The organism is Alkaliphilus metalliredigens QYMF (assembly GCF_000016985.1).
In the GTDB taxonomy this organism is placed as follows: domain Bacteria; phylum Bacillota; class Clostridia; order Peptostreptococcales; family Natronincolaceae; genus Alkaliphilus_A; species Alkaliphilus_A metalliredigens.
Genome location: NC_009633.1, coordinates 4,032,168 through 4,089,838 on the forward strand (window position 1 = coordinate 4,032,168; position 57,671 = coordinate 4,089,838).

Consider the following 57,671-nt stretch of genomic DNA (forward strand, 5'->3'; position numbering starts at 1 on the left):
AACCCTTTGTAGCAACGCAACCGACTCGACATGGTTTTTGATAGAATGGTGATAATATTTGGCCAAATAAATAAGGAACTCCCCCCCTTATGAAGTTTCATAGGATTAGCTTATATTTCCTCTAGAAGAATTTCCAACTATTTAATAGTATTCGTTTGTTCCTTTTACCCCCGCAACCTCCATAATTCTGTTCTTTATTTTATAACTATATTTAATACCTCTTAGCAGCTCTAATAGTGGTTCCTGAACCATTTCACAAGGACACCTGCTTAATCGTTTTAGTATTTCTGTATATAATTGTCTTGTTGTATTATTGGATGGTGTTCTGGCTAGCTCATTTACATATGCGTCTATTGTACTCTTTTCTGATTCCTTTGAAGAAAGTATTTCTATTATTTCTTTCCTGATATAAACGTCTTCAAGGGTTTCTGCAGGACCCAAACTCATATAGTATTTGACCAGACCTTTATAGGCACTTTCATTTCCAATGTATACATATCTCGAAATAGCTGATATTGCATTTCTCATGATCTTTTTATTGGAATCATACAAATACCTGATTATCTCATCAACATTTTGATATTTCATCTGTTCCATCTGAAGGTATACGCTTATATCCTCGCCTTCAGGGATCTCAATGATTTCAGGTTCATTATATTGCTCACAGGCCTCCTTTTCCCCGTTATATCGTTTTTGTAAATATAACTCATAGCAGTTAGCAAAATCTTCAGATCCAAATATTTCATCCAAGAAGGGTTCAAAGACTTCGTCATTCAAACATACACCTAGATTCATATCGTCAGGGTCTTGAAAAAAGGAGCCGCAATTTTGGCAAATTCGTTCAAAGTTCATAGAATTAACCTCGCTTTCTATGAAATATCTCTTGTCTACTTGCACCTCTAATTATTATATGGTATATGCCGCTTTTACTTTTCTTTCCATCAGTTCGTGACAGTTCAATTATCAATGCCGATGGTATTCTTCTAAAATATCCATCATATCTGCTAATGCATCTAATCTTGGATCTTCACTTTCTAAAAATTCTCTGTCTGTCCTTGTATACTGATCCAATTGAAGCTCATATGATACTTCTTGTAATTCAAAGCTCATATTTTCACCTGCTCCAGATACAGAAAATCTTAAAATACACTCAAATTCTGCATGATGAAATTCTCTAACATCACAACGTTCTAAGAAAATGTACTCCTTTTCTTCAGAATCCCATACTGAATTCTCAAAATCATCATATGAACTTATAGAACTAAAGTCTGCACTGCATATCACCGATACAATAACAGTTTCATCAACCGAACTTAAAGCAACTTTCTCTTTCCGCTGTTTTTAGGATCTTATATGAATTCTCAGTAGCATCTTTAATATGCTTCTCTGCTTCTCGTAACACTATATTGCTTATGTAAAGATTCACTTTATCTTTCTCTACCAGTTTTCCCAGCATTATAAGTATGCTATTATCATCTAAATGATATTTACAACCATCAAAAACATTTGTATCCAAGAACACCGATATAGGATAATTCATTATATATACCTCCAATTTATTTCATCAGAAATCTAATAATTCCTAGATTTGGCGGAGCAGGGAGGAATCGAACCTCCCGTATACTTCTAACATATTATTATCGGACAAACCCTAGATCAATCTCTTCTATCCTCATGAATTTAGGCGCATTGACCGTCTGCTCCAGAAGTACAGCACCCGCCATCATACCTACATACAACATAAGAACTTTCATAAAATCAGCTCCTTTTTCTAACTTTGCTTCGATATTCAGAGCCATCGTTTTACTAATCATCATTAGATAGACAGAAATCATCATAGAATTTAATCCAAAACATGTTCAATCTCATTACCCATATTATACCACAACGAACTTAGTCAACGAATTTAAATAAACTTAATCTCCATCTCTTCTTCAACAGCTTGTTCAACTTGATACGCATCAGCTGGCTCCCTTGCCTGTACTGCTTGATGGTTATTCTTTATTGCTAATAAATCTTCATTAAAATCTTTACCTATCGGACTATTTCTGGATGTTGTTGTAAGTAATAATTTAGAGCTTTATCAGCGACACCACCCAGTGAAATCATGTGATGAGAGAAATCATTGACTTAATGATATTTAAGCAATCTCATAAAGCTTATAATAACGCTTCTCTATCTTCATCATCCTCAAATATGCTCTGTCTGTTTATTCCCCTCAATATTATATGATATGTTCTAGTTTGACTCTTCTTTCTAGCTGTTCTTGGCATAATTACCACCTCAAGCTCGTCTTACTAGAATTCGCTTCACAGAGCAACAACCCCGTCCCTACGCTTCTTACCTACGCTTCTTATTTAAATTTCATAATATTCAGTTCACACAGATATTTTATCATTTTCATATTGGCTATACAACTGGTACCAATATTGCTAAGGGCTATGTAAAAAACACATAACGATGGTTGCAAATTTTTAACTATTTCATATTCTATAATATGGTGTATTTAGCCTAAGGAAACTATCTGTTCAAGAATAAAATATGTATTTAATAATTAAGGAGGTTAAGAGATGGATACTTCAGGTTTGTTATTTGCTTTTACAATTACTACACTGGCAGGGCTTTGCACTGGTATTGGGAGCCTTATTGCATTATTTACCACGAAAACCAACAAAAAATTTCTTTCTATATCATTAGGATTTTCTGCTGGGGTCATGATATATGTCTCTATGATAGAAATTTTTTTTAAGGCTAACGAATCCCTCGTTGAAGAGCTAGGTGTAAGACTTGGTTCTGCAGTGAATGTTATGGCATTCTTTGGTGGTATGTTTTTTATTGGCTTGATCGATAAACTAATACCATCCTTTGAAGAGAATGTTCATAAAGAAAAAGATGTTAGTGATGATGAAAAAAGCACGGATGAGAAGCGTTTGCTCAGAATGGGTATGTTTACAGCCTTAGCTGTTGCTATTCATAATTTTCCCGAGGGATTTGCAACCCTAATTTCAACCCTTAAGGATCCCGCTCTAGGAATTAGTATTGCTATTGCCATTGCTATTCATAATATTCCCGAAGGAATTGCAATATCTATTCCTATATATTATGCAACAGGAAGTAGGTTAAAAGCCTTCATGTATTCTTTTCTCTCTGGATTAGCCGAACCAATAGGAGCATTGATAGGTTACTTAATTTTAGCTCCCTTCATGACGGAAGTAGTTTTTGGTATTGTGTTTGCCTCAGTAGGAGGGATTATGGTGTATATTTCATTGGATCAACTTTTACCTGCTGCAAGGGACTATGGTGATCATCACCTTTCCGTATATGGTACCATCGCAGGAATGATTGTAATGGCCATAAGCCTTGTTCTTTTGGCCTAATCCATATTGATGATGGTATAGCACAATTAGTCATATTGACGTTCTATTTGACTTCTTAGTTTTACCCGAGCCAATCAAAAACGTCCCTTTGACTTATCAATTTTTAGAAGCAGAGGTAGAAGCAGGGGGACGGGGTTGTTGCTTTGGTTCTGTGTAACATATTATAATTTCCAAATAATATTCGCCGAGACTCCAGTAACTCTTGCCAGCTGCCTTGTTGATATTCCTTCTATCTCTAAGGCTTTCTTTAAACATCATTTCCTTCTTTTCTTTTGATACATTTTGTAACGCCTATGCTTTTACCTTTAATTGTTTTTTTATTATCTGTCTTAATTCATCATCGGATATATTCTTCTTTTTTTCTCCATTTCTATTCCCCTCAATATTATATGATATGTTCTAGATTGACTCTTCTTTCTAGCTGTTCTTGGCATGATTTTCACCTCAAGCTCATCTTACTAGAATTTGCTTCGCAAAGCACCAACCCCGTCCCCGCGCTTCATAATGATCCAACATACGAAAAAATTTCTCGTCGTTTCCATGAGAATCCAGAGGCCTTTGCCGATGTCTTTGCTCGTGCATGGTTCAAGCTTTTACATCGTGACATGGGGCCCCAAACAAGATATCTAGGCCCTGAAGTTCCAGAAGAAGAACTAATCTGGCAAGATCCGATACCAGCTGTCGATTATGAATTAACTGATGCAGAAATAGCCGAGCTTAAAGCAAAGATTCTAGATTCAGGACTTACAGTTAGCGATCTAGTCACAACTGCTTGGGCTTCCGCTAGTACCTTCCGTGGCTCAGATATGCGCGGCGGAGCTAATGGGGCCCGCATCCGTCTTGCTCCTCAGAAGGATTGGGAAGTTAATCAGCCAGAACAGCTTACCAAAGTCCTTACTGTACTAGAAGACATTCAAAATCAACTAGATAAGAAAGTAAGCATTGCCGACTTGATTGTATTAGGAGGTAGTGCCGCAATAGAAAAATCTGCACAAGATGCAGGCTTTGATGTAACGGTTCCTTTTGCTCTGGGACGTGGCGATGCAACCCAAGAGCAAACTGATATAGAAAGCTTTGAGGTGCTAGAGCCTATCTCCGATGGTTTCCGTAACTATCAGAAGAAGCAATACAGTGTAAGTGCAGAAGAGCTCCTTTTAGACAAGGCACAACTGCTAAATCTTACGGCACCAGAAATGACTGTACTTGTTGATGGCATGCGTGTTCTCGGTACAAACTACAATGGTACACAGCACGGCGTATTCACTGATCGTGTAGGCACACTTACGAACGATTTCTTTGTTAACTTGCTTGACATGGGAGTAGAGTGGAAGCCTATGGACGGGGGCCTATATGAAGCCCGAAATCGCAAGACAGGTGAAGTGGTTCGTACAGCAACTAGAGTCGACCTCGTATTTGGTTCTAACTCAGTTCTCCGTGCCCTTGTAGAAGTTTATGCTCAAGACGACAACAAAGAAAAGTTTGTGGGTGACTTTATAGCTGCCTGGATCAAGGTAATGAATGCAGATCGTTTCGACCTTGATTAACGGCTACTATGACTATTACAGTATGAGGCTTGGAGTCATTTCCAAGCCTTCTTTTTTATTTAATTTGCTGGTTGGTCTGGTTCCAACCTACTTTTTCTTTATCAACACCACATACTGATAATCTCTCGATGATAATCTTCACATCAGTTTCAATTACCATCAGCGTTTATTTATTATTTTTTAGTGCATACATTTCTGCTGCTGTATAAAAGTAATAACTAAGCCCTGTTTGTTGACTTTCTAACATATCTCTGTGAAAGTCATCCTCAATAAAAAAAGAAGCAGTCTCAACAAGTTCCTTCGGGTTCGTAGGCATGTTATGGGTATTTAAAAAGTCCATATGCCTTTCTAGTTCATTTTTTAATCTCTCATCATTTGGTTTCCATCCGTCTTTTAGTGCATTAGCTAAAAAGCCCATAAACCTTTCTGATTCTACTGATATTTCATTTAAAGCATTTGCATCAATTGACTCTGTATCCATCTCAAATTCATACTCATTACTTAAATATTTTTTTTGCTCAGCAAGTACCTCTTTCCATTCTTCTTTATTTAGTCCTTTAAACATTTTTGATTGTTCCATATTTTCTCCTTTCTCGGCGAAGATGATTGATTCTTCAAGTGTCTTCAATATACTATCCATTCTCTCACTACGTTCACTAAGAAGTTTGTATTGTTGTTTTAAAATCTCAACTCGATTTGATTCATCATCAAGTGCCTTTATAATATCTTTTAATGAAAAATCTAATTCTCGGTAAAACAATATTTGCTGCAATCTTTCTAATTCTTTTATCCCATAAATACGATATCCAGCCTCTGTAACTTTACATGGTTTCAAAAGTCCTACTTTATGGTAATGATGTAATGTCTTCACTGTAGTCCCTGTTAATCGAGCAACTTCTTTTACTGTATATTCTATGGTTATTCACCTCCTAAAAACATCGTATACCATTACCTTAGGTAAGAGTCAATAGCTTCTTTATCCTTTCTACGTTAATATTAAACTATAACTACGTTGAACTTTGAAATTTTCTAAAGGATACAAGTGATATAAAGATACACACTAATCCAAACAGTAGAACTAAAGCTCCATTCGAAAGAACCTCTATCCAGTTAATTTGCGAACTCAATACTGCACGGGCTCCTACAATTGTCCAGTCAATGGGATTAAAAAAGCTTATCGTGCGAATCCAAGACGGCATCAGTTCACGTGGCATAAATGCTGACGATAGAAACATAAGAGGCAACGTAAATAATTGCATTGCTCCTATCATAGTTTCATGCTTTCGTGTGACAAGTGCCAAGCTAATTGATAAAGCACTAATACCCATACCTAATAGTATTGGTATAGTCAAAAATACCATAACATTGGTGATGCTTAAAGAAAATCTTGCTCCCATAATAAAAGCTAAAAAGATAATCATAATAAATTGAGTCAGCAAAAGAACAATTAGTTGTACTAATTCACTTAGTATAATAATAATTTTATTGATTGGTAATACTAAAAAACGCTCCATAACACCATAGTTTATGTCACTTAATGTACCCATTCCAGTAAAGATACCAATATATAATGTATTCATAACTATCATACCCGGTAGTAGATATTCTACGTATAAATCAGCTGAAAAACCTGGAACTTCAACAATTCCTTTAAATAAATTTCCAAACAACAGTAGCCATACAATAGGCTGTAGCATTGACATAATAATAGCCATTGGTTCCCGAAATGTCGGCCTAATGCGACGCAATGCCATATACCAAGTATCTTTTAATACTTTTTTCATCTCTACCTCTCCTTTTTAATATGATTTAATACACCTTAGTTTTCAATATTTTTGCCTGTGTATTTAAAATACACTACGTCTAGAGAAGGAGGTATCACCTCAACCGACAGTACTTCAACTGATAACGATTGAATTAATTGTAATATGTTTGGCAATATTGTTGAGCCATTACCAACTTGTAGCTGTACCTTCCGTCCTTTAACCTCCACCTTTTTCACCCCTTGCTGTTCTTGCAAGATGTTTATCATCTGTGACTTTTTGCTGAAATAATCCTTTTGCAATTCAACCTTAATTATATCTCCCTCTAATTCTTCTTTTAATTGTTTAGGTGAACCTTCCACAACTACTTTCCCTTCATCAATAATAGCGAGACAGTCTGCAAGACGATCTATTTCATCTAAATAATGAGAAGTAAGCAGAATAGTAACCTTCTCCATTTTCGATAAGTCAGTAATTATATCCCAAAGGGCACCTCTTGCCTCTGGGTCCAGACCAGTGGTAGGTTCATCTAAAAATAACATCTGAGGATTATGAATAATACCCATTGCTATATCAAGTTTTCTGAGCATCCCACCGGAATAAGTCATGGTAGACCTATTAGCAGCTTCATTTAATTTGAAAATATTAATTAATTCATCCACCCTATCATTGAGCTGCTTTCCTCCCATTCCTTGTAATTGGCCCTGTAGGATTAAATTTTCACGACCTGTTGATTCAAAACAAATTCCTGACTTTTGAGAGACACACCCAATAACACTACGAACTTTACCAGGTTCAGATATAACATCAATTCCTAATACCTTTGCTTCGCCACTATTCGGCCTTGATAATGTAGTTAAAATTTTTACTGTTGTCGATTTTCCTGCACCATTGGGACCAAGAAGTCCATAAATAATTCCAGGCTTAATACTGAAACTTAATCCATCTAATGCCCTTATACTGTCTTTATAGGTCTTTACTAAGTTATTGACTTCTATAGCATATTTGTTATCGTACTTAAATGACATTTGATTCCCTCCTTATCATTATGAAATTTCAGTTAGCATTTCTGAGTGATGGAAAGTTTGTCATTAACATCACTACTTTTAAGGTATATCATGTTGCAATACTATCTCTTGAAATTAATTCTAATGCCTCCCCTTAGGTCAGAGTCAAGGATATTTAACAAAAAAATTTATTTCATAATTACGCATACAAAAATTCCCCCTAAACCGTAGTCTGAGGGGAACATAAAACACACCTAAATATTCACTTAAAGTCCTTTCAACCTACTTTTTCCTTGAGGTATAAAGAAATCGACAGTAACCAATCTCAGAAGCGTTTTTCATAAGTTCGAGATTTAGCCACGCAGCAAGCTCATACAAAGGTTTTTCTTCAAAGGGCCACTTTGTTTTTTCACAGGATAGGAGTTCCTTGTCTGACAAAGTGGTTATTCTATTTTTCCAATCATCATGCAATTGTTCTATTTTTTCTCTAACAACTGTCATGTCACCAGGCCACTGGATATCTTCACGAGTTAGCATTCCATTTCCAAAAGAGTAATCAAAGACCATTGACCACCAAAATATGATATGCCAAGTCAGCCATGCTATGCTGGGAGGCCCAATATCGTAATCCTCAGAATCTAGCCAATCTGCCTTCCAAATTCCTAATTGATTTACAACGTGAAGTCCTCTTGAACCAGGTCTCCAGAGACACTCTTGGTTTTCCAGTCCCTTAAGATGAATTTCTAACATTTGCCATGAAATATCAAATTGAAAATTTAATGCATTACGAAGACTATCTATTGAATTTTGATCATTATTGTCACTCATCGTAACTCCCCTCACTTGTAATCATACTTTGCAATACAGTATTCACAATGTTTTCCTCCCAGCCTTATTCCAGTCTTCCTAGAGCTCTCTGTTGAGATGATTTCCGAAGTCTAATTTAAAGATTGATATTCCTACTTCAGCCAGTATGCCTTGCCGTCAATAGTCCTGTCCATAAATCCATATTCAATCAGGTAGCGTCTGATCACTGCGTAATCCTCATAGATTTCTGTTATGACTTGATTCAATTCCTTCTCTGTATATCTTTTTTCTTGTTCTAGTTGTTCAGCAATTTTTGTAAGGATTACGACTTTTCTCTTTTCCTTTCCCGGAAACCTTTTTAGCTTCAAAGGGGATAGGCTTTCAAATTCAGCATTCAGTATTTTTTCCTTTTCCTTTTCGGTTATGATATACCGATCATCAACCATTGTCGCGGTACTATGAACAGGTACAATCATCTCATCAATAGTGGGTTTCTTTTCCATAACTTGTTCATATATTGCAAGATACATCTTTGCCTGTTTTGCTTTTTCTCGGAACATAAACCTTTGATGTCTCACTGTGGAAGGAGAAATCCCCAGTGTTTTTGCTATATCCTTATCAGATACATTGGAGTACATCAGAGACATTAACTCCTTGTGATTGTCAGTAAGTGTATTGTATTTGGACTCTCCATAAAGAAGCTGCTTCAGATTATCTCCATGGTCATTTTCAACATGTATCTTGACTGCGCGAAATGCCTCAAATAATCTATCACCTAAAGAATAGATCTCCCCTACTTCAAATGCCTTTCTACAAATATTGCAAATGTAGGCATCAGTATCATCGTCATATCTATATCCATTTTTCAATTCTTCCACTGTTAGCTTTTCCATCTCCACACAATTCACCCTCTTGTTTATTCATTTTATGAACACATTTTATATTAGTTTGCTTTTATAGTCAACATTTTTCATTTCATATAAATAAAACTGACCTTGTACGCATATAATTTTTTCCAATAGAAAAGCATCCAGGTCATTACTGAATGCTTTTACACTCTTATCATATATTGTTATTACGTCTGCCGCTTTATCAAATTTGATGTTATTTTTTATCTATTATTTTCACTTTTATAGCTTACGGGTTACGACAAATCCTCCACCTAGTAGTACTATTGCTCCTAAGGCATATACTCGTGTATCTCTATTAGATTCAGGTGTTTCGGCACTATCCGCTGCTAAGTCTATTTCTACTCCTTCTTCAGTTGCGGTAGATGTCCGAAATAACTCAGCCTGTTGACCTTCAACAACTTTAATTTTATCTACTCCAAACACACTATAGAAATACTCAGCATTTTCTTCATTAAAGGGCTTAATACCAATTTCAACATAAGTATCATAGGGTACTGTATGGGTTACTGTAATGCCTTTATTTTCGATTTCTTCAACATTTTCTACAAACAAGTAATTATCAATTTCCATATGCTCTGGGGATAGTCCGGAAACAACATTATCCTCGTAGTCTATTGGCATTATTGTAGCTTGGTGACCTTCTATAACTTTTGCTTCGTATTCCTTTAACAAATCATAAATATAATTTGCATTTTCTTCATTAAAAGGTGTAATACCAACTTCCACATAATCATCAACTTTCCCTGTGTGGGTTACCATAAATCTCTTTTGACTAATCTCTTCAGCATACTCTTTAAATAAAATTCTATCAACATCTATCTGCTCTTGGGATCTACCATCAACAAATTCCCTTGGTAATTGATCCGAAGAAACCGAATCATCCCCATAATCCCAATCGGGGGCAACAGGATCTACAATCGTTCGAGATGGTCCATCGCTAGAGCCTACACTCCCTGGCATCTCGCCTGGCATCCTCGTTGGCTCACTTCCACCACCAGTGGCAAAGGATACACTTGTTGCTAACATTGATAAACATAAACCTATGAAAAGGATTTTAGTAAGTTTTTTCTTAGTCATATTCCTCTCCTCCTTCTATCTCTCTACAAACTTTTTTTATTTACCATCTACAGCTTCATTTAAATATTCTACTTTGGTACCAAAAGTAATTAAGTTATCTAATTAATAATTGCTTTTACTTATTAGACGGCAGAATTATTTATTTGTTCCATGATGTAAATTAGAGACAATAATAAAGGTAGGTTCATGATACAGAGTCAGTCTCCTTCTTAGAATAATCTTTCTTGTATTTATCAGTATACCTATTTTGTTCAAGATCATAGTTTCGCCTAAAAAAGAAAAAACACCTTGACAAATACAACATAACTATTATACTTATATATATAACTATACAACCATAGTGGTTGTGAATTTAAAGGTGGTGAACGTTATTGAGTCTATTTCATGATAATAAACCTATATTTATACAGATTAAGGAGAAGATCGAAGATCAAATTGTTAATAAACAACTAAAGGAGCATGATCAAATACCGTCAACAACTCAAATGGTTCATTTCTATAAGGTAAATCACATTACTATTTCTAAAGGGATTAATTTGTTGGTGGATGAGGATATTATTTACAAGAAAAGAGGTGTGGGTATGTTCGTTGCTGAAAATGCTAGGGATAAGTTATTGCAAAACAGAAGAAATCAATTTGTAGACACCTATGTATCACCGATGATTGAAGAAGCAAAAAAATTAGGTCTAACCCACAAGGACATTGCCGATATTATGAAAAAAATTGAAGGAGTTTGATAATGATGAATTTTGATGTAAAGTTAACCAATGTATCGTTTAAATATAATGATTTTCAAGCATTAAAGGATATTTCCTTTACTCTTTCCCAGGGGAAAATCTATGGATTACTAGGAAGAAACGGGGCTGGAAAAACGACCCTACTTTCACTGTTAGCCTCCTTCAATACACCTACATCCGGTACCATTAGAATAGGTTGCGAAGATCCCTTTGAAAACAGTAAAATCATGCCCAATGTTGCCTTCCTCTATGAAAGTGATTACAGTGAAGAGGACGAATCTGTTCTCGACTATTTTGAAGCATCTGAGCGTTATAGGCCTAACTTTGACACTCAATACGCTAAGGAGCTAGCTGCCCGATTTAAATTGCCCCTAAACAAACCTATTAATGAGTTCTCCAGTGGAATGCAGTCTGCATTAAATGTAATACTAGGCCTTGCAAGTCGTAGTCCAATTACCATATTCGACGAGGTTTATTTAGGTATGGATGCACCTACAAGAGAGTTATTTTATAGAGAAGTATTGGAGGAGCAATCTCGCCATCCAAGAATCATCATTTTATCTACTCATCTAGTCTCTGAAATGGAGTATCTATTTGATCACGTATTAATTTTGGATCAGGGGAGCGTATTAGTCGATGAGGCAATTGATGAAGTGATTGGTCGAGGTGCATCTATTACAGGCCCAGCTGATGTTGTTGATAAATTTGTCAATAACATGAAACAGTTACACACACAAGAACTTGGGAATACAAAATCGATAATGGTTTATGGAGAAATAAGCGAAACCGATGAAGCTAAGGCCAACAGAAATCAACTGGAGATAGGATCTGTTTCCCTACAACAACTATTTATTTATTTAACTGAAAAGGAGGAGGAATAACATGACTACACCAACTAAGTCTATTAAATCAAAACTATCTCTAGATTTATTTTATATGCAAATGCAATGGTCTTTCTGGTATATTTCTATTATTTTAATTATCCATTTAATTCTACAACTAGTTCTCCCTCGATTTGTGCCAGATGTAGAGGAGATCAACTTAAGCTTTATGATCATGTTTTTTCAATCATCTAAGATTTATATGGCTATTATTGGGATTATAGCTTGCTACTCATTTCTTCCCTTCTTCGTAAAGAATGGGATTACCCGAAGGGATTACTTTATAGGATCTTCGGTTGCAGCTGTCGGAGTTTCATTTAGCATCCTCCTAGTCTCAGCCGTCATTACAGTTGTACTACAATTTTTGGCACCTATTTTAGGTTATTCACCCAATATAGTCCCAGTAGCATTTTTAGATACGACATCTCTTTGGATTGTTCCTATAATCTCTCTTTCTTTAATTATTCTATGCTACTATATTGCAGGCTGGGTTATTGCTGTGGGTTTCTATCGTTACAACAATTTAAGAAGAATAGGCTTCATTGCCATCGGGTTGTTTTATGTTTCTGTTACAGATTTAATATGGGAAGGTGGTCTATCCCACCCATTAATAGCTAAATTAAATATTCCTTTTCCTGATCTATCGATTGGTCTATCTGTAGGAGTGACTTCTCTTCTGATTGGTTTAGGATTATGGTTTATTCGAAGTTTAACTAAAAGAATTCCTATCAAGCTTTAGTTTAGCTTGAGCTTTCAATATATTAAAACCTCCCTTTGGTAATAAAAGCATCATTACAATGGGGAGGTTTACAATTATACTATGAGTCATAATCGAATATATCATCTTCTGGTTTAATATGTATTGGTTTATCGTCCATATCAGAAATAATTCAGTATAAACTCAGTCTCCTGTATCATCACATCTGTATAGCAATTATTCCACCATCTGACTTATTAAACCCTTTGATGAATCGACTTCCATACCTTTGAGCGCCACAGAGGTCCGTTTTACACCGATGAATTAGGTCCCGCCAGCCACGACTTGCTTAAATTGGTATGCACAAGGATTGATTGATAGAAACTCGCACTCGCCAGATTATGAACGGACAGGGTGCTGATTGTCAATTATTATTTTTCGTCTAATAATTTCTTTAAAGCATAATTAGATATCATGATCATCACAGCCAAGATGAATGCAATCCAAAACCCTGGAACATGAATGCCTTTAATGAATCTATCTGTTAACATAATCATCCATGTATTAATCACTAAACTAAAAATTCCTAAAGTTAGTAAATTAATTGGCAGTGTGATTAAAAGTAGTAATGGACGTAATAGAAGGCTGACTAACCATAATAGAAGGCTAAATATGATAATTTGTACAACTCCACTTGACTCAATTAATGACAATACATCAGTCATGATATAAACACTTACCATATTTGCCAATAGTTTTAATTGCTGCTTTTTCACGGCTTGTCACCTCTTTAATAAAATTCTACCAATACCTTGATGTCACCTACATCAACATCTATCATTTTATATCTTCCATGTTTTCGTACTTCATTAAACAATTCATGGATCAATTTAAAAATCTCATCCACAGAAAAGTCTTCTATCGATATATTGCTGACTATATCATCTAACTTCCACTTTATCACTTTATTTTTCAATGGGAAAATCAATGGTTTTAAAACCCATGTCACCTCTTCAAATGCTTCAATTAATTCGTCAATCACAGATAGTACAATTGGTATCGTCAGTCGAATATACTTGCCATGTTTAACCTTGATTAGCATGATCTTGCTGGTTTTCTTACTAGTCAACATAAACTGACACCAAAATTCTCCCTTGTTCATTATCATTGACATCCACATCTAGCAACTTTCCATCGGAAAGCCCTTGATCAATTAATTCAACCAATTCATCAAAGTCAATTTTAGAAATATCAATTCCTTCTTTTTCCATTTCAATTCTTGCTTCCTTGGGAATCATACCCATACCCATGTTAACAAATTTAGATACTACCTTAAGAAGGCTTAATGGAATATTTGCTTCTACCTTTGGAACCCCTGATTCTTCACCGGATACCCTTACTCTTAAAAATCGTTGTTTATTGGCATTAGGTAGCCGATCCAATGTCCAGTTCTTTTCTTTTTTGTCTACTTCTTGTAGCGCATTAAGTAGTTCTAACCCTTCTGCTGAAGATACCTTCCCTTCTTGAATCATTTCAAGAATTTTTAACTTTTCATTTTGCATTCCAATCCCATCCTTTCATTTTTCAACTATTTACTTAGATTTCTCAGCTGCTGTGTCGCTTCTTGTGAAGTTATTTCTCCCTTTTCCAATGCATTTAATATCGACTGTTTTTTGTGAGCCATCTCCGCTGCACTTGTTCCTTCATCAACCTGACTTTGTATTTTATCTGTACTGTATCCTAATGCTTGTATGACGCCTTCAAGTCTATTTCTAACTGTCGGATAAGAGATTCCCAACTCCTTTTCTACATCTTTAATACTACCTCTGCATTTAATAAAAATTTCGATAAATTCAAGCTGCTCCTGAGGAATCTTACAAAACTTGCATCCGGTAAATTCTCCTTCAATGTTTGTCTTACACCTAGAGCAGGTCATTTTGGTTATATTCAATTCATCATGACAAATCGGACATTGGCTTAGTGCCTTGTATTTCACCACTATCACCTCTCTTTTGTTTTGGATTATTCTTTCTTTAGTTTTAATATACTTCTATAAATTAACTTTGTCAATATATAAATTAACTTTATTAATTATTATATTGATAATATTAATGTATATATTAATATTATCAATATAATAACCTTTTAACACTTTCTCAAAATAAATTTAAGAGCAGGGGTCTCTCCCTGCTCCTTCTTAAGTAACCAATAGATTTTTATGATTTAATAGCAAATAACTGACATCCACATTTGGAGCATATTCTTTCAATAAGAAAAATACCCTTCATTTTATTACTAGTAAGCAAAAAACTTGCTCTCAAACCTATGTCTTTACCGTTCCACAAGTAAGCACGCCCATATGGATTTTTTTCGCACGATTACTTTTTTTTGATATTTCTCGAATGTGTTTAACATTATCCCATTTTCTAAAAAGTTTTCTCGCATCTTCCTCCCATGTAAAATATTCAACTTCCGAACTTTGATAATTATTATCTATGGATTTTATTCCCTTCTCATTTAATCTACCGAATTGTATTTCAAGTTCCGTATTGGTATAATCAACGCCTTGATTTCGAGAGCAACATGGAAAATAACATAAAGTAGCTTTTGCAATAAAAGGGTGTTTATCCTTACTTATTGGTACGGGAATATTATAATTGTAAGTATCGTACTTTTCTGAAATACCTGATAAAACAAATTGTATCTCATCCTCTGGACAACGAACAATGTCATCTATTTTCCTTGGCACAATACCGTGCCCAATAAGAGAAGAGTCGAATTCTTGTTTACTCCAACCAGTTGCTGAATTTATTATTAGAGCTTTTGCCACTTCTCTACTTAAACCTAAAATATCAATTAAATATGACATTTTCCTTGCTATCCACGGTGCTGCAAAAGAAGTTCCTATTACAAATGCTTCACCTGTTGGAGTACAAACTCTCATAGGTTTTGTCTCATCACCACCGTAATAACTGATGTCAGGTTTTGTAAAAAATGATAGCACAGGCCCTCTCCGAGTATAAGAAGCTGGTCGATTATCAAAATCAACAGAGTTAACAACTAATGAATTTATAGAGTCAGCTGGAGTGCCTATAGCCATAGATTGCTTTTGTGTCCAAGTTTTATTAGTTCCTGCAATAACAAATGTTACATCATTTTCATATTGAATTTTATCTAATATTGCTGCTTCCGGTGAAATAAAGTTTGGATTTATTTCAAGTTTTGATCCAAGAGATAAATTCCAAACTTTTATATCTTTGTTTAATGATATTATTTCATTTATATTTCTTAGAATTGTAAATGAACTAAACTGATTTCCGGAAGCGACTCCAAAATGCCTTACGCGAAATCTACCACACTCATCATCCATAAGAGGATTAGATGCCGGACCGTCAACTATAATAGATGATACCGCTGTTCCATGTTTATAGTCACTTGGTGATAATGGAATATCTTCGGATAACATATTTTTAAATTCAACCCAATCAGAAAAGTAAACATTTTCATCAAACAACGTATCAATTACACCGATTATAGGTTCGTTCTTAGGCGAAGGAATAGTAATTACAGCATTATCACAAAAATTAAAATCAACTTTTGTTAGCTTTGTTATGTCGCTAACCGCCATCGATATTAAATATGGAGCCTTTTGCTTTAAAAGGGTTAATTCATCAGGTCTCAGTAAAATGGTCGTATCATCCATAACTCTAGTAAACTGCAAATTAATACCTAATTTTTCCATGAGTTTTGTCGCTTTAACATCTGTTTTATATATAGTAATCATAGGCGTTAACTTAACCCATGTTATTCCAAGGTAAAAATTACATTTGAAAAAAAGCATGAAAAATGGGAATCTCAAAGTGACCACCACATCACAAAGGAGAGATTCCCATGAAGATATCTTCATCACTTATTATACAATTTATTCGGTTGTTTGATAACAATAAAATTATGGAAATTGCCATAGGCACAGGTTTATTGAAGCGTCAAAAGGGCATGTTGCCCGATACAATTCTTAAGGTTTTCACATTCGGGTTGCTAAATATAGCAAACCCCTCATTAAACCAAATTGCATCTAAATGCCAAGCATTTCAACCAGGCTTAACAATCTCCAAAGAAGCAGTGTATAAAAGACTGAAAAAATCTTCTTTATTTTTACAGGAAACATTTAAACATATGATGCAAAAATCTATGAATAGTGTAATCCCTGTAAAAACTGCCGCTATTCTTGAGCAGTTTAAGGATGTAAAGATATGTGATAGTACCAAAATTACTTTGCCGGATTAGGTGGACGCAATGCTAAATCTTCTTTAAAAGTCCAAGGCATTTATAGTTTGATTCCTGCTAGATTTTCAAGCCTTGAAATAACAAAGGCTCCTGGCGCTGATACTACCTATAACGATAAGTTACTTGCCATGGTTAATCCAGGTGAATTGCTAATAACAGACCTAGGATATTTTAGCAAAGCATTTTTTGAAAAACTATCAACAAAAGGTAGTTACTATCTCACTAGAATCAAGAAAAACTCTATTGTTTACGTAGAAAAGTCAGGACAACTAACTAAGGTGGATTTGACTGATTTACTAAAGGGTACTGTGGTTGATACAGAAGTTTTTCTGGGAATAGCCCATAAAAAACAACTTAAATGTCGTTTTGTAGCCATTCGCCTGCCAGAAAAAGTGGTGAATCAACGTAGACGCAAGGCTAACCAACAGGCTAAAGCCCAAGGCAAACAACTTAGTGCGAAAGAAACTGAATTGCTGGCATGGAATATTATTGTTACAAATGTTACAAAAGATAAGTTATCTCCTGAAGCTGCTTGTGATTTATATAGAGCAAGATGGCAAATTGAACTCGTATTTAAATCATTAAAAAGCTATTTAAATATTGATAAAATAGGCTCTTGTGGTAAATACCAGCTAGAGTGTTTGATATATGGGCGCTTAATAGCAGTAGTTGCCATGTTTTCTTTATACAATGTTCTATATATACCAGCAAATCAACATTTCACAAGAAGTTTAAGTATGTTGCGATTTGTAAGTATTTTTGCAATTCATGCTAATGAGATAGCCCTAAAGCTTCAATTAACAATACCAAATATTCATTTTCTTGAAAGATTTTTCAAGAAAATGAGTAAAAAAAGTTTGCATGATAAGCGTCAGAGAAAAACAACGTTTGAAATACTACAGGAATACTTTTTTCTCGAAATTAATTTCCAAAATATTGCTTAGGTTAACGCCTATGATATAGTAATAATAGATTCATCCTTTAAATCTATATCATCAACTAATATATCAAATTTTTCAACATAAAAAGCATCTACTACTACTCTGAGGAAATTGGTTTTAGCAATTTTTAATGGAACAAAGGCAATTCGTTTTGAATTGATTTCCTTGATTATGTCATGGGTGATTATCCCATCAAATCTTGTATTCAATATGTTAATTCTTGTTTTCAGTATTATCCAAATATTCTCTAATAGCATCTGATGATATCTTTGAAATTTGAACTCTTTCAGGCGTGTCATACACATTTGCTATCATTTCGAACTTATCTGTATTTTCCATTATTATCCATCAACCTTTTTTAAATTATCGTCCTCTGTTATGCAAGCCTACTACATCCTGATTTATATGATTTTATGGCATTTCATCTTCATTTATCAATTTATATCCTTGTGTGTAGGTACCTTTGGCGAGTACTTTTAAGAGTGTGCCTTGATCGAGCCTAGTACTGGTTGTGAATATCACTCGTTTAGTCTCTCCGCTTTCGGTGACACCCTGCTCCCTATATTTATATCTTCCGTTATCATCTGCAGGTTCATTTTGAATTTCAACATAGACATATTCTTGTTCAATCAATGGATTAAAACGATCGAATGGCTCGCGAAGTAAGAGGTATAAGCTAGCAAAAACAACGACTACAACAATACAGGATATTAAGATCTTTTTCATAATTTTTCTTCCTTTCTATAGAGAATTTGTTACGATGCTCTTATAATACTGAATGGTAATCACGGTAAACATCAAGTAGATGATAATATACGCTGCCATACTAATGATGATTGGGGTGAGCATGCTGGCGGCGATGAGAACAGAACCTACGTTAAGAGCAAAGGCAGCGTGGATTAAACCAATTCCCAGAGGAATAAAAAAAACAAAGAGCTGTTTACGGATGATGCCTTTCATAATATCGTTTACTTGGAACCCCAGTTGTCGCAGTGTCCGATAATGGTTTTTTTCTTGTTCAGCCTCTGTCATTTGTTTAAAGTATAAAATACTTCCCGTTGAAAGAAGAAACACAAAGCCTAAAATGCCTGCGATGAAAATAAGAAGCCCGTAGGTTTGACGCGATCCCTCGTATGCGGAATAAAAGTCAGTGATATACTGGTCACTATCCACATTCGTTAGAAAGATGTCAGAGGCGATATCTGATTTTTCAGTGTCTAATAAGTGAAACACTTCAAAGGTTAAAAATTCCTTGTACTCATCCTCCTGAATGCTATCTCTCACTCTCTGGAAGGTTTCTTCAGAAACAAGTAATTGTTCTCCATAGAATCTGTAATTCATCACGTTTTCAAGCCTAAACTTGGACACTGTTAACCGATTTGCCTCATCGTCTGATGGGTATTGCACGTATTTTGGAAATGAAGTTTCTACTCCTTCTATAATGGCTCGCGTATTATGATAGATTGCTTCACCATCTCGGGGACTCTCAACATCTAATCCAGCCTGCACCATCTGCTCTGCTGAGAAAACCATGAAGGCTCTGTGACGATTGTCTACATTTGTATCCTGTTCCACCCATGTGCCAACAAATCTTATGGCATCTAGTTGATAATGATTAAATCCAATCTGTTCTTCTTCTAACCTACTTGATATAATAGCGGCTTCCTCCTGCATATTTTCCACTGCAAAATCAAAAGGCATCGCCAACCTCACATCGTTTTCCGTTGAATAGTATAAGGAATATGAAAGTGAAACCATCGTAATCGTCATGGCAGACAATACAGTGATCAATGTTAATGAATTGGCGTGACCTTTCATTCTGTGCATCAGTGGTGCTATCGACAGGCTATTATACAAGCCCAGATTTCCATTTTTCTTTTTTCGAAAAACATATAATATCCAGCTTATCGTCGTATGGAAAACTAAATAGGTTCCCAGTATGGTGCTGGCGAGAACTAATATCATAAGAAACAACAGCAAGTCAGCATGGTCTACAATTAAGGTAGACACATAATAGCCAAACCCTATTAGACTTAACCCTACTAACCCTAAAATACTTGAAACGATGCTTGGACGTTTAACAAAGTAATCATTTTGCTTATTTGCTTGAAACAATTGTAGTAGTGTACTTCGATAAACCGTCCATATAATTTGTAAAGATGTGACAGCAATTAAGCAAGTAAAAACAGCAATTGTTTGGATAACTGCTTGGCTGGAGAAGGTTAATCCAACCATAGCTTCAAGTCCTATCAGGTTCATAAACAGTAAAAGAAAGAGTCGCGAGAGCAAAGCTCCAACTAGCATTCCAATAAATAAAGCTCCTAGACCAAGAATAGTGTGTTCCAAGATTAGTAACCGAGCGACCCAAGCCTTAGACAAGCCAATTAACTGATACATTCCGATTTCTTGACTACGTCTTCTAATAAAGATGCTGGTAGCGTACATCGTAAACACAATGGTAATGAGAATGAGTAATATTCCAGCGACTTGAAAGGCCGTTGAAAAGTGCATGCTAGATTTAACCATATTAACAATGGTTTGGTCATTTTGTAGGGTAGAGAAAATAAAATACAAACTTATGCTGAAAATCATTGCGAAAAAATAGAGATAATACATTTTGATGTTTTTTCGCATGCTGCGGATCACTAATTTCTGTGTAGTCATTTCTGGTTACCTCCTCCAAGAAGGGCTTGCATATCAAGAATGTCCTTAAAGAAGGATTCTCTCGTTTTCTCTCCCCGGTACAATTCAGAAAAAGTTCTTCCATCCTTAAGAAAGATCACACGCTTACAATAGCTAGATGCCAACGGGTCATGAGTAACCATAACAATGGTGACTTGTCGTGCTTGGTTAATCTCATGTAAATTTTCTAATAAATTTGAGGCTGCTCTTGAATCAAGGGCGCCTGTAGGCTCATCAGCAAAAACAATCGAGGGCGAATGAATTAGCGCTCGTGCTGCAGAGGTGCGTTGCTTTTCTCCACCTGAAATTTCAGAAGGGTACTTATTAGCTAATTCCTTAATATCTAAAATCTCTGCTATGGCATTAAACTCAGTTTCAGCTTGATTTTTGCTTATTTTTGTTAAAGAAACAGGTAGCAATATATTTTCTTTTACCGTTAATGTATCAAGCAAATTGTAATCCTGAAAGATAAAGCCTAAATGTTCACGACGAATGTTTGAAAGCTGACTATCATTCATTTTGGAAATCTCGTGCTCTTTTATAAAGATTTGTCCATCTGTGGGACGGTCAATAGTAGCTAATGCATTGAGAAGAGTTGTCTTCCCTGATCCTGAAGGTCCCATAATTCCAACAAATTCACCCTCAATCACTCGAAGGTCGATTCCTTGTAACACCTGTTGAGCATTTCCCTTTAAACCATAAGATTTACGTACTCCCTCTGCAATTAAAACTGTCTTTGGTGTCTTTTGATATTTCATACCATTCACTCCAATCAAGTTGTTCTATAACCAGTATAATTCTTTTGTGGCTCTAGGTCGCAGACTTTAGGTGATATAATGGGACCAAATGTGATATTTTTGTCACCTTGCCAAAATAAAAAGCAGTCAGGCATATGTCCTAACTACTTCATTGATGCCTATTTTATAGTATTGATCGTCTAATGTGTTCAAATGGATTATCACTAGAGAATATCATCGAAATAGATGTACCTTCCCCAACGGCTGAATCAACCTCAAGTCGAATATGTAACTTCTTGCTTATTTCTTTTGCAAGATAAAGTCCCATTCCAGTGGCTGAGTGCTGAACCCTCCCATTTTCTCCAGTAAAGCCTTTATCAAACATTCGTGGCAGGTCATGCGCTTCAATGCCAGGCCCTTCATCTTTAATCGTTACGATGACAAACTCATTTTCATGGAGACCAATGTGAATGAATATATTTCCATCTGTTGGACTGTATTTAATGGCATTGGTTAAAAGCTGTCTCATTACAAACCCGCACCACTTTTTATCGGTGTACACGCTAGACGAGGTGTTCCCCGTCAAATCAATGGATATATTTTTTTCCATACACCATGTTGATAGCTCACGAACCTCTTCTCTTATCATATCATGTACTTCCAGCTTTTCTGGGAGTAAGTCTGATTCTAAGTTACCTAATCGCGAAATATAAAGCTGTCGGTCAATTAATAAGTGCATCCTCAACCAGGGCGCATTTAGCCTTTGAGCTAGCTCATTAGAACGATGAGCATCAATGGTTATCTTCATCGCTGTAAGGGGTGTTTTTATTTCATGAACCCATGATGCAAGATCATTATGGTCCATTTGTTGAGAGGAGTAATCCTCACGACGTTTATTTTGCTCATACTCGTGAATTGTTTCTAAATGTTTATACACAATGCTGTCCGGAAAACGGCTATGAGGAGAAGGAATGCTTTCAAACCAGTCATCTCCTACACCGTTAGAAAGGGTAAGCAAAGACTTATAATAGGCTGTTTCCTTTTTATACCTCCAAATAAAAAAACTAACACAGATGATTATAAATAAAAAATTTAAATAGATAAGAGAATGAGGCTCCACACCAATACCAGCGTCAAATTGTATCAAAGCATTGGTAAGTAGAAGCAGTAACCCAATTAAACCAATCCAACTTTTTTTACAAACGACATAAGCTATAAACAATGTAAAACCTCCTAAAGCGTAACGGCCATATAGCCAAGACCTTTTTTAGTCACAATTCCTTCTGCTAAATTGAGAGAAGAAAGCTGTTGCCGTAATCTTGTGATATTGGCAGTGAGAGTATTGTCATTAATATATTGATCATCATCCCAGAGCATTTTCATCAGTTCATGACGTGAGATGATCTTATTATTTGATTTAACTAAAACCGAAAGAATAAAAAATTCATTTTTTGTCAGGTCAATGGTTTTCCCATCCTTATATATTCTGCCACTTTTTAAATCAATAAGCGCTTGATTCCACTCAATTACATCAGAGGATACTTCTTCATACGTATACGTTCGACGAAGAATAGCCTGGACCTTGGCGAGAAGTACATCCATATTAAAAGGCTTCTGAACGTAATCGTCCGCCCCTAAGTTCATGGCCATGACCATATCCATCGGATGATCTCTTGATGAAAGAAAAATAATAGGAACTTTGGACACTGCACGTATTGCTCTACACCAATGAAAACCGTCAAATTTTGGAAGCTGTATATCAATAATCACTAGGTGTGGGTGATGTTCTACAAATGCTTCCATTATATGAGAAAAATCACTTGGATTACTTACCTCATATGACCACTGGCTTAACCCTTCTTTTAATGCTTCTAATAGCAGGGAGTCGTCTTCAATAATAAAAATGTTCATATTCATTTGGAACCCTCCTTCCTATCACAAAAAACCAACTAAATGCCATCCTTTTTTACTCATTTTCTTTAGTAGCTTCATATCTTTCTCTGGTGTTATCGCTAAGCCCCCACACATTTTATATTTAGCGATTATCTTTACCCCCTAATGATAGTTTTTCTGCAAGAGATACCAACTATCAGCCACATCAATAACAGCCAAATAAGCGTATAATGTCGTCGAGGTAACCAGGTACTGGTATAAAGTCCAGAATCAAATAAATGGGCGAAAGGGCATAACCAACTGTGATCCCCGCTAATATCTTAGCTGCCAACGGAGTGTCTTTGCTTTTCAAACTTAAAAACACTGCCAGAATATCCGTTTTCAGTTGTTTTGCTCTTTCCTTTAAATTCATATAATCCATCTCTTTTCCGTCTTTCGATACAAAAACAGCTTATTTTCATGTAAACATCCAATCTGCTCTCACAACCTCGGCTTTTACAAAAAACATCCAATCTGTTCTGTCGCTAACCCCTAACATCTAACCTGCTCTGTCAGCAAGCACCAACATCTAAATCGCTCTGTCATCTAAAATATCCAGCCCCTGGACCTATTTACTTGAACCGATATTTTCACGATTTTTTCATCAGATTTTTGCTCTTAAAACCTGAAAATCCCAGTATTACTGGACTTTCCACAGACTCAATCTTTTACCCTCGTTATCAAGACAACACACTCAAAATGCGGTATCACATTAGTTTTATACAATTTAACAAATGGCACTATTATAGGGTGTCGTATTTAAATTTTTCCTTGGCCTCCGAATGCCATTGACATGGAGCCTCTGCTTACATGGTTTTAATACCTGAAGGCATAGCAATAAAAAGGTACTGCCTTCATAACAGGCGACCATGATCATTCCATGCGCCATATATCTTGTTCAGCTTTGTATTTTCTATAAATTTATCTAACCTTTTTATATATAATTCAGGTTGATGTTTCACCTGTTGGATTGTGTCAATTCTTATTTTCCTATAAAGTTCTGGGAATTTCATGAAGTTTGAATGTGTTTGCTCATCTTCCTTCAATCTTTTCTCTATAACCTCATCGATTATAAATGTATTACTGCTCATATCAGGTAGCACTTTTCTCCCGTTATCAGTCATAAGTCCAAGCCTTTCAAGACGTCGTACTCGCTCTTTGTTCAATTCCGTCCATGAACTTTTCTTAGCTCTAGGGGATAATCTTTGAAGGAGTTGATTTTGTGCATTTTTCTTTTTAACGCTATCAATCCATCCAAAACAAAGAGCCTCTTCTACTGCATCCAAATAAAGTAAAGTGTCTGGTTGTGGGGAAATACTTACGGCCACCCAGCAACATTTTTCAATATTACAATTAGCCTGAAGCCAGATCCTAAGCTCTTCTCTTGTTGTTACACTAAGTATATTTTCCATATCAGTCATTCAATTCACCCTTTCCAGTCATTCTGTTCCCTCTAAAATAGCGGGTAATACAATGAAATCCACTATAGTTTCAAGTTTTTTAGCTGAAACAGGCTCATTTTCTAAAACAATTGCATGACGAAGCAGTTGAAACAATGCTAATTTAGTTTCTACAATAGGCATTTTAGTTATTTCTTTTTTTTCTATTGCTATTAGTAGAATATGGTCTATTATTTGGAGCTGGCTCTTTCTTGCTTCTGCTAGCATTTCCTTTATACGCTTGGGACTATTTTGCATCTCATATAAAACCATACGGTTGAATTCCAAAGGGAAACTAAATTTCAGTTGTGCTTTTTCACATTTGCTGATAATTGAAGATACTGGTCGTAGTGCTTCTGCCAATTCCTCTTTTGTATATTTGTCCTCAATATTTTCATGTGTCATTATAAGTTTTGAAATACATAAAGCTTTTATCCTGTTCTTAAGGAGTGTATGCTGAGAGGTACCCTCAACAAATTTTGACTGTGTGTTTTCACATCTACTAATAGTTGAAGAAACAATTAGTAGAGCTTCTTCTAATTCATTCTTTGTATATGTGTTGATTTTATTTCACCTCTCAAAGTTAACTCACCGGTTAGACCTTCAGTTCATTTCTTATTCTCTCCTTCCATTTATTAATATTCATAATTGCATTTTGCTCTCCGCCTAAATAAATATCTTCAATTGTCATAGACCACAGTCTTAGTTCTCGCTTTCTTTCCTCGTTTGGAATGGAGTTTGTTATTTTACCTACTGATTTTACTATTTCGGAATTCTTCTTGAGAATATATGGTGTATCCCAATTATTATCATAAGCATCAATAAATAGATTCACTAAATGCTTATATCCTTCTTCTGTGTAATTTGAAGGATGTTGTATCATATAACATGAAACAAGCCAAAAATGTAGTTCATATAGTTTGGGATCATTATGTTCCCAAACAAGGGGAAATCCGAATAGCTCATAGCATGAATATCCGTCTATCTCTCTGGTTCCACATTCTATACACCTACCAGCTTTCATTACTGTGTTATTATCAACCATTTATCATCAAACTCCTTTAGTTCGAATACTATACTGATAAGTTTAATCTATGACGTAGCGTAAATGTCAACTTATCTAAAGATGTTACTTTAATCGATCCAGCCCTAATTCCGATGCTAACATTTCAAGATTATTAAATATCTTCTCCTCGTCCCAGTTCCACCATTGAAGCTTTAGTAAGAATTCAACTTTTTCATCACTGAATCGTTTCTTGATGAATTTAGCTGGATTCCCACCATATATTGTATATGGTTCAACATTCTTTACTACAGTGTCTTGTTATCAATACTACCGTCTCAACATGTTTTGAGATGAGTTTATAGCTGTCAAATTCATTCTTTTAAGCCCAGCTTTTTTCGAGGGTCGTACTGGGTAACATATCTACTATTGGATATTATCATTGTCCTCTTATTATTTTACTTACTGATAATATTTATTAATTTCCTCTAAGAGTTCTTCTTCGTTTGCATTTTCATGAACGTAGTCCATATTTTGTTTTCGTCCACTTTTTAAATATAGTAACCATCCTTGCAGTGAGGCTCTGTAATCGTCATCCAATGTCGATAATTTTGAATATTTACCGACGTATACATTGCCTGCGTTCCACGACTCATGTCTTACCGGAAATAAATATCCATATCCATCACCTTTAATTACTTTAGCATAGCCATCTTCATCAATAATAAGTTGATTACTAAATCTATCATCAGCCTTTCTCATTTCTTCCTTAATTTCTTGTTTTGTGAATAAATGAGTAGGTTTACCAGACTTAATAAGTTTAATTGAAAAACAAGATTCATATTCCTCTAAGTCTTGCAAGTTGTTTTCTTTTAAAAATTCGGATACTTTTTGTTGAAGTTTATCTCTTAAACTTATTGCCAATTCTCTATTATAGACAAAATAGCATTCTTTTTCTAATGTCGAATTCAACTTTTTTATATAACCGTCAGTACAAATATAGTTATTTTCTCCACTAAGTAATTCAAATGACCAATGATCATCTGGAGAATTAAATATAAAAGCAAATTTTATTTTTTGTGATGAAGGTATTTCACATGGTTGTAATATTGTTTTGAAATCCCATTGGTTGTAATTTTCTTTGATATACACTTTACTCTTTTCTTGTTCAGCAAATTTTTCTTTCACTTCATTTTTATTATTCCGTTCTGGAAAATGCGTTTTAAATGGATTATTATTAATTTTTTTTAAACTAAGGATTCTATCCTCTATTTCTTCATCTGTTAAATGTTTTAATGCATCATCACATTTGGCATAAGCATACAGTTCTGAGCTGAACTTTATTAAATTGTTTATATAATCTCTGAATTCATCAGCACTGCAATCACCATGTCTGCCATCATATGTTCCGCTGATTCCATTGTAAGGACCGCGCTTAAGTAAAATTAAAAATTTTCCTTTGGTATACCGATAGACTGTTCGAAATCCTTCAGGTAAAGGAGTACCCGCATCATAATCATAAACACCATATTGAGCGTATTGAGCAGAAACGTAATGAGCAGGACTATCCTCAACCAAATATTCAGAATCAAAATAATTATTATTTTCAAAAATAGGATTCAATTCATCAAGCTCAAGTAAAAAATAATTCCACTTATATTTTTCATCAAATCCTTCGAAATACAATATTTTAGGTTTAACAACATAACAAAATCCTATTGTATCATATAACTTAATACATCCATCTTCAGCTGCGGTTTCAGCATGCGAAAAATCCAAACCTCCTTTATCATGAAAAAGCATATGATTATATGCAGGAGTCCTGCCAATAATATTTAATACCTCAATAATTTTATCCACTTTCCTCCATGATGACGATTCTGGTGGGTTCAACCCGAATAATTGTTTGTTAAGAAAATTCCAATCACTAGCTTGGGATTTGTCTATATCTAAATAGATATCAATCCAGTTTTTTAGTCTTTCTTTAAACTCCTTAATAGTTGGACGAATATCAGGATTGTTATCAGTAGCATCCCTAAGAAGCTCATCTATTTCTGCCAGATGAGTATCTCTATATCTATCAAGATAACGCAAACTGTGGCTTGAATCTAAATAGTCATATACACCATCAAATCCTTTTTCATCTTTAGATAAAAACATCCACATTGATTTTGCCAAAGAAAAAACATCCGCTTTCTTTCCATCTGCTTTTTGAGGATTTCTTTTCATTTCAGGTGCAATAGTAAATATTGCACCCAATCCTCTATCTGTTCTGGTAAGATTTTCAAAATTATCTGGAAAATCCACTAAGCCAAAATCTCCGAGAGAAAATCTATTATTATAATAGTAGATATTTGCAGGCTTTATATCTCTATGCGATATTCCTTTATTGTGCAGTAACTCTAATGTTTCTGCCAATTGAACAACACCTAATACAATTTCTTCAATTTCTTTGTTTTCAATATGCTGCATTATTGGTTCTGCAATAGGCATGGTATACCAATACTCTTGCTCACAAGAGTAAATGATAGGAATAATACCTGATATAGTAGTTGCATTTTCTTTTGCTATAGATATTTCATTTTTAAAGCGAATCATAGTTTCTCTATTTTTGTACCATTTTTTTCTTTTATTATTTACACTGAAACGCAATTCTTTTAGGGCATATTTTTCATCAATTAATTTATCTTTCACAAAGTATACATTTGCATTGCCACCAGTTGCTTTTCCTTCTATTTCAAAACTGTTATGCCAACTATTGATTATTGCCATATATATAGTCCTTTCTTTTTCAACTTTGATTTTATTTCCATAAAGAATCTTAATATTTCGCTTACTTTCACAAACAGACTTTTCTTAAATACTGATATGCCAAGGTTCTTCATTGAGTCCTGTCCTATACTTACGACTAAAACCATGTATAGTTCTTCATGAAATCTGTTCTTCTTTGACTTGAACTGCTCTATTATCGTTGAGGCAAATATACAATTTTTTATTTATCGACCTATATCATCTATATTTTCAACATAACACGATATCTCACTATATTTTCGACTAACGCAACGAAAACAGTGTAATCAAACACCATTTATTGTTATTATTTTCAATACTGATTACACATCCTCATTACCTGTCTTTATTTCATTGCCATCAGGCACAATCAATACCTGTATCATGTAAATCACTACTTTATGTTTTTGATCACATTAATAGCACCTTTTATAATTTTTTTACCGTGTTTTTTGACTAAAATTACAATACCCGCTACGCCTAATGCGCCCCCTATATTAATCCCTGTTTTTTGGCACTTTGGACAAAGTCCAGTTTTATTATTTGGATCAGCTATAATTCTCCCGCACGGACAAACTTTTTCGGTTTTATTCTTTTTCTCCATCGTTAACATCCTCCACAGAAACGATATAAACATCATTTTTATATTCACCATTCATACTTAATTCTAATGTTCTAATACCTGACTCTAGCGCTGGTCGCATTTCCTTTGAAAAAGTATGCCAACAATTCATATTCGTTTTATTATATGGAAAGTAATCATGCATCAGTGCTGCAGTTGATAACCCTTTTCTTGTTACTGACTTTGTCAAGAAATCATACATAACATGCTGATACTGCTGCAATACCAGCTTTGTAGTTTTGGTATCTCCCATATGCTCTAGAAGTTGCATCCGCACACCGACATATTTTGTTGCAATTTGAAAGTCGCTCGTCAAATACCCCATGTATCTATTCAATTGATTTCCAAATTGCAAAAAAGGAATATTTGTGAGTCTTGCAAACCTTTTTGATGTTGTTTCAATATCCGCATAAATCGCGTTAAGAGCAGTTCTAATTTTTCCATCAGCCTCTTTTAATAACAAAACACGTTCTTGTTCCGACTCCTTATTTTCTTATTCTCATATCAATGACCTCGCATCAAAAAACGGAACAATAATATCCCTATCTCTGTCCTTTTCAAGCTGATATGTTTGAAATTCTTGAATATCAGCTAATTTTGCATATATTTGACGCATTTGAAGTTGGTTTCCAATACTTCTTGCAGTTTCAATGTTTCCGGGATCATTAATAACCTTTTTCAGTGTGATGTCTTTAACTCTTACATCATTTTCATCTAAAGTTACTGCTCTTAGATTTCCGTCCACCTGCTTTGAATCTCCTACCTTATATATTCCTTTTTTCAACTTGGATTTAATATCAGGAGGCAAATTATCAAAATCGGGGAGCAAAGTAATATTCCCTCGCATAATTACATCTGCTTGATGTATAACATCATTTATAATTCCCAAATTGGCAACAGGCAGTTCAGAAACAATTTCTAAAGTCGATTGCTCTCTTAAAGCCAAAGACATCTGCTGAACATACTCGTCAAAGAAGTCACTCATGGCCGTAATATCTCTGCTGTATCTATCAATATCAGTCTTAAATAACATAAGAGGCTTACTTTCTACTTTATCAACTATTTCCACATCCTGTTTTTCAGAAGTTTTATCTAATTCTGTTGTCATTGAAAGCCTCCTCATTCAAGCAACTGACGTATTCTTGCCGTCAATATTGCTTTTCTCTTTTCATAGAAATCATCAAAGTATTCCAATTCCAACGATAACCCATCTGAAATGATTGCTTGTTTACAAAACTCAGCTTTCTGCTCATCGTTCATATCATTATAATAATCAGCAAGTCTCATATCACTCTTACTGGCATTACTTCTTCCTTCCAATAGGTGTAAGTTTGCCAGTCTATTCCTATTACCTCTCCATCTTTTCCACTCTTCCATAGAAACAGATATTGGCTTGTTCCCATCAAATCGTTCGTATGGATGAAGGTGGTCTTGTTCATATTTAAAATGTTTCTTTCTCCAATCAAGGCTAAGATAGAATAAGGCTTCTCCAGCAACCCTACCACCTTTTTCTGAGTTTAAAATGTCTTCAATCTTACCGTCTGTTACTCTCAGGTCGTTCATTTGGTTGAGCATATCAACTGTTATTTCATAGTCGTTTTCATTGATTCTACTCTTCATTTGTTGTAGCTTTCCGGTTGTTCCAGATTGGAAATACGTAAATAATATAGCTCTAATTAAGTATGCACGTATTCCATCAAGGTTCTTTTTATATTCTGGATTATAGTAAATAAAGTAGATGATCGGCAATAACACGTTCCAACTACTTGCAAATCGGCTAACCCCAATATTCATATCCTTCAATACAATTTCTAGATTCTTTAAGGCTTTCTTGAATTCACTCCAGTTGTTCTTCAACTCATTTGCTATTTGCTTGCTGATGTTGGATTTCACAACGTCACCATATATCATAAGGGCACAACGAATGATAAAGTCTGAAGCAAATCCATTATAAGAATCTACAAGCAGCTTTCCAAACTCAGTTTTTGCACTCGGCCAATACGCTTCAAGAATGGACATGGTAATTTCTGATTTGCGGAGAGCTTTGCCTCCACTATTAAATCTAACGAACATTTCAAGAGCATCATCCTGTTTCATATCATGAATCTTTGTAAATCGAATCAGCTTTTCTTCAAATATTTTTACATACAGCTTATTCAGAATATCTCTTGCATAATCTTTACTGTCTGCTGGAACATTTATAATAGCCTCATTAATTGCTTTATTTCTCGTTGTTTTGTCCTGAAATTTAGGTTCTAAGATATTTCTAATTTCAAATTGTGTCGGACTTAGCTTACCGACCTTTTCGCTGAACTTAATATCATATTTTTTACTATTGTACTCTTCTTCATCAACAGTTAATTTGTTCTTATTAAGTTCTATCAATAGCTTTGTTACAATACCGCCACCATTCTTTTTTCTTGCGTGTTTCTGACGTATAAAAGCATTGCCAAACAAAGAAAGGAATAGGGAAGTCAGTCTCTGCTGTCCATCCAGTATAGCCGTATCGGTTAAGTCAACATTAATATTACTTAATTCATAATTCACACTATCTGCCTGCTTTCGGCTATCAAAAGTGACCTCATATAAGAAATTACAAAAATATGTATCCCATGTCACATTGTCATCATCCACATGCCAGAACAGAAATGTAGCAATTGGATAATCAAGTAAAATAGAGTCCCACAGCTTCTCAACCTGTTCCATGCTCCATACATATTGTCTCTGAAATGCAGGCATAACATATTTGCCATCTTTTATGTTCTGCAATGCTTCATATATAGTTATACTATCGTCAACTAATACACTCATTGTTATTCCTCCCCCTTATAAAAGCTGGATTTATATTTCATGAGTACTGATTCAACTTCACTCCAAATCCACACATTCTCGCCATCATCTTCAAATACTTTTCCATGGCTTTTTGACCCATCTAACTTCATCTGAGAATAATTGTTTTTAAATGTAGGAACATACAACTCTGGGTGCTCCTTATCACTACACAATCGTTCCATCATCCTTATTGTAGCTTCCCCAGCAATTTCAACGGCCATAAAATATGCTCTGATAATCTTATGATTATACTGGTTGGGTTTTAAAGCCCATACAGGTATACGCTGGGTAGCCTTTCCATAATAATTGTTACTAGCATCCACTACTTTTTTTGCAGTACCCTTCGGATTATATTCCTGGGATACCTTTTCAAACGCCTTAGCAATGTACCATTTCATGCACGTTTCTATTGCATCATTTTCTGAATCCTTTGTAAGATTCATTGCAAGAGAAAACTTTTCATATATATCTTCATCGATTGAAACAGTAATATTTCGAACCATAGCGATACCTCCCTACACTTACTCATTATCTTCAGTATAATATTTTCAATTAGTATTAGTCAATACTAATTAACTAATTTGTATTAACTAATACTAAAGTCAAAAAACCCACAACTCTTTATTAGAGTCATGGGCTATTTCATTCCGTTATTCATACTTCAATTTCAATGCCAGATTTAAAGTTTATCACGAAGTGATCTTTGTAGAATCATAGGGACGGTTCTGAGAATCATAGGTGAATCATAGGGACGGTTCTTCTGATTATGTAATTGATATAAGCGTTTGTGAAACTCCTAGAATCCTGGCTAACTGACGCTGCTTGGCACCCTTTATACTTTTAACCTTTCTAATGATCTGATCTCTTTGATCCTGTGGTAAACTTTTTACTTGTGCTACATTAATTCCTGATATTATCTTTTCAATTTCTAACCTTATGTCTTCATCGCTAACTTTTGTAATTATAACATCATCTAAACAATTATCTTCATTCTCTTCTTCATTAAATTCCCTAAATCTTTTTATCGAAATCTCCTTATCAACTGCGAATAATCCTAGTATCAGTTCACTATCTAACAGTCCCTGGGGATATGATATCTTTCCATAATACCCTGAACAACTACTCCACTTCCATTCTTGAGCCTTTCTTACAAGTCCAACCTTTACAGGGTTTTGATGTATATATCGGATTACTGTTATAAGGTACTCATCACTTTCGACGTTCTCACTTCTAAACCTATCTTGAAACAAATGTCCGGTTGTATCATATTTCTGATGGTAATACCCTACAAAGCTTACACCCATTCTCTTCATCGTTGTTGAAAGCTCTTCTTTGCCTTCTTTAATAAGTAAATGTATGTGATTGTTCATCAAACATCACCCATATATCTTGATTTCTGTCTTTCCTTTATATCGTTCCAGTATTTCTAGAAATCTTAAGCAATCCTGCTCATCATGAAATATTTCTTGTCTATTTGCTCCTCTAATTATCACGTGATATATACCGCTTTTACTTTTCTCTCTGGCAGTTCGTGGCATATTGATCACTCCTCATTATTTTTTCCTTTATTATACTTTAATTTTAATGCTTAATCAACAGAACCGTCCCTTTGATTTTCCTTTGATTTTTCCTTTGATTTTTGTGATGCAGCAAAAACAGATGAGGAAATATTGATTTCTTCTTACAAGTGCGGCTATAAAACAGCTGCACTTCAATTTGAAAATACAAAAGAAATCATGAATAGCCAGTGTAAAAATCTTGCTAGGCACTTAATACAATCATTTATACCTGGTGAGGCCACGCCGACTCTCGCCCATCAGATTGGTCAAGAATTATGCGAAAAGCACCTTAAAGGCAAATATGAGTATGTCATGACCACCCATATCGATAAAGGTCATATTCACAACCATATCATTTTTAACAATGTCAGTTTTGTTGATGGAAAAGCCTATATCTCAAATAAAAAAAGTTACCACCAAATCAGAAATGAAAGTGATCACATTTGTAAAGACAATGGCCTTTCAATCATAACTAGTGATGATCTTCAAAATAATAATAAAACAAAAGGAAAATCATATAAAGAATATCAAGAGCAAAAGAGCGGTAATAGTTATAAAGCCAAACTTAAATATACGATTGATCCGGCCATTAAAAAATCCAAGGACTGGGATGAATTTATCACACTTATGCAAGAATACGGCTATGAAATAAAGCACGGCCAACACATTTCATTTAAAGCTATCAATCAAGAACGATTCACCAGGGCAAAGACGATTGGATCAGATTATTCGGAAGAGCTTATAAAAGAACGTATAGAAAATAGAGTCGGTGGTAAGCTGAATCATACCACTAGACAACGAACGCCCATTAAGGTTGTTGACATAGATTCAAATAAGCTAGCATCAGAATCTGCTGGTTTTACAAGATGGTTAAAACCCCGTCCAACTGTAACTGGTAAAATAAAAGGGAGAGATTTTGGCAAACAAAAACGGAGAATAATTTCCAATTTACTACAATAATAATATCCCTTCTGGTAGAATTAGTTAGCTAGTGACACCAGAGGAGGAATGAAATTGAAGGAGTGGAATATGTTTGCTGAAATCCAAGGATACAAGTCCAAAGGACTGAATAAATCACAGGTAGCAAGGAGGCTGGAGATCGACTATAAAACAGTACATAAATATTGGGATATGACACCAGATGAATTTGCAAGCTTAAGACAAAGAACTGAATCTAGAGAAAGGAAGGTGGACAAATATAAGGACGAAGTCTTAGCATGGATTAGAGAACATAGGGATTTATCAAGTGCTCAAATATATGATTGGCTAGAGGAAAAATATCATGTGCTGGACTTTAAGGATAGAACTTTACGACTATATGTCAATCACTTAAGGGAAGAACATAAGCTCCCTAAAGTAGTTTCAGCAAGGCAATTTGAGGAGGTGGATGAGCTTCCTATGGGATATCAAGCACAGGTTGACCTGGGCCAAATATGGCTAGATAAACCTGACAAAACAAGAATCAAAGTATATTGCTTTGGTATGGTTTTATCCCATTCCAGACATAAATACATCTATTGGATAGACAAGCCCTTTACTACCCAGACATTCATTGAGGCCCATAATAAAGCCTTTGAATATTTTGGAGGAATGCCTAAGGAGGTTGTTTATGACCAGGACAGAGTCCTAGTGGTATCAGAAAATCATGGAGATATCATATACACAGAAGGATTTCAAAACTATATTAATTCCCTTAAGTTTAAAGTGTACCTTTGCAGGGGTTATGACCCACAGAGTAAAGGGAAAATTGAAGCCGTAGTGAAATATGCCAAGTATAATTTTGCAAAGAATAGAACATTTGTAGATATTGACTCATTTAATGATGATTCGCTGAAATGGTTAGAAAGAAGAGGTAATAAAAAAGTCCATGAAACAACAAAGAAGGTACCGGCAGAAGTGTTTGCCCTGGAAAAGGAACACTTAAAGCCAATACCCACTCTATTTGTAAACACAACTAATACAAATAGTTTAACCTATCTCGTTAGAAAAAACAATACAGTTTTTTACAAGCAAAATAGATACCAAGTCCCTACGGGAACCTATTCTCCAGGGAAAGAGGTTAAATTAATTATTAAGAAAGATACCATGGAAATTAAGAACCAAGATACAGAACAGTTAATTATTGAACATAAAATCAGTCAGGATAAAGGAAAATTAGTGAAAATAGAGCACTATGATAGGAATGAGAGTAAACACTGTACAAGTCATGAAATCTACAACAAAGTGTTAAAAAGCTTAGACCATACTGAAAAGGCTAATGAATTTGTTGATGTATTAAAAATAGAGAAGCCAAGACACTTTAAAGATCAATTTGCCCTAATAATGAATACAGTAAAAAACCAAGACAAATCAATTGTTCAAAGGGCATTAAGCTACTGTATTGAAAGGAAATTGTTTAGCGCAGGGCTCTTGAAGGATGCCATACAGTACTTAAAACTTGAAGAAAACAGACAACTAAATAAGAAGTACTTTAAAGCTGACATAACTACTCCTTCAAAATATCAGGATTTAAAGCCTCAAGTACGAGATATTAGAGAATACATGAGTGCCCTGAAGGAGGATAAAAGAAAATGGAAAAATTAGAATCAATAAAGGATCACGCTAAAAAACTCAAATTGAACTACTTAAATACCAATGCAGATTCCATCGTTGAAAATGCTGACATAAACAACATTTCATATCAGAATCTTTTACTGTCAATATTAGAAAACGAAGTCGATCTCAGAGAGAAAAAGGCCCAGGAACGCAGAGTTAAGGCTGCAGGCTTTCCGGTACTTAAGACAATAGAAGAGTTCGATCTAACCTTTCAAAGATCGATTACCCAAAGACAAATCAATAGTCTTATTGAGATGGACTGGATAGATAGAATGTATAATCTAATACTTTTAGGCCCTCCAGGGGTAGGTAAAAGCCACTTGTGTATTGCATTAGGGTACAAGGCTGTAGAGATGGGCTACAAGGTTAGCTTCACCACCATGGACAATCTGATGCACTGTTTAAAAACACAGGAGATATCAAGAAAAAGCAAAGGGAAAATCAACAATGTTTTATCTTCTAGTCTTCTGATCATCGATGAGCTAGGTTACCTCCCCATATCAAGAGAAGAAGCGAACTTGTTTTTCCAATTAATATCAGCCCTTCATGAACAAACATCGTTAATTATTACCTCCAACAAAGGGCTTGAAGATTGGACCGAGTTATTAGGGGACCCCGCTTTAACCACGGCAGTGTTAGATAGAATCACTTACAGATGTGAGCTATTTAATATGACAGGTAAGAGCTATAGATTAGAACATCGAGAATCATTGTTTTAATAGATGAAGGAGGCGATTGTGATTATGTTGTTAAGAGAGAAAGATTTAAAAAAGTATTTGTTTAGCAGAAGGATAACTATCTCTGATGGCTTAAAGCAGGAATTATTAAATGAGTATGGATCTCCTGTAGAAGATGATGAAGGTCATATTTTCGAGTATACGGAGCAAGATATTTATGAGCAAATCAGAAAAGTCATAAGAGATAAAAACTAATATTCGTTTAATAAAGTTCAGTGATTATAAGATAAATTACAAGCAGTAGTGTATGGAGAGATTTGGAAATTACTATGGAAAACTATTTGCCAAAATTTCTCCAAAAACACTTGCCAGTTACACCAACACTTAATTTGCTTTTATATACCGTTGTGAAGAGCCTTGTTGCATTTAACCCGACAATCCAATCTGCTTTAGCCCTTGTAAGGGCTGACTGGTATAAATTTTCATAATCCATACCAGGCTTTAGTTTATCAAATCCAGCTTTAATGGCACTGTTGTCCATTGAACTGATCCAAAGTCTTTCAAAGGGTTTTTGAACGCCAACCTTGTCATAAACGAGCTTAAAAATTAATTCGCCTTCACGTCCTGAATCCGTTGCTTCAACTACACTTGTCACTTGATCTTATTTAATTAGTTTTTCTAATATGCGATATTGCTTTTCCGTTTTTTTATTAATCGAAAAGTGCCACGTTAATGGCATGATTGGCAAATCTTCGTATTGCCAACTCAAATATTTAGGATCATATTCTTCTGGTGTAGCCAGTGAAACCAAATGACCAATACACCAACTTACAATATAGCCATTTCCAGTGAGATAACCATCTTTCTTTTCATTTGCACCAAGCACCCCCGCTATAGCTCTTGCAACACTGGGTTTTTCTGCTATTACTAGCTTCATGAAATCACCTTCTTTCTGAGCTAACGCTCGATTTCTGAATGTTCTTTAGCATTTGTCGATTCAATAACATTTTTCTCTGTTAAGTCTTTGATCTGTTTTCTTAAGCTACTTTTTTCGAAATCACGCTCCCTATAATATTCAGAAAACCTTATTTTGATGGCTTGATGAAATTCTGCTGCATATTCACAAGCAAATAACGATGATGGCGTGGTTAAGCTTTCTGTACCTTCCTCAACATAACCATTCCAAAGATTATAGGCCATTCTAGTGACCTTATAACTTGTTCCTGTCTGATATGGTTGGTGAAGATGCTCTGGCATGATTCCACCTTCTTTAAAATCAAATAGATCTTCAATATGCTTTCTTGTGGTTTCGCAAATGCCCATACAATAGAAGAATGCTTTGTAATAGACGTCTGTTTGGTTAGTTCTAGCCAGCATTTCTTTGTAAAATAATTCATGTGCTTCTGAGTTGAATTTAATCGTCTCCATGTTTAATTCCTTTCTTTAACTTCTGGACAAGTTGGCCAGAGGTTATTTGGGGTATAAAAAAACCAACAAACGGGTTATTTGTTGATTTTTTTTTGGGTTATTTAGTTTGGTTGTAGCAATAGTTTAAATTGTAATAGTTCTATATCTTTGTGATACGTCAAAAAATTTAAGTAAGGTTCTGATGATATGCGAGGAATCGGTGTTGAAATTAGGATTGACATAGGTATTCTGTATATCCCTGTTATCAACTGACATTCTTAAATCTGATCAGCAAAGACACCATCTCTGCCTACTATTAATCGATATACTTTATTCTCAATACCATCATTGTCAAGTTTCCTACGGAAAAAATTTACTTGCTGACTGTCATGAGTTGAAAGCATTACTTGAAAATCTAAATCTGAAATATAATCACGTAAAAGATCAAATACAGATGAAGCGTGAACAAGATCGTGATGTTGGGTTGGATCATCAAGGAGGAGTGCTCGCCATGGAGTCCAATGATGTTGTTTTGCCATAGCTAACATGAATGTCAATTGCAAATCTGTTAATTGAGCTTCGCTTGCGATTTGATTCACCGGAATACTATTCCCGTTAAGAATTGCTCCAACTTGTGCTGTTGGTTTATTTCGAACAGTATTTGATTTTAATAATTCACCTGTTGAAAAGCGTGAATTCACAATCGTCCTCTGTAATAATTCACTCCACGGCTCATTTATACTATCAATATACTTGTTTATCTGATTTAGTTCAGAATCAACTTTGCGGAAAATAAATGACATTGTCTCATTTTTGTTTTTCATTTCGTTGAACTTTTTCTCTTGCTTTTCAACCCTTGATGACAAAAAAACAAGGTGTTCCTCTTCTGAACGCTCACCACATTCTATTTTAACTTTTTCATTTAGCTCGATAAAGCTTTCTGCTTCTTTCCAAGCTACCAATTGCTGTTGTACATCCTTAAGTTGACTTAAAGAGTCTGAACATTTTTTTTGTTGGTTTTCAATATTGCTTTTAGCTAAAAACAAAGATATCGGATTAGGTTTGTCGGGAAGTCCTGACTCAAACCATTCTGTTTCAATTTGACTTTGCTGAGACCTAAGCTGTAATAAGTGATCGTTAATTTTATGAAGTTCTGTTTGCAATGTATTTAATTCCTTCTGAAACTTCTCTAGCATTATTGTATTTTGGGAACACAATGTCATTGAAGTTTCTATTTCTAGTTCTAGAACAGATATATAAGCAGTCAATTTTTCTAAGTTATGCCCTTTTGTTCTCTCTTCAAGGCAAACTATTTCTTCTAATAAAAGTTTTATCAACGACTCATTTGCTTGTATTTCACTTTTAAGATCATCAAATTCTATTCGGATTTTCTCATTCTTTATTCGTGCATCAGTAATAGTATTTTCAGAAGGCATTTCTTTAAGAGCCTTCTTTTTTTCTAACAACTGATCATGAATACCAGTTTGACTATCTATTGAGGATGATATAAAATTAAGAGCATCGTTGGAATTAATACAATTTGGGAAAGATGTTAGAATTTCGGACAACCTTTTTTTAGTATCTTCTAACGATTCTCTTTCGTGAGTGATTTTTAAATTTATTGTGTTTAAATCAGATGATAATTTTTCTAAATCGTCAACAAATTTCTTTTGAGCTTCTTCTAGTTTTTTTAGATTTTGCGTCATTTTATGCGCAGCTGGATTCATCCACTCAAGAGCGATTTTAATTTGTTTCTGAAGTTCTTCTGGTTCAAAGTCCGTATTACACACCGGACATTTACATTGATCAACTGGTAAATGTTTCGCAATACTATTAATTGAAGTTTGTATTGCATTGGAACCCTCTAGATATTTTTTTATTATCTGATTTGTTTGATCAATTTGAAGATTGTTTTTTATTTGATCGCTTTCTATCTTTTTTATTTCTTGAGTTAATTCAAATTTTATTTTCTCATAATCTGGTATATTTTTTTCTTCAATGTCTGAGTTTTGTTTTTCTAAAACCTCCAATTGTGTTTGTAAGGTGCGTAATTTGTTTACAAATTCTTGTTTATTTAGTACTTGAATTATTTCAGAATCAAGTATCTCGTGTTCGGTCTTTAACTTTAAGAAAGCCTCTAGATCCTTACATGATTCAGCGAATTCATCTTGTTTTTTAGGAAATTGAAGATTCAAAGGTTGCATATCTATTGATTCTTGCTGATATTTCTCACGCTTTTCAGCTAAAAGTCTTAGATGTTTTTGCATTAACATACTGTGATCCTTTTTTACAACGCTTTCTGATTTCATTTCCTCGTCAGCCTTAATCTTAACTTTTAAATCTTCTATTTTTTCATTGAGCTGACCTGTTTTCGTTTTATTACTTTCAATGTCTGCTTCTTTAGTCTTTATTAGAAGAGTGTTTTCTTCATAAGTTTCTAACTTACTCTCAATTGATGAATACTTAATTTTCAAACTCGAATGAGAATCTATTTTTGAAGATAATAAGTCTTTAGTTGTTTCTAGGAAAAGCGATAACGCTTGCTGATTTAGTTTAATATCTGCATTTTTTTTCTTTATTATTACATGCCCATTGTTAATTACTTGATAGATTAAATCTAGAGAAACTAGTTTGTAGTCAGATGAAGCTAGATCACGATCTTTAATAACTTTTATAAAATTATTTCTGCGTTCCAATTCTTCATTGTATGAATTTTCTAAATTTATAATTTCTTGGTTAACAGCTTTAATTAAACTTGTTTTTTTACTAAATATTTTATTCAAACCCTGTCCAATAGATAGTTTATCAAGACTACTTCCTGCTCCATTCTGATCAGACGTCACAAACCAAAATTTACCTCTTTGATCTAAAATATGCGTTAACCCTAAAAGGTAAGGAAGTGATGTTAGTTTATCCTGAAATAATTTTACATGGTCTCCTTTCAGCAAGGGTGTTTGACCATGGCGAAAAGCTACCTCACAATAAAGATCATTATCAAAATCTAATCGAATATCCAATTCTTTTTTTCCATCTCTAATGAGTGCGTTTGGAGGGTCGCCTAATTTGCTTTTTAAGGATCCTGACAATGCCAATTCAATTGCTTCAAATATAGTTGTCTTACCGGTTCCGTTTGGTGCTAAAAGGATGGTAGCCCCTTTACCAAAATTAATTTCTACATCTTTTGCAAAACGTCGTGCATTACTGATTGATATTTTATTTAAGTGTATGTTTTTCATCTGATTCTCTCCAAGAGTTCATTACCATTATCGTCAGAGTTAAAGGCTTCTTTCCAAATTTGCTGAACAGGAGCGTCAAACCAAGAGAATTCTTGTTGAGTTTTTAAGAAAACAGTATTTACCGGATCAATTTGTATGGTATCTTCGCTGATTACGCTAAAATTTGCTAGACATGTACGCTTTATTAAGCTTTCTGGATTCTCATCTCCACGCTGAACATACTTTTTACAAAACGACTCTGTCGCTTCGATTCTCATACTTTCATCGATTGTGAAAACATCATTCTCTGATATGACTATAAGATACAAATCTGAAGTTTCAGGATCGGTTAAGCTATTTTTTACTGCTGCAACCCATTGTAAGGCGTTCTTCAATGTTTCAGTCTCATTTATCTGTACTAATAAAAATGTACGATATGTTTTTAACTCTGGCTTGTTCTTTCTTTTCAAACGAAAAATCTGTTTATCTAATTTCTGTTCATCCAAAGCAGATAGATGCTTTGATATATCAATAGATGACTCTTTTTCAAATCGTTGTTCAATCACTCTATCCATATATGAAGATAGTTCTTCTAATTTCATCCTGTAATCTCCTTAATATTAGTTAGATTTATACTTTCAGAATCTCGCAGCTGACTTTTGACATAGTTTCTAACCGCTTCTATGTCTCCTTTATTTATTAACTTTCTGAACTCTACACAGTTTGTAATAATTAAATCGGGAGTTTTTCCATCAGCAATACTATTTTGCACTTGATCTTTGGAATAGCTTATTAGATCATTCCACATTTCATTTGGTGGAGATGTCACTTTAGAAAAAATTAAAGCATTAGCGGTTTCTTTCCCAATTATAATATTTCCATCCTCATCAATTGCTTTTACTTTTCGTTGTTTACCAGCTTCCCCACTCCAATATCTAAGACCTACTGCAACCGGAGCTAGCTTATCGTTTATTTTTTTCCAATCACCATTATTCTCAGGATCCAGTGCTATTGAAATTATTAGTAAATTGAATAAACTTTCCGCAAGAAGTTGTGCAGTTCTCATACCAACTCTAAGCATCCCGTTTATACTTTCACCTTCGGCACGAGGATGCACTATACTCTTAAGTAGTTCTCCAATCCCTTGAGCGTCATTATTCAACTTCTTTTTCCAAATTTCCCACCTTGCTTCAAGTTGATCTTGAAGTGTCGTTGAGTGAATATTATACATTCCACTAATGAGTTCTTCTATATTTATCGATACTTTATTCCACGTTTCCAAATGCATAGTTTTTTCCATATTATCTGAATAATTCCTATTTTCTGCTCTACTCGAAAGTTGCTTTATTTCTTCGCATCTAAAGTTTTCATTATTTTCAACAATAGACAATGTCTGTACATCATTAATTTCAAGCCCTAGTGTTCCACCAATTTTGTCATTTATTCTGCTTCGAATAACAGCACTATTTACACAGTGCGTATTTGAATTACCAGTTTGATGTATTGCTAACCTTAAAAGTGAATCAGATACACCACACCGATCACTCAATTCTGCATTAATTTTTAGATTTTGAAGTAATGTGCCATTCCATAACTTGGGAATTACAAAATTAGGTCTTTCAATTTCAGTATTTAATTCAATATCATTAGTTCCTGAGACACACCACTTACTATCTTGTTTTTCAAATTGAGTCCACAATGAAATATTTGGCTGTAAGTAAGATTTCAATTCAAACAATAAACAACGCGGACTAACGGCACCCGTAAAAGTAGTATTGATATGAATATACGAAAGTATTCTTTCTCTTACTTCCTTTACTTTATCTGAGATAAATATATCTTTTAATTTATCTTCGGTTTTCAATTTAATGTCAGTTTCTAAACCAGAATCCTTTATTTTGATTATAGATAAGAGGTTTAATATATGATCCCAATCCTCAAAATCGCACCAACTATTTAACCAGTTATAACAGTTTTTCACACTACTATCCTTACTAGCTAAATTAGATAAACCTTGAGTTGTGGTAATATTGGGTTTGTAATGTTGTTCTATTAAGTCTTTAAACTGCCCAACTATTAATCCTTTCTTTAGTTGAACTTCAAGATTTGGTAGCTCAATATGAAATTCCTTTTTATTCAAATCATTATTATTGTTTTTTATCCACTCGGCTAAAGATTTCATCGATTTATCAATCGATGATAAATCCTTAGGTTGTCCTTTTCTTTCTTGTTTTGTAATTTTATCCCTGATACAATTATCATTGCTAAAATTAGTTTTTTGCCTTTTTACTTGAATATGTACAAGAAGATCCTTTTCCTTTTCAATTATTAGATCATCCCAAGTATCGACATCACCTTGTTCTGCTCCAATGGATAAATAATGTTTTCGACCCCTAACGAAATCAACAAGCATCGTAGAGATTTCATAAGTAGCAATAGTTAGCTCGTATATTTTAGTTTGATCTAATCTTAATTTTTTAAGCATTTGCATCCCTCTTTTTTAACTCTATTTGCTTGCTGAAACTTGCTTGATAGTGTAAGGCATTCTGTGCATCGTAAAAAAAAACGAAAACTTACTTCTTACAGATTATGTTTACTTATCATTTCATAATTTGACTTTCAAATAACGTACATACGCCCTAATCATCTGGGTATATTCATTGTTTAAGAATAAACACAATCCAATCATACCAAAAAATTACTTTAAAAGCCACAAATCATCATTTTTTTCACGAAACTTCTGGACAAATTATCCAGAAGTTGTCCAAACTCAATTAATCTCCTCATCCTCAACACACTCTTCTTCATCAATATAATCAGCTTCATCAACTTCTTCATCATATGTCGTGCTTTGTTTAGGCTTATAAATCTTAAAATACCAACCAGCAGCACCTGCTAAAACAGATGCAACAATGATGATTATTAAACTAGAATTGTTTTTTTCTCCTACTGGAACTTCCGTTAATTCATTTACTTCAAATGATGGATTTAATTCGCTCTGTGTGGAAATCGGTTTTTTGTCATTTTCTAAAACATCTTGTTTAAGGATTAATGCCACTTCCGCATTTTCTTCAATAAGATTTAATAAATCTTGCTCCCCAACCTCAGTCAGCATCTTAACATTATCCACGGATTGGCTATGATCGATAATCAGATGAAAAACTTTCCCCGATTTTGTTTCAAAAGATACAAACTGCCTTAATTCAAGAGGATTTTTCCCTGCTTTATCTTCATCACTTAGTAGTGTTAAATCATAGGGTTGACCTTCTACATTCGTACTTTCTATAACAGATCCTTGCGCTGTATGCTGTTTTGTTGCCAATGAATTGATGGCATTCTCGTTTCCACCCTTAACAAGATAATTGTTTTTTTCACTACCCTCCACCTGATAAACTTTGCTTGCAAAGTTTGATTTAATTTCTTGTTCTGTGTATTCAATAACTTCTTCCTCTGGTTCATCCTTTAAAGTATCAACATTGTCTTCTACAGCATATACTGGAGAAATCATCAAAACCACTAGCAATAAAAATATGCTCATGACTCTACTCATTTTCTTTGCCTCCGATCACATCGTTTAGTCCCATATAATCATTAACTGCATTCTTGATAATCATCTGATATTCTTCTAATGAAATTTCTGTTTCTTTAAAGGTTTTGTAGAGCGTCTCTTTTTCATAAACTTCTCTTTTTTCTTCAACATCATTTAATCGATCTTGCAAAACTTTCATTTGCTCTTTTAATTTGACTTCTTCCTTCAGTGTTTTTTCTAATCTCTTATCCATTGGAAATCTCCTTTTTTATTTATTCGTGATTAATCTTCTTGTACAATTTCCGATGACAAATAAAAATAGGGATTCAGTTTATTGCCACTGGAATCTCTAATTTCTAAATGCAAATGAGGACCGGTCGATTTCCCCGATGACCCAATAGTGGCTATCGTTTGTCCTTTTTTCACTTCATCGCCTTCACTGGCCACAATGCTATTACAATGGGCATATAATACCGTTTGTTTTGACTTTTCTGCTTCAATGATAATATAGTGACCGTACCCATCTGCTTCATATCCAGTCTTTATGACCTTCCCATCAATTATTGCAACGAGTTCAGTCCCTGTAGGTTTTGCAATATCGATACCTCCATGAAAGGTAACTTCCTTTGACATAGGATCTAATCGATACCCAAATGGACTTGAAATAGCATTTTGCCATTCTTCTTTTATAGGGCTTGGAAAACTAATAAAATTGCCTTTTATTGCAATTAATGTCTCATATAAATCTTTTTCATCATCATTCAGTCTTGAAGTAAAAATTACCTCTAAGTCGCTCGTATCTAGTCTTACTTCAAGGACATACCAATCATAGGCTTCTTGACTTGTTGTCGTTGTCGTTTCTCTCGTTTCAGGATTTACCGAAACATGAGTCACAGTTCTATAACGGACTTCAATTTTTTCTATTAAGCGATAGTCATACTGCAAATCAAAAATCCGACTGAGTTCATTACTGGCATCCGCATCCGTAAACTCACCAAATTTAGCTGTTAAATAGGCAATCACCATATGTGGATCATGCCCAACCGCATCCACATAGTATCGATATTCATCATAACTAGAATGATCTTCTTCAACGCGGTTGATTGCATATAATAGATCTGCTTCGAGTCGCGTATACATCACGTCTGCGTTTGTGACAACCAGGTCACTCGATTGATAGGAAGTAGCAACAACAGTACTTACCGCCCCTGAAAATGACTGCACCACCGACAAAATCATCACTGAAAAAACGACAAACATAAAGATTGGACCGATCATGTATATGGCAAACTTTTTTAATCCTTTTGTCAACCATACTTTAACTTGTTTGACAGCATTTTTTATACGCTCCTTTATCCCTGTGTTAAAAGTGCTATGCCTTTCTTTGCTGTAAGCTTTTTTAATACTGCGTTTTTGCTGATTTTTTTTATTTTGTTTGACATTGTCATTAAATCTTTTTTGTTTGACGTAGGATAGTCTTTGCCTTAACGCTTCTGGCTTAGATTCTACATTTAGCTTATCCTTTGAAGCTTCAAATTTTAATTTTGGCTGCTTAGATTTTTTAGTATTAGTAAGGGTTCTTCTTACAATGGTCACACCCTCATCAGCAGCTAATACTGCAGAATTGTCATCAGACTCCTTTTGCTCTTCTAACCGCCCATATTGATCCGTTGTATTTTAAATGGCATAGGGTACACCCATGGCTTTTTGATGTAACTTTTTCTTATTAAACTCATGCGCCTTTTGCGTTTTGTGCTTGTTTAATGTTCTTTTCTCTGAGCCAAACTGTGTTTTAACTTTATCCTTATCCATAACACCAGCAGTGCCTTTAGAATTTGAAGTTCTCTGATCTACCTTTTGAGATGCTTTATTTTCATATTTTTTTAATTTTGATGGTTTTCGTTTATTTTGAAGAGTCCTCTTGATAGAATGTTGTTTTTGCTTATAACGACCTTCCGTTGAAAATTTTTTCTTTTGTTTAATTTTCTGATCTGTCTTTTTATAGTTTTGCCTATCATCTATTCGGCGCTTTGGAACAGCATCTAATCGAGTAACTTTTTCATCACTCAGAGAAACTGAGTCCTGAGGATCAGAGCTTTCTTCATTTGCCTGTAGATCTCTTTCTTTAATGATCTCAGATTTATTGGCATCTTCTGGCTTATAAAGTCTCTTTCTAAATTTCTCTTGTAGCTTTTTCTTATCTGTCAATCAATCACCACCATTCTCAAATTCTAATTCCCCCGAATTCGAGGGAATTAAAACCAATTTATTTCTCCATCTCTTCTGGTTTTGTAGTCATAATGCTATAAAGCATGGTTTCTTTAGGAAATTTATCGATAAATGGAATAATCACATTGCCATAAAACAATAATCCTTCACCTTCATTTGAATTGGTTACATAGGATAATTGATGCTTTGATATATCCAGCTGCTTTGCTAGTACCGCTCGATCTTCTGCATTTTGATTGAGCATATAAATAAAATCAGAGTTCCCTACAATATTGCTGACTTCTCTACTGGCAAGGAAGTCCTGTACATTTTGAGTAATGCCTGTAGGTATGCCACCCCATTTTCTAAATCGCTTCCATATCTCTACTGAATACTTTGCTGTGGCTTCATCTTTTAAAAGCAAATGGAATTCATCAATGTAATATCTTGTAGACTTGCCTGAGTTTCTGTTAATGGCCACCCATCCCCAAACCGTTTCTTGAACGATGAGCATGCCTAGCATCTTTAAAGTGCTCCCTAGCTCTTTGATATCAAAACAAACGATGCGATTGTCAATGTTCACGTTGGTATGGTGGTTAAAAACATTCATTGAGCCTAAAACATAAATCTCAAGTCTTGTGGCGATGCCGGTTGCTTTATCATTATTTTGCTTCAGTAAGATGTTATAGAAATCTTCTAGGATCGGCATGTTCTCTTTTAATGGATTTTCCATATACCATTCGTACATATTTCTAACACAGCGGTCAATGATTGAGACTTCTTCACCATCAAGTCCATACCTACCGCCTACAACTTGCTCACAAAGGGATATGATGAAATCTGATTTATCCCTTATTGGATCATCTTCACCATTGTCTAGATTAATATCTAAAGGATTGATGTAGTCTTTGCTATTAGGCGAGAGTTTGATGACTTGACCACCAAGTTTTTGAACCAATGGAAAATACTCGGCTTCCGGATCTGATATAAAGATGTCGTCACCTGTAATTAAAAAGGCATTGGTAATCTCTCGTTTAGCACTAAAAGATTTACCACTGCCTGGTCTCCCTAAAATAAGCCCATTTGGATTTTTAAGTTTCTTCCGATCAACCATAATCATGTTATTGGATAATGCATTGAGACCATAGTAAAGGCTTTCCCCCTCCATAAAAAGCTCTTGAGTTGTAAAAGGTATAAAGATTGCTGTACTTGAAGTTGTTAGCGCCCTATTTATATCAATAAAATTTTCTCCCAGAGGCAGCGTTGAAAGAAATCCATTTTCCTGTTGGTAATCCAGTCTCCTCACGGCACAGTTGTACTTTTGTGCTAAGCCACCTACTTGGAAAACAATGTTTTCAAGGTTTTGCTTAGTCGTCGCTGTGTTAAAAATGAGAATCGTCACAAGGAACAACCGCTCATTTCTGCTTTGAAGTTCTTCCAGTAGATTCTTCGCTTCTGTATTAAATGTCACCAAATCTGTTGGCAGTATATCCATGTCATAACCACTTCTCACTGCTTTTTTCTGTTCTTCAATCTTCATTTTATCAATGTCTGTGATCTTTCTTTTGATCATTTTTATGGCTTGGGTTTGATCAATGGATTTAATATGAAAATTCACCATTACATCACTGTTTAAATCTAAAATATCTGCGAGCATCCTGTCTGTTAGTTCAGGAGCAAGTATCTGAAGGTGACTTACTGCACCAATTGTTTGACCGACTTTAAGTTGCTTTGGATCGGTGAAAGTAAATGAGGTAGGTGCAATGATATCTTTGGTACTCATGCCACCGTTTTTAACCAGATCCCAGTCAAAATTCAGTTGTTCCTTGCTGTCTTGATTGCAAATTCTATGAAGCAGTTCAACTCTTTCTTTACCAGTCAATGCGTATGATTTAACGCCCATGACTTTAAAATTGTTGATAATGTCCATTTCAATCCGTTCAAGTCTTGGCTTTGCCTTTCTGTAGGTATCACTCTCTATACTGAATGTGATGTATCTGGTCTTTATAAGACCATTATTGCCTTTAGCCAGTTGATTTTGTAGCATATCGGAGTATTCTTTTCTAATGGTATTAAAGTCATCATTTTGCTCATCAATACGTATGGCTTCAAGGAATATATTTGTATTGGCGGTCATGTTTACGAAGGATAATTGTACCATATGGCTGCATCAAAATAATTAAGGAAGTCGCAGTAGTTTTCAAATATGAGGGTCTTATCTTCATTTTGAGCCAACAAGTAGTTGATATCAAAGAATTGAATGGTTTTTGAAAACTTTCTATTGTTGATCTGACAGATGCCATCAGGAAATATAGCTTTGTAGGCCAATATGTCTTGAACTGTATGAGGCACTTTTCGCTTGGCTTTTTTCTTCTTTGCCTGTTTATTTCGATCCTCGTCTTTTTTCAAGGTCTTCTTATTATTTTTTAACGTTTTTTGATTTTTTGAAAGCTGTTGCTCTCGTTTTTCTGCCTGCTTGTTTTTCACGCGTCTTGACCTCACTTTCTTCTGCATGATTTAGGTACGCATAAAAGTTTTGTGTCTTATAAAGCCTAACTTTAGGGTAAATAAATTTTTGCCTGATGATGTGTCCCATGTACTTTTCAAATACAATGCCATCTTTTTCAAATATTGCCACAAAGAAAAACGGAAGGACACAACCGATCATTAAAAACACCGCCAAATCATTGCCAATGGTTCCCCTTGTAAACCAATACACTGGAAAACCAATAACTGCTGCAATAGAAAATGAGATGAGTTGTCTTTTAGTGAGATTAAGCGCTACTTTGGTTTTTACTTTATTCAAATCTTTTGGTACGGATACAAATGCCATGCTTTTTTCCTCCTAATGTGCATTCATTACCGACTTCGCTAAACCACTTGTTTTGATCAGTGCAAAACATAAAATAACGGTATAAGTCAGTATAGAAAAAATAGTTGTGTGAATGTTGTCCGTAACGGCTATGCTCCCAACTAAAACTGCATAAATCCCTACGCAAACCATTATAAAAAAGCCCTGTATGCCCAGTGCAACAAGACCTCTCAGATAATTACTCCCTATTTGGCCCCATTCTTTATTAGCCATTGTTGCTAAAGGAATTGCCGCAATAGAGCATGATAAATATATTTCGATCATTCTACCGTATAAAATGACTGTGATAATAACTGATATTGCCAATATGCTGATTTTCACTAAAAGTGTCTCCAGCGCAATTATGGCAAGTTCCGCTGTTGACAATAATTCTAATCCATCAACCATTGAAGTAATCGTTGAAGAAATATCAATGCTCGTACTCATGTTAATAACGCCTGCTGAGGAACTGACAATATGTTGACCGACGTCAAATACTGCCATGACAATATTGAATGTATTCGTAACGAGATAGATTGCAATAAAAGCCTTCATCATCCATCTAAAAAACATCCATGTATCCATTTCATGCAAGTTGTTTTTTTCCATGAGCATTGATAGTAATTCGTAGCATAAAATTCCTGTCATAACAAGCCCAGCAATCGGAACAATGACAGTATCTGAGAGACTTTTAATCAAAGTAAAGATACTGCCATTCCAAGCCTGGGGTGTTTGGCCCACTTCTGCAGCTATGGTTCCGACTCTGTCATTAACATCTACTAAAAGGCTCGTCAAATTTTGCTCGATTATTCCAATAAGAAGATCGTTAAAAAACTCTTCTATCTTATCGAATATTCCAAACACAATTATCCCTCCTAAAACATACCTTTTAATAACAGAACAAGTTGTGTAGCGATTAGTACAACACCCCCGCCAGCCATGAGTTGCTTAATCCCTTGTGATTTCGCACCTGGATTATCATTACCAAGCCTTCGAGTAAGTTGATAACGCCCCATACCCCTAGTCCTGCACCTAACGCTGAAACCAACGTTTGCAATGTGTCGATTGCTGAATTAAAAAAAGCCATTTTCATTCCTCCTGTTTTGTTTTTGTGCCTTAGCAGTCTTTGTTAAGGCATTTTTTTATATAGAAAAAGCACCTGTTGAATGTTTTATTCAATCAAGTGCTTGACTATCGTGATTCTTTAATTTAGTTGTGTTTGTTATTATTTTTTAGTAGGTGTGATCAATGGTACTTACAAACAACTTATTCTAAAACCATCTAGATTTTCTCTGAAAATTGATAATTCACCGTAAAATATATTTATTCTTGAGTAAGGATAATCAGTTGTTTTGTCAAAATATACAACTTCATCTATGATTTTCTTGGACAGCTCCTTTCCGTCATTTCTTATTTTTTCACTTTTAGTGAAAAATTCATTCAGGTAATTAAGAATAAGGCAAAGTATCATAGTCGAATACTCACTTAATTTGTAATAACCCAAGGTGTTTTCATCCTTAAATATTGTTGATGGTAAAAATTCCGTAGTTTTATTACGATGCAAACAATATTTGAAAACTAGTGAATTCCCAGTACTTAATACACTTATTTTTGCACTATGATGAACAATTTCATTTCGTAATTTTTTGATGAGAGAAAGCTCATTATATAGTGGTATAACCATGTTTAAATTATCTAATGTACTATCCAAGCTCTCTAAAAAGTGCTTCTCAAGAATATCAAAAATAACAGGTACTCTTAATAAAAAATATTCAAATTCACATGCAATAAGTCTACTATAAAGAAAGCAATCATCACATTTGTAAATTTCATAAATTGAATGTATTTTATAATAAATATAAAATAAATATCTAATTTCTTTTTCAACCGATCCAGAGATATCTTTTTCCCATAACTCATCATTCTGTGAAATGCTATGTACAAAGTTCAGTGGATATGTCGGTCTATAAATTTGTGTTTCGTTGAATATGTTACCCAACATTACATCTATGTGATCTTTGAAACAATTCATATCTAGTCCCTCCAATAACAAGAAATATCATTTGGGTTAAAATCTCTAATGTATGCTAAAAGTGAACTTAAATTATAAATCAAAATATCTGTTTCAACTCGTCTCTTTGTTAGCAACGAATACTTTTTACCAATCTGTTCATCATAATTGTCAATGTAACTTCGTTCCTTTTTATCTACTAAGTTCAGTTTTTCAATGTCAAGTATAATATCAGTAAATGTATCATATCCCAAATTTAGAAGTATTACTATAAGCCATGTTAAAAGTCTATTCAGGTCATAAATTTCTGCTCCTTCAGGGCTTAAAAATACTTTATCCAAGTAAATATTATTATCTAAAGATCTGTTGGTGTAAAATTGAACAGCTTCTCTTTTAACATCTTTTCCGTAAAATACATGACTTCTAATACTCTCATGAGCGATATCATTTCTTATGGAAATGAGCTGTTTGTATTCCTCAGAATCTGTGAAATATTTAATAGTTGACCATGCAATATTTTTATTCTTCAGTTCTTTTCTTAGCTCTAATATCTTACTTGAAACAATTCTATATCGCATAATAAAATGTTCAATCTCCGTCTTAAGTACGTATTTGTATTCAGCAATATTGTTATCTTTAAGATTTTTGTAAAATGTATTTATCTTATAGTAAATTAAAAGTAAGTCTTCTATATTGGTATTAATTCCATTAATATATTTTATACATCTACTATTTAAATGTTTTTTATACGCATTCTCAAAATTAAGCGGATACATAAAATTGATCAGTTTACTTTCAAAAATACAATTATCCTTAATAAAATCAATATAGCTGATTCTTGCCTCTTTCCATTTTTCCATTTCATTCCTCACCATTTATTTTCTTTTAACTAGATTTTTTTCGATCTTCAAATCTTACTTGTCTTATCTCGTTCCCGCGATTACCGAAGTCGCTCCTTTTGACCCTTTGGCAAAAGGCGCAACATTTGCCTCGCAAGGGCTGTGACATCAGAGTGATTTAGGTAATCGGCGTGTTAAGTGAAGTTGGACTTTTTACTACTATTGAAATCTCACTTTTACAAATTGTTTTCCTTCAGTTTTCATTTCATAAAACTCCACATGTTCACCAATATGTTCTTTGACCAGTTTTATATACTCTTTTCTTATTTCATCCGGGCACTTTGATCCAAACACTATTTCTTTGATTGGGGCCGGTAGTTCATAGAGACCTGAGGTTTCCTCAACATATCTCCATTCACATTCATATCTCCAATCCTCTGCTTTGGATGATATCACAGACTTAAAAAATGGATCGTTCCAACTGATTTTTTGATAAAATTTAAAGCTATCATTTTCCAGCCCCAGAAGAAGTGATGTTTCAAGTCGCTCATTTAATACATTATCATCATTAGAGTACATTACTTTTAAACAATGATTTTCATTGCTTAACATAGTGTTGGGATCAACGCTAAAACCTATTGCAATACCTCTAGCTCCATCAGCGTAATGTCCCCACATTAATCCACTATCAATTCTTTCGGACAAACTAAAAATTCCGATATTATTTATTTGATCTTTTATATTCTCATATTTAGTCATTGGATTCGAGGGAGCATTACCAGTAGTGCTGTCAATAAAGTCCTTATATACCTTATATTTTTTTCCAAACTTTCTTTCTTGACCTATTTTATCGAGAATATCCTTTATTTTATTTTTAGGTAATCCATACATTTCTCCATTAGCGGGAGTCATTGTGTACGCCATAATAAAACCGCTAATTTGGTTTTCTTTATCTTTCTTCACATTCTTGTTAACAGATTCAGCTACAATTTTTTGTATAGAGCATTCAAATGGATCATTGAGTTGCAACGGTGAGGACAACCATACTTTACAATCAATAAATATTTTCCTTGTGAACTCAGAATCTGCTCTATATTTATATAAGATCATATTTACTCTCCTTAAAATTCCAAAAGTTATTTTTACTTTTTTAGTTCATTTTAACTGATCCACACGTTCTTACATCTTAAACGTAATTAATATTAATGTTAGTAAAACACTATTCCGATTTAATGGCCATTTTCACTAACGTACCCGCAGTTTCCGTCGTTCCTTCCTTTTAACGTCACAGCGGAAAAAGTGGCGCATGTCCTTGTCTCACAAGGACTGTGTCAACGGAAGTAATGTTGGAAACAGGCGTGTTAAACGATATTATTATCGTCAATTCTAGACACAATGTATTCTTTGATTTCTATTACTAAATACATTAATAATGCCATTATCAAAACAGGTGCAAATAGAAATTGCAACATTGTAATAAATAATGTTCGTGAATCATATCCCATTACAAGTTGAAGTTCCTCAAGTGTCGTTCCACTACTAATCAGAAAATCATTAAGAACACTTATAGGAATCAAATTAATCACTATATTAAGAATAATGAAAAATACGGTCATTACTTGAGCAATAATTAATGTAGCTAATTTAACCATTTTAGTTCGTCCAAATAAAATTATAATTAACGAAACAAGTATATACAATATTCCAAATATTAAATATTGCAAGATTATTGAATTACCGATCACTTTATTTTCAATCAACAAAGAGGTAAGTATCAAACTGAAAATTGGCGAGTAAAAAGTCAAATAGCCAAGACATTCCAACAAGTGATTCAATGCTCCCTTTACTATCCAATATATTGATAAAACTATATAGATAACACCAATGAACATTGTTAAAAAAACATTCTGCAAAAGAATTGCAAAAAATGATACTAATATTAATACAACTGCCAGAATTCTCTGTTTATTCCGTGTCATAATACAACCTTTCTTAATTAGCATATAATATTTCGTTATACATTATTCACAAATTTCAATTCGTATTTTTCTTTCACCCAATTATACCATAAACCCATTTCATTTAACTCATCGAAGTCATTTTTTTAACTTCTGGACAACTTGACCAGAAGTGTAACTTACTATCATTCCTCATTCAAATCAACTTCCATCACATCAATCCTTTCATTTTTCCTAAACCTAAGATTCGTCCTCATTTCTCTTTCAACATCATAATTATTCTTTTTATCAAAATCACCAAGCAATTTATAATGCTCGTGTTTTGTAATATCAAATTTATTTGAAAGAAAGGGTCTCACACCTCTGAGCTGCAGAACGCATTTTCCTGAGTCCATCACCGATAATTCATCAACAGTCATTAGCTCTTTACCAACCTTTTGATAATTGATGCCATAGCTTCTTTTTCTACCGCGATTTTCTGAATTGTTAAAGAGATCAATCGTTTCTTTTCCAAGGCTTTCAGATAAGTCTTTTAGTGTCGTTTTTTCTTTGCCACCCAGGAACAACATGCTATCACAGTTACCGACAATCGTTTCTGCATGGTCCTTATAAATGGCTTTTAACTGACTTTGTGTCTGAAGAATTATACTCGCTGACATTTCTCTTGATCGGATTGTGGCTATAAGTTTTTCAAACTTAGGAATTTGTCCTATGTTGACAAACTCATCTAATAAAAACCTCACATGAATGAGTAATCTGCCACTATATACATCGTCAGCTTTGTCTGCTAGAAGATTAAACAGCTGCGTATACATCATACCACCACGAAGTTAAACGTATCATCAGTGTCTGAAATAATAACAAATAACGCGGTTAATTCATCCCCTAAAGTATCCAGCTCAAGTTCATCGTATTCCATGATGTCCCTTAGCTCTTTAATGTCAAAAGGTGCTAATCTTGCGCCACAGCTGATAAGAATTGATTTTGTTGTTTTGCCTACTGCTAGTTTGTATTTTTTATACTGCCTAACAGCAAAATGACCAGGATCTTCTCTTTCCAGGGCATCAAATAATAGATCCACTGGGTTTTTAAAGTCCTCGTCATCTTCTCTAGCTTCACTAGCATTAATCAGCTCAAGTAATGTTGTAAAATTCTGTTCTTCAAGTGGTGCTTTATAATAGATATAGCCAATTAGGGCTGTATAATACAATTTCTCTGCCTTTACCCAAAAGTCTTCACCAGCTTTATCACCTTCCCCTTTTGTATTGGCAATAATGGCACTCACAAGCTTTAAAATATCCTTTTCTGAGCGTATATAAGCAAAGGGATTGTAGTGCATTGATTTTTTAAAGTTAATGGTATTGAGCACTTTGATCCTGTAGGGTTCATAGCTTATTTTACCTTGACCATTTTTTATCTGCCTTCCTTTTGCAAGAAGTTTTCCGCATTCGATTAGTAGTGTTCCTTTTGGATCTGTCACCACATAGCTTGAATGCATTTGCATAAGATTAGGCTTAACATAGAATCGTGTTTTACCTGATCCAGAGCCTCCAATAACCAACACATTCTTATTTCTTGCATGTTTTGGATTCTTGGGTCTGCTATCCATCATTAAACGTTCACTTTGCGTTAAGAGTACATTTTTATCAAACTCATAATCGATGTAAGGCTTAATGTCTTTTGGCGTTCCCCACCTTGCAGAACCATATTCGGTGCCTTTTCTGAATTTCTTTGCATTCTTGCCTTTGATGTAAATCAAAAGGTATACGGATGCACTCCCTATTATTCCAACCAGTAAATCCAATGCATTTAAGCTCAGTAGTGGTGTTTCAAAAACCTTATCCAGTTGCATTAGAAAAATTGAAAAATGATTAATAAATGACTCTGCTTCAATGGACTGATACAGCTCAGACAATTGATTAATCACATAAAAAATCAGCACATATGGCAGCCATTTTAGAATCAACTTTTTTGTATCGGGTGTCATAGGCTTTGCTCCTTCTGAGGTTTCTTAGCTTTATCTTTGTTCAGTTTTTTCGCCTTTTCAACCATTTCTTTCAGTTTTGCCTTTAAAGACGGTTTCGCTTCTTTTGTTTTTTCTAAACTCGATTTTAAATATTCTTTAAAAGCAAAGTCGATGACATCGAGATCTTTTCCCTTGAAGAAAACAAAATAAGTCGGTGGATTTGACTGATCATCTTTTTTTAAGGCATATTCCAGTTTGTATTTTTTTGCCACTTTCTCAAAATCTCTAATGTTGTTTTCATTGATTTCAATATTTTTAAGGCCATCATGTTTCTTACTTAGTTTCTCTAGCGTGGTTTTACCAACGGGTTTAACGGTTTTTATACCCTTTTTGTTTATTTTAACTTGTTTTCTATGCCTCAAATAATGTTCAATCAATTTTTTCAGTTCTGTAGCTGTAAATTTTGCTGCACTGACTTGAAGTGCTATGGTCTTTTCAGTTACCTGCTCTTGCATGAGTCACCGCCTTTAAAGAGTGCGCCACTGCTAATGTCATGGCTTACCTTAGCTCGCTAATACTGAGATAAAGTTGTAGGTGCATTGAAAATTGTAGTAATCAAATAGGACCGAATGTTGCGTATATCCGATGGGTTCTCCCTCAAGGAGTCAACAATATAATCAATGTGCATAGCGTCAATTTCCAAAAATCGTTCTCTGACAATGCCAATGGGCAGGGAGATGCCATTGACCTTTATGGTGGCATCATCAGGCAAGATACACACATCCACCAT

The 57,671-nt window shown here is 34.5% G+C and carries 58 protein-coding genes, 1 tRNA gene and 5 pseudogenes (1 of these 64 only partly in view); 10 read left to right on the forward strand and 54 right to left on the reverse strand.

All coding sequences use genetic code 11. The features are described from left to right. Positions 1-141 precede the first annotated feature (141 nt). The 4 genes from AMET_RS19290 to AMET_RS25985 form a co-directional block, all read right to left on the reverse strand. The gene (locus AMET_RS19290) at positions 142-750 is read right to left on the reverse strand and encodes a hypothetical protein (protein ID WP_242661332.1); all 609 of its coding nucleotides are present in this window, start codon (positions 748-750) and stop codon (positions 142-144) included. Between the two features lie 213 nt (positions 751-963). Continuing rightward, positions 964-1,284 (reverse strand): hypothetical protein, encoded by a 321-nt coding sequence (locus tag AMET_RS19295; protein ID WP_012064976.1) that lies wholly within the window; start codon positions 1,282-1,284, stop codon positions 964-966. Between the two features lie 19 nt (positions 1,285-1,303). Continuing rightward, positions 1,304-1,540: a PIN domain-containing protein gene (locus AMET_RS19300; protein WP_041721114.1), complete on the reverse strand. Its 237-nt coding sequence runs from the start codon at positions 1,538-1,540 to the stop codon at positions 1,304-1,306. Positions 1,541-1,589: 49 nt separating this feature from the next. Next, positions 1,590-1,704: transfer RNA gene (locus tag AMET_RS25985), tRNA-OTHER, on the reverse strand. Between the two features lie 866 nt (positions 1,705-2,570). Here AMET_RS25985 and zupT point away from each other — a divergent pair. Next, positions 2,571-3,377: a zinc transporter ZupT gene (zupT, locus tag AMET_RS19310; protein ID WP_012064978.1), complete on the forward strand. Its 807-nt coding sequence runs from the start codon at positions 2,571-2,573 to the stop codon at positions 3,375-3,377. Between the two features lie 293 nt (positions 3,378-3,670). Further along, positions 3,671-4,921, forward strand: a complete 1,251-nt coding sequence (locus tag AMET_RS19315; RefSeq protein WP_012064979.1) for a peroxidase family protein — start codon at positions 3,671-3,673, stop codon at positions 4,919-4,921. Between the two features lie 166 nt (positions 4,922-5,087). On the opposite strand, the gene AMET_RS19320 is transcribed toward AMET_RS19315, so the two are convergent. From AMET_RS19320 to AMET_RS19345, 6 genes are all read right to left on the reverse strand, one after another. Continuing rightward, on the reverse strand, positions 5,088-5,843 hold the full coding sequence (locus AMET_RS19320; RefSeq protein ID WP_330368772.1) for a MerR family transcriptional regulator: 756 nt from the start codon (positions 5,841-5,843) through the stop codon (positions 5,088-5,090). Between the two features lie 85 nt (positions 5,844-5,928). Further along, on the reverse strand, positions 5,929-6,705 hold the full coding sequence (locus tag AMET_RS19325; RefSeq protein ID WP_012064981.1) for an ABC transporter permease: 777 nt from the start codon (positions 6,703-6,705) through the stop codon (positions 5,929-5,931). A 35-nt stretch (positions 6,706-6,740) separates the two neighbouring features. Beyond that, a complete protein-coding gene (locus tag AMET_RS19330; protein ID WP_012064982.1) occupies positions 6,741-7,712 on the reverse strand; it encodes a daunorubicin resistance protein DrrA family ABC transporter ATP-binding protein in 972 nt (323 codons plus the stop codon). A 261-nt stretch (positions 7,713-7,973) separates the two neighbouring features. Then, the gene (locus AMET_RS19335; protein ID WP_012064983.1) at positions 7,974-8,519 is read right to left on the reverse strand and encodes a DinB family protein; all 546 of its coding nucleotides are present in this window, start codon (positions 8,517-8,519) and stop codon (positions 7,974-7,976) included. A gap of 131 nt (positions 8,520-8,650) precedes the next feature. Next, complete coding sequence (locus AMET_RS19340) at positions 8,651-9,391, reverse strand: DUF2087 domain-containing protein (RefSeq protein WP_012064984.1); 741 nt, start codon at positions 9,389-9,391, stop codon at positions 8,651-8,653. A 237-nt stretch (positions 9,392-9,628) separates the two neighbouring features. Further along, positions 9,629-10,486: a hypothetical protein gene (locus AMET_RS19345; protein WP_012064985.1), complete on the reverse strand. Its 858-nt coding sequence runs from the start codon at positions 10,484-10,486 to the stop codon at positions 9,629-9,631. A gap of 371 nt (positions 10,487-10,857) precedes the next feature. On the opposite strand from AMET_RS19345, the gene AMET_RS19350 reads away from it, so the two are divergent. From AMET_RS19350 to AMET_RS19360, 3 genes are read left to right on the forward strand one after another with little or no spacing between them, the layout of a single operon-like run. Next, on the forward strand, positions 10,858-11,223 hold the full coding sequence (locus tag AMET_RS19350; protein WP_012064986.1) for a GntR family transcriptional regulator: 366 nt from the start codon (positions 10,858-10,860) through the stop codon (positions 11,221-11,223). A 2-nt stretch (positions 11,224-11,225) separates the two neighbouring features. Beyond that, the gene (locus tag AMET_RS19355) at positions 11,226-12,104 is read left to right on the forward strand and encodes an ABC transporter ATP-binding protein (protein ID WP_012064987.1); all 879 of its coding nucleotides are present in this window, start codon (positions 11,226-11,228) and stop codon (positions 12,102-12,104) included. Position 12,105: 1 nt separating this feature from the next. Next, the gene (locus tag AMET_RS19360) at positions 12,106-12,843 is read left to right on the forward strand and encodes a hypothetical protein (protein ID WP_012064988.1); all 738 of its coding nucleotides are present in this window, start codon (positions 12,106-12,108) and stop codon (positions 12,841-12,843) included. A 389-nt stretch (positions 12,844-13,232) separates the two neighbouring features. On the opposite strand, the gene AMET_RS19365 is transcribed toward AMET_RS19360, so the two are convergent. From AMET_RS19365 to AMET_RS19385, 5 genes are all read right to left on the reverse strand, one after another. Continuing rightward, positions 13,233-13,577, reverse strand: coding sequence for a phage holin family protein (locus AMET_RS19365; protein ID WP_012064989.1), 345 nt, complete (start codon positions 13,575-13,577; stop codon positions 13,233-13,235). Between the two features lie 14 nt (positions 13,578-13,591). Further along, positions 13,592-13,933, reverse strand: a complete 342-nt coding sequence (locus AMET_RS19370; protein ID WP_012064990.1) for a hypothetical protein — start codon at positions 13,931-13,933, stop codon at positions 13,592-13,594. Then, a complete protein-coding gene (locus tag AMET_RS19375; protein WP_012064991.1) occupies positions 13,923-14,363 on the reverse strand; it encodes an SHOCT-like domain-containing protein in 441 nt (146 codons plus the stop codon). Before AMET_RS19375 ends, AMET_RS19370 begins: the two co-directional genes overlap by 11 nt. A gap of 26 nt (positions 14,364-14,389) precedes the next feature. Continuing rightward, positions 14,390-14,797, reverse strand: a complete 408-nt coding sequence (locus AMET_RS19380; RefSeq protein ID WP_012064992.1) for a DUF2089 domain-containing protein — start codon at positions 14,795-14,797, stop codon at positions 14,390-14,392. A gap of 327 nt (positions 14,798-15,124) precedes the next feature. Further along, entirely contained in the window at positions 15,125-16,585 is a 1,461-nt protein-coding gene (locus tag AMET_RS19385) for a S8 family peptidase (protein ID WP_242661333.1), read from the reverse strand. Between the two features lie 107 nt (positions 16,586-16,692). Between AMET_RS19385 and AMET_RS19395 the strand changes: the two are divergent. Continuing rightward, positions 16,693-18,032, forward strand: a pseudogene (locus AMET_RS19395) (IS4 family transposase). Between the two features lie 8 nt (positions 18,033-18,040). On the opposite strand, the gene AMET_RS19400 reads toward AMET_RS19395, so the two are convergent. From AMET_RS19400 to AMET_RS26735, 18 genes are all read right to left on the reverse strand, one after another. After that, complete coding sequence (locus AMET_RS19400; protein ID WP_157047312.1) at positions 18,041-18,328, reverse strand: hypothetical protein; 288 nt, start codon at positions 18,326-18,328, stop codon at positions 18,041-18,043. Positions 18,329-18,440: 112 nt separating this feature from the next. Next, positions 18,441-18,755, reverse strand: a complete 315-nt coding sequence (locus AMET_RS19405; RefSeq protein ID WP_012064994.1) for a YxeA family protein — start codon at positions 18,753-18,755, stop codon at positions 18,441-18,443. A gap of 15 nt (positions 18,756-18,770) precedes the next feature. Next, positions 18,771-20,693 (reverse strand): ABC transporter permease, encoded by a 1,923-nt coding sequence (locus AMET_RS19410; RefSeq protein ID WP_012064995.1) that lies wholly within the window; start codon positions 20,691-20,693, stop codon positions 18,771-18,773. Beyond that, a complete protein-coding gene (locus AMET_RS19415) occupies positions 20,690-21,469 on the reverse strand; it encodes an ABC transporter ATP-binding protein (RefSeq protein WP_012064996.1) in 780 nt (259 codons plus the stop codon). The genes AMET_RS19410 and AMET_RS19415 overlap by 4 nt, the downstream gene beginning before the upstream one ends. A 163-nt stretch (positions 21,470-21,632) precedes the next feature. Beyond that, entirely contained in the window at positions 21,633-22,670 is a 1,038-nt protein-coding gene (locus tag AMET_RS19420; RefSeq protein ID WP_012064997.1) for a sensor histidine kinase, read from the reverse strand. An 11-nt stretch (positions 22,671-22,681) separates the two neighbouring features. Then, the gene (locus AMET_RS19425) at positions 22,682-23,365 is read right to left on the reverse strand and encodes a response regulator transcription factor (RefSeq protein ID WP_012064998.1); all 684 of its coding nucleotides are present in this window, start codon (positions 23,363-23,365) and stop codon (positions 22,682-22,684) included. A 181-nt stretch (positions 23,366-23,546) separates the two neighbouring features. After that, positions 23,547-23,753 (reverse strand): YkvA family protein, encoded by a 207-nt coding sequence (locus AMET_RS19430; protein WP_083761059.1) that lies wholly within the window; start codon positions 23,751-23,753, stop codon positions 23,547-23,549. Positions 23,754-24,234: 481 nt separating this feature from the next. After that, positions 24,235-24,801, reverse strand: coding sequence for a YdeI/OmpD-associated family protein (locus AMET_RS19435; RefSeq protein WP_012065000.1), 567 nt, complete (start codon positions 24,799-24,801; stop codon positions 24,235-24,237). Positions 24,802-24,819: 18 nt separating this feature from the next. Further along, positions 24,820-25,224 carry a hypothetical protein gene (locus AMET_RS27105; protein WP_012065001.1) on the reverse strand — a complete coding sequence of 135 codons (405 nt, stop codon included), beginning with the start codon at positions 25,222-25,224 and terminating at the stop codon, positions 24,820-24,822. A gap of 190 nt (positions 25,225-25,414) precedes the next feature. Beyond that, the gene (locus AMET_RS19450) at positions 25,415-25,864 is read right to left on the reverse strand and encodes a DUF5946 family protein (RefSeq protein WP_012065002.1); all 450 of its coding nucleotides are present in this window, start codon (positions 25,862-25,864) and stop codon (positions 25,415-25,417) included. A 420-nt stretch (positions 25,865-26,284) separates the two neighbouring features. Next, on the reverse strand, positions 26,285-28,594 hold the full coding sequence (locus AMET_RS19455; protein ID WP_012065003.1) for a protein kinase domain-containing protein: 2,310 nt from the start codon (positions 28,592-28,594) through the stop codon (positions 26,285-26,287). Between the two features lie 412 nt (positions 28,595-29,006). After that, positions 29,007-29,216 carry a hypothetical protein gene (locus tag AMET_RS19460; RefSeq protein WP_012065004.1) on the reverse strand — a complete coding sequence of 70 codons (210 nt, stop codon included), beginning with the start codon at positions 29,214-29,216 and terminating at the stop codon, positions 29,007-29,009. Next, a complete protein-coding gene (locus tag AMET_RS26725) occupies positions 29,200-29,697 on the reverse strand; it encodes a hypothetical protein (RefSeq protein ID WP_012065005.1) in 498 nt (165 codons plus the stop codon). Before AMET_RS26725 ends, AMET_RS19460 begins: the two co-directional genes overlap by 17 nt. 36 nt (positions 29,698-29,733) lie before the next feature. Next, positions 29,734-30,342: a hypothetical protein gene (locus tag AMET_RS26730; RefSeq protein WP_012065006.1), complete on the reverse strand. Its 609-nt coding sequence runs from the start codon at positions 30,340-30,342 to the stop codon at positions 29,734-29,736. An 11-nt stretch (positions 30,343-30,353) separates the two neighbouring features. Beyond that, positions 30,354-32,045, reverse strand: coding sequence for a DUF262 domain-containing protein (locus AMET_RS19470; RefSeq protein ID WP_012065007.1), 1,692 nt, complete (start codon positions 32,043-32,045; stop codon positions 30,354-30,356). A 2-nt stretch (positions 32,046-32,047) separates the two neighbouring features. Next, positions 32,048-32,569 (reverse strand): hypothetical protein, encoded by a 522-nt coding sequence (locus AMET_RS19475; RefSeq protein ID WP_012065008.1) that lies wholly within the window; start codon positions 32,567-32,569, stop codon positions 32,048-32,050. Positions 32,570-32,830: 261 nt separating this feature from the next. Further along, a complete protein-coding gene (locus AMET_RS19480; RefSeq protein ID WP_242661335.1) occupies positions 32,831-33,436 on the reverse strand; it encodes a transposase in 606 nt (201 codons plus the stop codon). A gap of 6 nt (positions 33,437-33,442) precedes the next feature. Then, positions 33,443-33,604, reverse strand: coding sequence for a transposase (locus AMET_RS26735; protein WP_242661337.1), 162 nt, complete (start codon positions 33,602-33,604; stop codon positions 33,443-33,445). A 123-nt stretch (positions 33,605-33,727) separates the two neighbouring features. Here AMET_RS26735 and AMET_RS19485 point away from each other — a divergent pair. The 4 genes and pseudogenes from AMET_RS19485 to AMET_RS19500 form a co-directional block, all read left to right on the forward strand. Further along, a pseudogene (locus AMET_RS19485) lies at positions 33,728-34,585 on the forward strand (relaxase/mobilization nuclease domain-containing protein); the annotation flags it as partial. 54 nt (positions 34,586-34,639) lie between these two features. After that, the gene (istA, locus tag AMET_RS19490; protein ID WP_049765184.1) at positions 34,640-36,208 is read left to right on the forward strand and encodes an IS21 family transposase; all 1,569 of its coding nucleotides are present in this window, start codon (positions 34,640-34,642) and stop codon (positions 36,206-36,208) included. Continuing rightward, on the forward strand, positions 36,196-36,939 hold the full coding sequence (istB, locus tag AMET_RS19495; protein WP_012062302.1) for an IS21-like element helper ATPase IstB: 744 nt from the start codon (positions 36,196-36,198) through the stop codon (positions 36,937-36,939). The genes istA and istB overlap by 13 nt, the downstream gene beginning before the upstream one ends. A gap of 24 nt (positions 36,940-36,963) precedes the next feature. After that, the gene (locus AMET_RS19500; RefSeq protein WP_041720379.1) at positions 36,964-37,152 is read left to right on the forward strand and encodes a hypothetical protein; all 189 of its coding nucleotides are present in this window, start codon (positions 36,964-36,966) and stop codon (positions 37,150-37,152) included. Positions 37,153-37,234: 82 nt separating this feature from the next. Here the strand turns inward: AMET_RS19500 and AMET_RS27425 are convergent, their stop codons facing one another. From AMET_RS27425 to AMET_RS19605, 21 genes and pseudogenes are all read right to left on the reverse strand, one after another. Continuing rightward, the gene (locus AMET_RS27425; RefSeq protein ID WP_041721131.1) at positions 37,235-37,552 is read right to left on the reverse strand and encodes a hypothetical protein; all 318 of its coding nucleotides are present in this window, start codon (positions 37,550-37,552) and stop codon (positions 37,235-37,237) included. Positions 37,553-37,558: 6 nt separating this feature from the next. Beyond that, entirely contained in the window at positions 37,559-37,834 is a 276-nt protein-coding gene (locus AMET_RS27430) for a toprim domain-containing protein (protein ID WP_041721132.1), read from the reverse strand. A 20-nt stretch (positions 37,835-37,854) separates the two neighbouring features. Continuing rightward, a complete protein-coding gene (locus AMET_RS19515; protein ID WP_012065010.1) occupies positions 37,855-38,325 on the reverse strand; it encodes a DUF6075 family protein in 471 nt (156 codons plus the stop codon). 257 nt (positions 38,326-38,582) lie between these two features. After that, positions 38,583-41,540, reverse strand: coding sequence for an AAA family ATPase (locus tag AMET_RS19520; protein ID WP_012065011.1), 2,958 nt, complete (start codon positions 41,538-41,540; stop codon positions 38,583-38,585). Next, positions 41,537-42,121 (reverse strand): ABC-three component system middle component 1, encoded by a 585-nt coding sequence (locus AMET_RS19525; RefSeq protein WP_012065012.1) that lies wholly within the window; start codon positions 42,119-42,121, stop codon positions 41,537-41,539. The genes AMET_RS19520 and AMET_RS19525 overlap by 4 nt, the downstream gene beginning before the upstream one ends. Next, positions 42,118-44,004 carry an ABC-three component system protein gene (locus AMET_RS19530; protein ID WP_012065013.1) on the reverse strand — a complete coding sequence of 629 codons (1,887 nt, stop codon included), beginning with the start codon at positions 44,002-44,004 and terminating at the stop codon, positions 42,118-42,120. The genes AMET_RS19525 and AMET_RS19530 overlap by 4 nt, the downstream gene beginning before the upstream one ends. A 285-nt stretch (positions 44,005-44,289) precedes the next feature. Beyond that, positions 44,290-45,069: a CD1107 family mobile element protein gene (locus AMET_RS19535; protein ID WP_012065014.1), complete on the reverse strand. Its 780-nt coding sequence runs from the start codon at positions 45,067-45,069 to the stop codon at positions 44,290-44,292. Further along, positions 45,062-45,301 carry a hypothetical protein gene (locus AMET_RS19540; RefSeq protein WP_012065015.1) on the reverse strand — a complete coding sequence of 80 codons (240 nt, stop codon included), beginning with the start codon at positions 45,299-45,301 and terminating at the stop codon, positions 45,062-45,064. The genes AMET_RS19535 and AMET_RS19540 overlap by 8 nt, the downstream gene beginning before the upstream one ends. Positions 45,302-45,330: 29 nt before the next feature. Continuing rightward, positions 45,331-46,644: a M23 family metallopeptidase gene (locus tag AMET_RS19545; RefSeq protein WP_012065016.1), complete on the reverse strand. Its 1,314-nt coding sequence runs from the start codon at positions 46,642-46,644 to the stop codon at positions 45,331-45,333. Positions 46,645-46,725: 81 nt separating this feature from the next. Next, positions 46,726-47,256 (reverse strand): hypothetical protein, encoded by a 531-nt coding sequence (locus AMET_RS19550; RefSeq protein WP_012065017.1) that lies wholly within the window; start codon positions 47,254-47,256, stop codon positions 46,726-46,728. 58 nt (positions 47,257-47,314) lie between these two features. Then, positions 47,315-49,770, reverse strand: a pseudogene (locus AMET_RS19555) (VirB4-like conjugal transfer ATPase, CD1110 family). Further along, positions 49,676-50,089 (reverse strand): PrgI family protein, encoded by a 414-nt coding sequence (locus tag AMET_RS19560; protein WP_012065018.1) that lies wholly within the window; start codon positions 50,087-50,089, stop codon positions 49,676-49,678. The pseudogene AMET_RS19555 and the gene AMET_RS19560 overlap by 95 nt, the downstream one beginning before the upstream one ends. A gap of 12 nt (positions 50,090-50,101) precedes the next feature. Then, on the reverse strand, positions 50,102-50,971 hold the full coding sequence (locus tag AMET_RS19565; protein ID WP_012065019.1) for a VirB6/TrbL-like conjugal transfer protein, CD1112 family: 870 nt from the start codon (positions 50,969-50,971) through the stop codon (positions 50,102-50,104). An 11-nt stretch (positions 50,972-50,982) separates the two neighbouring features. Continuing rightward, positions 50,983-51,200, reverse strand: a pseudogene (locus AMET_RS19570) (Maff2 family mobile element protein). A gap of 162 nt (positions 51,201-51,362) precedes the next feature. Beyond that, a complete protein-coding gene (locus AMET_RS19575; protein ID WP_012065020.1) occupies positions 51,363-52,139 on the reverse strand; it encodes a hypothetical protein in 777 nt (258 codons plus the stop codon). Positions 52,140-52,141: 2 nt separating this feature from the next. Further along, positions 52,142-52,978: a hypothetical protein gene (locus AMET_RS19580; protein WP_012065021.1), complete on the reverse strand. Its 837-nt coding sequence runs from the start codon at positions 52,976-52,978 to the stop codon at positions 52,142-52,144. Positions 52,979-53,176: 198 nt separating this feature from the next. Next, positions 53,177-53,920, reverse strand: a complete 744-nt coding sequence (locus AMET_RS19585) for a DUF2971 domain-containing protein (protein WP_198135366.1) — start codon at positions 53,918-53,920, stop codon at positions 53,177-53,179. 398 nt (positions 53,921-54,318) lie between these two features. Then, positions 54,319-54,573 carry a hypothetical protein gene (locus AMET_RS25995; protein ID WP_157047313.1) on the reverse strand — a complete coding sequence of 85 codons (255 nt, stop codon included), beginning with the start codon at positions 54,571-54,573 and terminating at the stop codon, positions 54,319-54,321. A 527-nt stretch (positions 54,574-55,100) separates the two neighbouring features. After that, positions 55,101-56,668: pseudogene (locus AMET_RS25230) on the reverse strand (VirD4-like conjugal transfer protein, CD1115 family); the annotation flags it as partial. 230 nt (positions 56,669-56,898) lie between these two features. Continuing rightward, positions 56,899-57,396, reverse strand: a complete 498-nt coding sequence (locus AMET_RS19600) for a PcfB family protein (protein ID WP_012065024.1) — start codon at positions 57,394-57,396, stop codon at positions 56,899-56,901. Positions 57,397-57,452: 56 nt separating this feature from the next. Next, a protein-coding gene (locus AMET_RS19605) for a replication initiator protein A (protein ID WP_012065025.1) crosses the window boundary here: on the reverse strand, positions 57,453-57,671 show its 3' end. Its footprint extends 741 nt past the window's final position; only the last 219 of its 960 coding nucleotides appear in the window; the start codon falls outside the window, past its right edge; the stop codon is at positions 57,453-57,455.

Excerpts from the sequence above, each read along its gene's own strand:
- AMET_RS19535 (WP_012065014.1), bottom strand. The coding sequence starts at position 45,069 with ATGAGTAGAGTCATGAGCATATTTTTATTGCTAGTGGTTTTGATGATT.
- AMET_RS19325 (WP_012064981.1), bottom strand. The coding sequence starts at position 6,705 with ATGAAAAAAGTATTAAAAGATACTTGGTATATGGCATTGCGTCGCATT.
- AMET_RS27105 (WP_012065001.1), bottom strand. The coding sequence starts at position 25,224 with ATGACACATGAAAATATTGAGGACAAATATACAAAAGAGGAATTGGCA.
- AMET_RS19560 (WP_012065018.1), bottom strand. The coding sequence starts at position 50,089 with ATGGCATTTGTATCCGTACCAAAAGATTTGAATAAAGTAAAAACCAAA.
- AMET_RS19410 (WP_012064995.1), bottom strand. The coding sequence starts at position 20,693 with ATGACTACACAGAAATTAGTGATCCGCAGCATGCGAAAAAACATCAAA.
- AMET_RS19530 (WP_012065013.1), bottom strand. The coding sequence starts at position 44,004 with ATGCTTAAAAAATTAAGATTAGATCAAACTAAAATATACGAGCTAACT.
- AMET_RS19515 (WP_012065010.1), bottom strand. The coding sequence starts at position 38,325 with ATGGAGACGATTAAATTCAACTCAGAAGCACATGAATTATTTTACAAA.
- AMET_RS19400 (WP_157047312.1), bottom strand. The coding sequence starts at position 18,328 with ATGACACGCCTGAAAGAGTTCAAATTTCAAAGATATCATCAGATGCTA.
- istB (WP_012062302.1), top strand. The coding sequence starts at position 36,196 with ATGGAAAAATTAGAATCAATAAAGGATCACGCTAAAAAACTCAAATTG.
- AMET_RS19300 (WP_041721114.1), bottom strand. The coding sequence starts at position 1,540 with ATGAATTATCCTATATCGGTGTTCTTGGATACAAATGTTTTTGATGGT.
- AMET_RS19415 (WP_012064996.1), bottom strand. The coding sequence starts at position 21,469 with ATGAAATATCAAAAGACACCAAAGACAGTTTTAATTGCAGAGGGAGTA.
- AMET_RS19480 (WP_242661335.1), bottom strand. The coding sequence starts at position 33,436 with ATGAACAATCACATACATTTACTTATTAAAGAAGGCAAAGAAGAGCTT.
- AMET_RS19370 (WP_012064990.1), bottom strand. The coding sequence starts at position 13,933 with ATGTTGACTAGTAAGAAAACCAGCAAGATCATGCTAATCAAGGTTAAA.
- AMET_RS27430 (WP_041721132.1), bottom strand. The coding sequence starts at position 37,834 with ATGAAGCTAGTAATAGCAGAAAAACCCAGTGTTGCAAGAGCTATAGCG.
- AMET_RS19460 (WP_012065004.1), bottom strand. The coding sequence starts at position 29,216 with ATGGAGAAAAAGAATAAAACCGAAAAAGTTTGTCCGTGCGGGAGAATT.
- AMET_RS19385 (WP_242661333.1), bottom strand. The coding sequence starts at position 16,585 with ATGATTACTATATATAAAACAGATGTTAAAGCGACAAAACTCATGGAA.
- AMET_RS19470 (WP_012065007.1), bottom strand. The coding sequence starts at position 32,045 with ATGAGTGTATTAGTTGACGATAGTATAACTATATATGAAGCATTGCAG.
- AMET_RS19455 (WP_012065003.1), bottom strand. The coding sequence starts at position 28,594 with ATGGCAATAATCAATAGTTGGCATAACAGTTTTGAAATAGAAGGAAAA.
- AMET_RS19525 (WP_012065012.1), bottom strand. The coding sequence starts at position 42,121 with ATGAAATTAGAAGAACTATCTTCATATATGGATAGAGTGATTGAACAA.
- AMET_RS19375 (WP_012064991.1), bottom strand. The coding sequence starts at position 14,363 with ATGCAAAATGAAAAGTTAAAAATTCTTGAAATGATTCAAGAAGGGAAG.
- AMET_RS19450 (WP_012065002.1), bottom strand. The coding sequence starts at position 25,864 with ATGGTTGATAATAACACAGTAATGAAAGCTGGTAGGTGTATAGAATGT.
- AMET_RS26730 (WP_012065006.1), bottom strand. The coding sequence starts at position 30,342 with ATGACAACAGAATTAGATAAAACTTCTGAAAAACAGGATGTGGAAATA.
- AMET_RS26735 (WP_242661337.1), bottom strand. The coding sequence starts at position 33,604 with ATGCCACGAACTGCCAGAGAGAAAAGTAAAAGCGGTATATATCACGTG.
- AMET_RS19360 (WP_012064988.1), top strand. The coding sequence starts at position 12,106 with ATGACTACACCAACTAAGTCTATTAAATCAAAACTATCTCTAGATTTA.
- AMET_RS19540 (WP_012065015.1), bottom strand. The coding sequence starts at position 45,301 with ATGGATAAGAGATTAGAAAAAACACTGAAGGAAGAAGTCAAATTAAAA.
- AMET_RS19315 (WP_012064979.1), top strand. The coding sequence starts at position 3,671 with ATGCTTTTACCTTTAATTGTTTTTTTATTATCTGTCTTAATTCATCAT.
- AMET_RS19600 (WP_012065024.1), bottom strand. The coding sequence starts at position 57,396 with ATGCAAGAGCAGGTAACTGAAAAGACCATAGCACTTCAAGTCAGTGCA.
- AMET_RS19580 (WP_012065021.1), bottom strand. The coding sequence starts at position 52,978 with ATGGAAAAATGGAAAGAGGCAAGAATCAGCTATATTGATTTTATTAAG.
- AMET_RS19435 (WP_012065000.1), bottom strand. The coding sequence starts at position 24,801 with ATGACTGATATGGAAAATATACTTAGTGTAACAACAAGAGAAGAGCTT.
- AMET_RS19345 (WP_012064985.1), bottom strand. The coding sequence starts at position 10,486 with ATGACTAAGAAAAAACTTACTAAAATCCTTTTCATAGGTTTATGTTTA.
- AMET_RS19335 (WP_012064983.1), bottom strand. The coding sequence starts at position 8,519 with ATGAGTGACAATAATGATCAAAATTCAATAGATAGTCTTCGTAATGCA.
- AMET_RS19425 (WP_012064998.1), bottom strand. The coding sequence starts at position 23,365 with ATGAATATGAACATTTTTATTATTGAAGACGACTCCCTGCTATTAGAA.
- AMET_RS19340 (WP_012064984.1), bottom strand. The coding sequence starts at position 9,391 with ATGGAAAAGCTAACAGTGGAAGAATTGAAAAATGGATATAGATATGAC.
- AMET_RS19475 (WP_012065008.1), bottom strand. The coding sequence starts at position 32,569 with ATGGTTCGAAATATTACTGTTTCAATCGATGAAGATATATATGAAAAG.
- AMET_RS19355 (WP_012064987.1), top strand. The coding sequence starts at position 11,226 with ATGATGAATTTTGATGTAAAGTTAACCAATGTATCGTTTAAATATAAT.
- AMET_RS19430 (WP_083761059.1), bottom strand. The coding sequence starts at position 23,753 with ATGAATTTAAAGGAAAGAGCAAAACAACTGAAAACGGATATTCTGGCA.
- AMET_RS19405 (WP_012064994.1), bottom strand. The coding sequence starts at position 18,755 with ATGAAAAAGATCTTAATATCCTGTATTGTTGTAGTCGTTGTTTTTGCT.
- AMET_RS25995 (WP_157047313.1), bottom strand. The coding sequence starts at position 54,573 with ATGACCGTATTTTTCATTATTCTTAATATAGTGATTAATTTGATTCCT.
- AMET_RS19330 (WP_012064982.1), bottom strand. The coding sequence starts at position 7,712 with ATGTCATTTAAGTACGATAACAAATATGCTATAGAAGTCAATAACTTA.
- AMET_RS19500 (WP_041720379.1), top strand. The coding sequence starts at position 36,964 with ATGTTGTTAAGAGAGAAAGATTTAAAAAAGTATTTGTTTAGCAGAAGG.
- zupT (WP_012064978.1), top strand. The coding sequence starts at position 2,571 with ATGGATACTTCAGGTTTGTTATTTGCTTTTACAATTACTACACTGGCA.
- AMET_RS19575 (WP_012065020.1), bottom strand. The coding sequence starts at position 52,139 with ATGAATTGTTTCAAAGATCACATAGATGTAATGTTGGGTAACATATTC.
- AMET_RS19520 (WP_012065011.1), bottom strand. The coding sequence starts at position 41,540 with ATGAAAAACATACACTTAAATAAAATATCAATCAGTAATGCACGACGT.